The 57,671-nt window shown below is 73.3% G+C and carries 33 protein-coding genes and 2 pseudogenes (1 of these 35 running past the window's edge); 11 read left to right on the plus strand and 24 right to left on the minus strand.

What is annotated here, in order from left to right; all coding sequences use genetic code 11:
- Together ACIHAA_RS08485 and ACIHAA_RS08490 are read right to left on the minus strand one after the other, a co-directional pair.
- Window positions 1-3,253 (minus strand): amino acid adenylation domain-containing protein (locus ACIHAA_RS08485; protein ID WP_399814552.1); only part of this gene is annotated, 3,253 nt, incomplete at its 3' end.
- 176 nt (window positions 3,254-3,429) lie between these two features.
- The gene (locus tag ACIHAA_RS08490; RefSeq protein ID WP_399814554.1) at window positions 3,430-4,809 is read right to left on the minus strand and encodes an MFS transporter; all 1,380 of its coding nucleotides are present in this window, start codon (window positions 4,807-4,809) and stop codon (window positions 3,430-3,432) included.
- Window positions 4,810-5,290: 481 nt separating this feature from the next.
- Here ACIHAA_RS08490 and ACIHAA_RS08495 point away from each other — a divergent pair, with 481 nt between their 5' ends.
- Window positions 5,291-6,634, plus strand: coding sequence for a helix-turn-helix domain-containing protein (locus ACIHAA_RS08495; protein ID WP_399814556.1), 1,344 nt, complete (start codon window positions 5,291-5,293; stop codon window positions 6,632-6,634).
- Between the two features lie 91 nt (window positions 6,635-6,725).
- Here the strand turns inward: ACIHAA_RS08495 and ACIHAA_RS08500 are convergent, their stop codons facing one another.
- A complete protein-coding gene (locus tag ACIHAA_RS08500) occupies window positions 6,726-6,881 on the minus strand; it encodes a hypothetical protein (protein ID WP_399814558.1) in 156 nt (51 codons plus the stop codon).
- 285 nt (window positions 6,882-7,166) lie between these two features.
- Between ACIHAA_RS08500 and ACIHAA_RS08505 the strand changes: the two genes are divergently transcribed.
- Together ACIHAA_RS08505 and ACIHAA_RS08510 are read left to right on the plus strand one after the other, a co-directional pair.
- Window positions 7,167-8,405: an alanine--tRNA ligase-related protein gene (locus ACIHAA_RS08505; RefSeq protein WP_399814559.1), complete on the plus strand. Its 1,239-nt coding sequence runs from the start codon at window positions 7,167-7,169 to the stop codon at window positions 8,403-8,405.
- Window positions 8,406-8,555: 150 nt separating this feature from the next.
- A pseudogene (locus ACIHAA_RS08510) lies at window positions 8,556-8,943 on the plus strand (inositol monophosphatase family protein); the annotation flags it as partial.
- Between the two features lie 137 nt (window positions 8,944-9,080).
- Here the strand turns inward: ACIHAA_RS08510 and ACIHAA_RS08515 are convergent.
- The 5 genes from ACIHAA_RS08515 to ACIHAA_RS08535 form a co-directional block, all read right to left on the minus strand.
- A complete protein-coding gene (locus ACIHAA_RS08515; protein WP_399814560.1) occupies window positions 9,081-9,209 on the minus strand; it encodes a hypothetical protein in 129 nt (42 codons plus the stop codon).
- 102 nt (window positions 9,210-9,311) lie between these two features.
- A complete protein-coding gene (locus tag ACIHAA_RS08520) occupies window positions 9,312-9,608 on the minus strand; it encodes a hypothetical protein (protein ID WP_399814561.1) in 297 nt (98 codons plus the stop codon).
- A 25-nt stretch (window positions 9,609-9,633) separates the two neighbouring features.
- The gene (locus ACIHAA_RS08525; RefSeq protein WP_399814563.1) at window positions 9,634-9,891 is read right to left on the minus strand and encodes a hypothetical protein; all 258 of its coding nucleotides are present in this window, start codon (window positions 9,889-9,891) and stop codon (window positions 9,634-9,636) included.
- Between the two features lie 34 nt (window positions 9,892-9,925).
- Window positions 9,926-10,549: an NADPH-dependent F420 reductase gene (locus tag ACIHAA_RS08530; RefSeq protein WP_399814565.1), complete on the minus strand. Its 624-nt coding sequence runs from the start codon at window positions 10,547-10,549 to the stop codon at window positions 9,926-9,928.
- A 32-nt stretch (window positions 10,550-10,581) separates the two neighbouring features.
- A complete protein-coding gene (locus tag ACIHAA_RS08535; protein WP_399814567.1) occupies window positions 10,582-11,316 on the minus strand; it encodes an SDR family NAD(P)-dependent oxidoreductase in 735 nt (244 codons plus the stop codon).
- A gap of 144 nt (window positions 11,317-11,460) precedes the next feature.
- On the opposite strand from ACIHAA_RS08535, the gene ACIHAA_RS08540 reads away from it, so the two are divergent.
- On the plus strand, window positions 11,461-12,051 hold the full coding sequence (locus ACIHAA_RS08540; protein WP_399814569.1) for a TetR/AcrR family transcriptional regulator: 591 nt from the start codon (window positions 11,461-11,463) through the stop codon (window positions 12,049-12,051).
- 657 nt (window positions 12,052-12,708) lie between these two features.
- Here the strand turns inward: ACIHAA_RS08540 and ACIHAA_RS08545 are convergent.
- Together ACIHAA_RS08545 and ACIHAA_RS08550 are read right to left on the minus strand one after the other, a co-directional pair.
- Entirely contained in the window at window positions 12,709-13,353 is a 645-nt protein-coding gene (locus ACIHAA_RS08545; protein ID WP_399814571.1) for a recombinase family protein, read from the minus strand.
- Window positions 13,354-13,501: 148 nt separating this feature from the next.
- Window positions 13,502-14,329, minus strand: coding sequence for an alpha/beta fold hydrolase (locus ACIHAA_RS08550; protein WP_399814572.1), 828 nt, complete (start codon window positions 14,327-14,329; stop codon window positions 13,502-13,504).
- Window positions 14,330-14,394: 65 nt separating this feature from the next.
- Between ACIHAA_RS08550 and ACIHAA_RS08555 the strand changes: the two genes are divergently transcribed.
- Window positions 14,395-14,850 carry a MarR family winged helix-turn-helix transcriptional regulator gene (locus tag ACIHAA_RS08555; RefSeq protein ID WP_399814574.1) on the plus strand — a complete coding sequence of 152 codons (456 nt, stop codon included), beginning with the start codon at window positions 14,395-14,397 and terminating at the stop codon, window positions 14,848-14,850.
- A 57-nt stretch (window positions 14,851-14,907) separates the two neighbouring features.
- On the opposite strand, the pseudogene ACIHAA_RS08560 reads toward ACIHAA_RS08555, so the two are convergent.
- Window positions 14,908-15,161 (minus strand): annotated as a pseudogene (locus tag ACIHAA_RS08560) (Tn3 family transposase); the annotation flags it as partial.
- Between ACIHAA_RS08560 and ACIHAA_RS08565 the strand changes: the two are divergent.
- Window positions 15,106-15,342 carry a hypothetical protein gene (locus tag ACIHAA_RS08565; protein ID WP_399814575.1) on the plus strand — a complete coding sequence of 79 codons (237 nt, stop codon included), beginning with the start codon at window positions 15,106-15,108 and terminating at the stop codon, window positions 15,340-15,342. The pseudogene ACIHAA_RS08560 and the gene ACIHAA_RS08565 overlap by 56 nt on opposite strands.
- Window positions 15,343-15,585: 243 nt before the next feature.
- Window positions 15,586-16,530 (plus strand): aminoglycoside phosphotransferase family protein, encoded by a 945-nt coding sequence (locus tag ACIHAA_RS08570; protein ID WP_399814577.1) that lies wholly within the window; start codon window positions 15,586-15,588, stop codon window positions 16,528-16,530.
- A 59-nt stretch (window positions 16,531-16,589) separates the two neighbouring features.
- Here ACIHAA_RS08570 and ACIHAA_RS08575 read toward each other — a convergent pair whose 3' ends face one another.
- A complete protein-coding gene (locus ACIHAA_RS08575) occupies window positions 16,590-16,823 on the minus strand; it encodes a hypothetical protein (RefSeq protein WP_399814579.1) in 234 nt (77 codons plus the stop codon).
- A 140-nt stretch (window positions 16,824-16,963) separates the two neighbouring features.
- Between ACIHAA_RS08575 and ACIHAA_RS08580 the strand changes: the two genes are divergently transcribed.
- On the plus strand, window positions 16,964-17,293 hold the full coding sequence (locus ACIHAA_RS08580; RefSeq protein WP_399814580.1) for an antibiotic biosynthesis monooxygenase family protein: 330 nt from the start codon (window positions 16,964-16,966) through the stop codon (window positions 17,291-17,293).
- 68 nt (window positions 17,294-17,361) lie between these two features.
- On the opposite strand, the gene ACIHAA_RS08585 is transcribed toward ACIHAA_RS08580, so the two are convergent.
- The 6 genes from ACIHAA_RS08585 to ACIHAA_RS08610 form a co-directional block, all read right to left on the minus strand.
- Window positions 17,362-18,999, minus strand: coding sequence for an APC family permease (locus tag ACIHAA_RS08585; protein WP_399814581.1), 1,638 nt, complete (start codon window positions 18,997-18,999; stop codon window positions 17,362-17,364).
- 275 nt (window positions 19,000-19,274) lie between these two features.
- On the minus strand, window positions 19,275-21,368 hold the full coding sequence (ftsH, locus tag ACIHAA_RS08590) for an ATP-dependent zinc metalloprotease FtsH (protein ID WP_399814583.1): 2,094 nt from the start codon (window positions 21,366-21,368) through the stop codon (window positions 19,275-19,277).
- A gap of 180 nt (window positions 21,369-21,548) precedes the next feature.
- Window positions 21,549-22,241: a BPL-N domain-containing protein gene (locus tag ACIHAA_RS08595; RefSeq protein WP_399814585.1), complete on the minus strand. Its 693-nt coding sequence runs from the start codon at window positions 22,239-22,241 to the stop codon at window positions 21,549-21,551.
- Window positions 22,238-26,332 carry a Pls/PosA family non-ribosomal peptide synthetase gene (locus tag ACIHAA_RS08600; RefSeq protein WP_399814587.1) on the minus strand — a complete coding sequence of 1,365 codons (4,095 nt, stop codon included), beginning with the start codon at window positions 26,330-26,332 and terminating at the stop codon, window positions 22,238-22,240. The genes ACIHAA_RS08595 and ACIHAA_RS08600 overlap by 4 nt, the downstream gene beginning before the upstream one ends.
- A gap of 89 nt (window positions 26,333-26,421) precedes the next feature.
- Window positions 26,422-27,354, minus strand: coding sequence for a hydroxymethylbilane synthase (hemC, locus tag ACIHAA_RS08605; protein WP_399814589.1), 933 nt, complete (start codon window positions 27,352-27,354; stop codon window positions 26,422-26,424).
- Between the two features lie 81 nt (window positions 27,355-27,435).
- Window positions 27,436-28,413: a threo-3-hydroxy-L-aspartate ammonia-lyase gene (locus ACIHAA_RS08610; RefSeq protein ID WP_399814591.1), complete on the minus strand. Its 978-nt coding sequence runs from the start codon at window positions 28,411-28,413 to the stop codon at window positions 27,436-27,438.
- A 161-nt stretch (window positions 28,414-28,574) separates the two neighbouring features.
- Here ACIHAA_RS08610 and ACIHAA_RS08615 point away from each other — a divergent pair, with 161 nt between their 5' ends.
- Window positions 28,575-29,282: a transcriptional regulator gene (locus ACIHAA_RS08615; RefSeq protein ID WP_399814593.1), complete on the plus strand. Its 708-nt coding sequence runs from the start codon at window positions 28,575-28,577 to the stop codon at window positions 29,280-29,282.
- A 113-nt stretch (window positions 29,283-29,395) separates the two neighbouring features.
- Complete coding sequence (locus ACIHAA_RS08620) at window positions 29,396-29,815, plus strand: ATP-binding protein (RefSeq protein ID WP_399814594.1); 420 nt, start codon at window positions 29,396-29,398, stop codon at window positions 29,813-29,815.
- A gap of 101 nt (window positions 29,816-29,916) precedes the next feature.
- Here ACIHAA_RS08620 and ACIHAA_RS08625 read toward each other — a convergent pair whose 3' ends face one another.
- Window positions 29,917-30,849 carry a GlxA family transcriptional regulator gene (locus ACIHAA_RS08625; protein ID WP_399814596.1) on the minus strand — a complete coding sequence of 311 codons (933 nt, stop codon included), beginning with the start codon at window positions 30,847-30,849 and terminating at the stop codon, window positions 29,917-29,919.
- Window positions 30,846-31,391 (minus strand): cysteine hydrolase family protein, encoded by a 546-nt coding sequence (locus ACIHAA_RS08630; RefSeq protein WP_399814598.1) that lies wholly within the window; start codon window positions 31,389-31,391, stop codon window positions 30,846-30,848. The genes ACIHAA_RS08625 and ACIHAA_RS08630 overlap by 4 nt, the downstream gene beginning before the upstream one ends.
- Before the next feature lie 248 nt (window positions 31,392-31,639).
- Here ACIHAA_RS08630 and ACIHAA_RS08635 point away from each other — a divergent pair, with 248 nt between their 5' ends.
- Window positions 31,640-32,539, plus strand: a complete 900-nt coding sequence (locus ACIHAA_RS08635) for a serine hydrolase (RefSeq protein WP_399814600.1) — start codon at window positions 31,640-31,642, stop codon at window positions 32,537-32,539.
- A 53-nt stretch (window positions 32,540-32,592) separates the two neighbouring features.
- Here ACIHAA_RS08635 and ACIHAA_RS08640 read toward each other — a convergent pair whose 3' ends face one another.
- From ACIHAA_RS08640 to ACIHAA_RS08655, 4 genes are all read right to left on the minus strand, one after another.
- Complete coding sequence (locus ACIHAA_RS08640; protein ID WP_399814602.1) at window positions 32,593-33,138, minus strand: GNAT family N-acetyltransferase; 546 nt, start codon at window positions 33,136-33,138, stop codon at window positions 32,593-32,595.
- Between the two features lie 129 nt (window positions 33,139-33,267).
- Complete coding sequence (locus tag ACIHAA_RS08645; protein WP_399814604.1) at window positions 33,268-33,471, minus strand: MbtH family protein; 204 nt, start codon at window positions 33,469-33,471, stop codon at window positions 33,268-33,270.
- A 102-nt stretch (window positions 33,472-33,573) separates the two neighbouring features.
- A complete protein-coding gene (locus ACIHAA_RS08650; RefSeq protein ID WP_399814605.1) occupies window positions 33,574-53,535 on the minus strand; it encodes a non-ribosomal peptide synthase/polyketide synthase in 19,962 nt (6,653 codons plus the stop codon).
- Window positions 53,536-53,548: 13 nt separating this feature from the next.
- Window positions 53,549-57,671 carry the 3' portion of a non-ribosomal peptide synthase/polyketide synthase gene (locus ACIHAA_RS08655; RefSeq protein WP_399814606.1) on the minus strand. It continues 14,531 nt past the right edge of the window, so only the last 4,123 of its 18,654 coding nucleotides appear in the window; its start codon lies off the right edge, out of view — the gene reads right to left on this strand; it ends in the stop codon at window positions 53,549-53,551.

Genomic DNA, 57,671 nt, shown 5'->3' on the forward strand with positions numbered 1-57,671 from the left:
CCGCAGGCACCTCACCGGCATCCACCGCCACCGCATCCACCAGCTCCGGCAGCAGACCACCCCCGAACACCACCTCCTCACCCACACCCGAGGAGGGCCCGTAGGGGGCCGCCGGGCGGGAGGGGTCGATGTCCGCGTCAGTGCGCAGTTCGATCAGATCGACGGGGCGGTCGGGGTCGGCGATGGCCGACTCCAGCAGGGCGATGTACTGGGCGACCATGCGCTGCATGGTGTCCTCGTCGAACAGCGAGGTGGCGTACTCCCAGATGAGGGTGATGCGGTCGTGGTCGTCGTTCTCGGCCAGGCCGCTGCGCTGCTGGGCCCGGGGCACCACGACGATGTTGAGGTCCATCTTGGCGGAGCCGTTGTGGCGTTCGCGGATGGTGCCTTCGAGGCCGCCGAAGCGCAGGTCGGGCACCGCGGCGTTGTGGAAGCTGAACATCGCCTGGAACATGGGGTTGCGCGACGGGTCGCGGGGCGGGGCCACCGCCTCGACCAGGCGGTCCAGCGGGACGTCCTGCCAGTCGGCGGTGTCGACGAGGACACCGTGAACCCGGCGGCGCAGGTCGGCGAAGGCGGGCGATCCGGAGGTGTCGATGCGCAGCGGGAGGGTGTTGACCACCATGCCGAGCATGCGTTCCGTCTCGGCGAGGCGACGGTTGGCGGCGCCGGTGCCGATGACCAGGTCGGTCTGTCCGGTGTAGCGGCTGAGCAGGGCGACGAAGCCGGACAGCATCGAGGAGAACAGGGTCGCCCCGGCCTCCTCGCTGTTCTTCCGCAGCGCGCGGCTCAGTCCGGTCGGCAGGTCGATGCGCAGGGCCGATCCGCTGAACGAGTGGGCACGGGGCCGGGGGCGGTCCGTGGGCAGGTCCAGGATGAAGGAGGCGCCGTCCAGGTGGCGCTTCCAGTAGTCCAGATGGCGGGTGAGGACGTCGTCCCGCATCCAGGCCCGCTGCCAGGCGGCGAAGTCGGCGTACTGGATGGCCGGTTCGGGCAGCGGAGAGGGCTGCCCGGCGGCCAGGGCGGGGTAGATCTCCCGGAACTCGTCGAGGAGGACGCCGAACGACCAGCCGTCGTGCACGAAGTGGTGCTCCACCTGGACCAGCGTGTGGTCGTCGGCGGCGTGCCGGATCAGCAGCCAGCGGGCCAGCGGCGGGTCGGTCACGTCGAAGGGGCGGTTGATGGTGTCGCGGACCAGTTCCTCGGTGCGGCTCTCCCGCTCCTCGGACGGCACGCCCTCGAGGTCGACGACCGGCAGGTCCACGGGCCGCGGCGGGCGGATCTGCTGGACGGGCACGCCGTCGACCGTGACGAAGGCGGTACGGAAGATCTCGTGACGGCACACGATCTCAGTGAGGGTGTCCCGGAAGGCGTCCGCGTCGAGGGGGCCGCGCAGCTGGATGGTGGCCTGGGCGTTGTAGGCGAGGTTGCCCGGCGAGAGCTGCTCCAGGAACCAGATGCGCTCCTGCGGGAAGGACAGCGGCAGGGGCTGGTCCCGAGGGACCCTGGTCACGGGAGGCAGCGCGGGGGCGCGCTCGCCGCGGCCGGTCAGCGCCTCGGCCATGCCCGCGATGGTGCGCTCCTCGTAGATCCGGGATATAGGCAGCTCGGTGCCGAACTCGGTGCGGATCCGGGCCGCGAGCCGTCCCGCGAGCAGGGAGTGGCCGCCCAGCAGGAAGAAGTCGTCCTGCATGCCGATGCCGTCGATGGCGAGCAGTTCGCCGACCATCTCCGCCAGTCGGCGTTCGGTGTCGGTGCGGGCCGCGGTGCCCTCGCCCGCGAGGCCGAGGGAGTCGCGGTCGGGGGCGGGCAGGGCGGCTCGGTCCAGCTTTCCGTTCGGGGTGAGCGGCAGGCGCTCGATCACCACGACCGAGGGCACCATGTAGTGCGGGAGGCGTCCGGCGGCGAACTCGCGCAGTTCCAGGGCCTCGGTGCCGGGGGCCACCGCGTAGGCGAGCAGCCGGTCCTCGTCGCCGACGCGTCCCACGACCACGGCGACGTCCTGGACCTGGGGGTGCTCGCGGAGCACTCCGGCGATCTCGTCGAGTTCGATGCGGAAGCCGTTCAGCTTGACCTGGTCGTCGATGCGGCCCTGGAAGTCGAGGTCGCCGTCGGGCGTCAGGCGGACCAGGTCCCCGGTGCGGTAGGCGCGTTCGCCGGGGAAGTCGGGGTCGGGGATGAAGCGGTCGGCGCTCTGGGCGGCCCGGCCGATGTAGCCGCGGGCCACACCCGCGCCCGCGATGACCAGTTCACCGGTGGTGCCGGGCTGCACCGGGCGCCTGTCCTCGTCCAGGACATGGAGCCGTACGCCGTCGATGGCGCGGCCGATGACGGGGCGGCCGGTGCCGGGCAGTGTCCGGGAGAGGGAGGCCCATACGGTGGCCTCGGTCGGGCCGTAGGCGTTGAACATGGTGCGGCCGGGGGCCCAGCGGTCCACCAGCTGGGCGGGCAGGGCCTCACCGGCGCAGACGATGGTCTCCAAGTCGGGGAGTTCCATCGCGGGGACCATGCCGAGGACGCTCGGCGGCAGCGTGATGTGGCTGATCCGGGTGTCCCGGAGGAAGTCGCCGAGGCCCGGCCCGTAGAGCACGTCGCGGCGGGGCGGCAGGACCAGGGTGGCGCCCGAGCGCAGCGCCATGGTCAGCTCGAAGACGGAGGCGTCGAAGCTGGGCGAGGCGAACTGGAGGACGCGGTGCCCGGGGCGCAGCCCGAACGCGCCGACCTGTGCCTCGGCCAGGTTGGCGAGCCCGCGCTGGGTCAGCGCCACGCCCTTGGGGCGGCCGGTGGAGCCGGAGGTGTAGATGACGTATGCGGTCGACTCGGGGGTCGGCGCGGGCAGTTGGGCCGGGCCGGTCTGCCGGGTGTCCGCCGGGTCCACCAGCGGTACGCCGAGGGCGGCGAGCCAGTCGGGGGCCGTGTTGTCGGCGATGACCAGCAGGGATCCGGAGTCGCGGATCATGTAGCTGAGCCGCTCGCTGGGATACGACGGGTCCAGCGGCAGCCAGGCGGCGCCGGTCCGGATGACCGCCACCACGGCCGTCACCAGGTCGAGCGAGGGCTCCATGAACACGCCGACCGTGGACTCGGGTCCGGCTCCCGAGGACTGGAGCCGGGCGGCCAGCTTCTCGGCGCGGGCGTCGAGTTCGGCGTAGGTGAGCTGGCGGTCGCCGAGTTCCACCGCCACTTCGTGGGGCGTCGCGGCGACCTGGCGGAGGAACGCGTTGAGGAAGAATCCGGAATCTGCTGAGGCCACGGAAGTCTCCATGAGGACGTGACGGCTGGTCGGTGGCCGGAGAGCTGCGGCCGGTGCGGCGGCCCGTGTTCGGGTCCTGCCGGTCGGCCGACTCGCTGTCCGGACATCCTTGGTCGGTGGACGCGGGCGGGACGTCCGGTGTCGAGTGATGGCGATCATCGAGCGGTGTTGTCACGCTAACGGCGCCGACGGCGCCGAATCGGCACTGCGGGAGGCAGTGTGGAGGCACTTTCGTTCTCCTGTTGTGCCTCCTCGGCGGCCCGACTGCCTTGTGGTGCCTGCCTTTTGAGGACGGGAGAGGGCAGCAGCCAGAGGAACGAGGCGAGGGCGCCGAGGGCCGCCGCCCACAGGGTGGTGCGGGGGCCCAGCGGGCCCGCGAGGGCTCCGGCGGTGAGCGCGGCAAGCGGGCGGGTGCCGAGGTTGACGGTCTGGTAGGCGCCGAAGACGCTCGACCGCATGGCGTCGGGGACTTCCGAGGTCAGGATGGTGGCGATGGCGATGTCGAGCCACATGACGCCGATCCCGGAGCCGAACTCGGCGGCGAAGAGCAGGGTGAGGACCACCGGGGTGGGGCCGTCCGCGGCCGGTATGAGCAGCATGGGGGCGGGCATGGCGACGCAGCCGAGGGCGAAGGTGCGGCCCACGCCGATGCGCCGGGTCAGCGGGGTGGCGCAGGCGGCTCCGAGCAGTGCGCCGACGGCTCCCGCGCCCAGCACCAGGCCGAGCATGCCGGGGCCGAGGTGCAGGGTGGTGGTCGCGTAGAGGACGAAGAGCGTACTGACCATGAAGCAGCCGAAGTTGACGGTCGCGGTGGCGGCGAGTGCGGCCCGGATGACGGGCGACCGGACGAGGAAGCGCAGTGCGGCGCGCAGTCGGCCGCGCTCCTTGGGGGCCGGCGGTGCCTCGGTCAGTGCGGTCCGGGACAGGAACAGGGCGGACACCAGATAGGACAGGGCGTCGGCGAGCAACGCGAAGGGCGCCGAGAGCAGTTGTACGGCGAAGCCTGCGGCGCTGGGGCCGACGACCTTGGACATGGCCCGGCTGCCGCTGGTCAGGGCGTTGCCCTGGACATATCCCTCCGGTGGTACGAGGGCCTTGAACACCGGGGGGTTGCAGACCTCGAAGAACACCGAGAGGGTGCCCACCGCGAAGGCCACGGCGTAGAGATGACCGAGGGTCAGGGCACCGAGGGCCTGGGCGAGCGGGACCGTGGCGAGCAGGACCAGGCGGCCCAGATCGGCGGCGATCATGACGCGGCGGCGGTTGGCGCGGTGGTCCGCCCACAGTCCGGCGTAGAGCCCGAAGAGCAGGTTGGGCAGCCAGGCCGCCGCCGCGAGGATGCCCATACGGGCGGCGTCGGCGTGGACGACGGTGACGGCGACGAGGGGGAGGGCGAGGCCGGAGACCTGGTCCCCGAAGCGGGAGACCGTCTGCGCGGTCCAGTAGCGGCGGAAGGCGGTGTCCCGCAGCAGGCCGGGCAGCGGCCGGGTGATCCGGCGCGGGGGCGCGGAGGCGGAGGGAGGCGCGGGGGCGCGGTCGGGGGCGGGCGCGGTCATGGATGTGCCTCCTGGTGATCTGGAGGGGCAGAAAGGGAAAGCAGAAGAAGAACGAAACGGCGGATATGACCGGGAACCGGGACGGCAGGGGTCCGGCGGGAGTTCCGGGAGAGCCACCCGTGTACCGCCCGGGTGTGTGCGGCCGCCCGGGCGGTGGGGAAAGCTCGCCGCGCCCGGGCCGCAGGGCGCCGACCCCAGCAGAGTCCGGCAGCCGGTATCAATTCGACACGCCGCCATCACTGCGATGATGACTGGAATGTTATACCGTTGGTCAGTAGACTCGGCGGTTCCGAAGATCATCGCCCTGCGTTCCACGATTCGAGATGGCGAATCGGTTTGGATTTTCCGCAGGTCAGGTGGGTATCGGTGAGCAAAGGCGCATCGGACAGAACACCGGCACCAGCACCTACATAGATCCATAAGTCCCGGAAAGTCCGAGTCAGGAACCCTTTCCTTCAGGGCTGTCAAGTGAGGAGTCACAGTGACGGAGAACGAGTCCCTGGGTTCACGCATCCGACGACTCCGCAGAGCGGCCGGACTCTCCCAGGAGGCCCTGGCGCGGCCCAATCTGTCGCCGAGCTATGTCTCCCTGCTGGAGGCCGGGAAGCGCATCCCCTCGGACGACGTCCTCGCCCAGCTCGCCGAGCGGCTGGGCTGCGATGTCGCCTATCTGTCGGGGCCCGTTTCCAAGCCGGACGTGGTCGGCCTGGAGGTCGAGGTGCACTACGCGCAGCTCGCCCTGCGCAACGGTGACGCGGCCGCGGCCCTCCAGACGTTCACCGCCCTGCGCGGCAGGCTGTCGGCCACCGAGCACCGGGACCTCTTCTTCTCCGTGGAGCTCGGTATCGCCCAGTGCCTCGAACACAAGGGGGAACTGGAGGAGGCCGCGACGCACTTCGAGTCGCTGCGCCGCCTGTGCGCCACGGACGGGCGGGGCACGGTGGACCAGCTGAGCATCGTCATGTCGCTGTGCCGCTGCTACCGGGAGCTGGGCAACCTCTCGCACGCCATCGAGGTCGCCGAGGACGCGCTCGCCGAGGCCGAGGCCGCCGATCTGCCGCCCACCGTGGCCTACCTCGAACTGCTCTCCACACTGATCGGCGTCTACAGCGAACGCGGCGACCTGCACCGCGCCAACTTCCTCGCCTCCCAGGCGATAAGCCGGGCCGAGATCATCGCCGACCGCCGGGCCCTGGGCGGCGCCTACTGGAACGCCAGCGCGGTGCTGCACCGCCAGGGACGGTCGAACGAGGCCCTGGCGCTGATCAAGAAGGCCGTGGCCATCTACGCGGAGGGGGACGACGACCGGGCCCTGGCCCGGGTGCGCAACGCGCACGCCACCGTCCTGCTCCAGTCGGAGGACCCGAACCCGGAAGCGGCCAAGGAACTGCTCGAACAGAGCGCCGCCACCCTGCGGGCCCTGGGCAGCAGCATCGACGTCGCCTATGTGGAGACCGCGCTGGCCCGGGCCGATGTCATGCTCGGCCGGCCGGAGGGCGCCATCGAGCACGCGGAACGCGCCCTGGATCTGCTGGGTCCCGAGCACCGGCTGGAAAGCGCGCGGGTGCAGCTGGTGCTGGCCGCCGCGCATCTGCTGCGGGACGACCACGAGGCGGTGCAGGCCGCCTATGAGCGGGGGGCGCTGCTGCTGGAGGCGTCGGAGGCGGGGCGCCAGGCGGCCTTCGCCTGGTCGGAACTGGCGGAGATCCTGGAGAAGAGCGGTGAGAGCGAGCGGGCCGTGTGGGCGTATCGCCAGGGGATGCGGCTGATGGGCCATCGCAGCACCCTGGTCTCGGCCGCGCCCCAGGAGGCCCGGCACCGCTGACCGGTTTCCTTCCGCACCTTCCGCGAAGCGCCCCATAAGTTGCCTTATGGGGCGCTTCGTCGTGCTCCGTGCGGGGTGGGTCGAGCCGGCTTCAGCAGCAGAGGGGGAGGTCGGCGCTTCCGGGAGTGCGGCCGCCGGCCAGGTCCTGGGCGGAGTGCGCCGGTGCGCCCGTGACCGCCCCCGCGCCGACCGTGGACCCTGCGAGCAGGGCAAGGGACGTCAGGAAAAGAGCAGCAATCTTGCGCACGGCGGACACCTCTCGTAAGTCACGTATGTCACGGCCATCCCGGGCCGCAGCGGTTCGACTGCAAGGATCCTGACAGGTCATGACTGAGCTAGTCAATAAATGAACGACGGACTTGAAAAGCCCGAAATATTCCGTTTCAAACGATTCAATATCGCCGTTATGCCCCTTTTTATCCGCACATATCTCCGGAGCTTCGGCGTCAGAATTTCTTTTGTTATAGTGTCTGTCACATTCGAGTCACTAATGACGGGGAGTCGTGGTGTCCATCAGTCGGCGAGGTGGCTCGTGACGAGTGCGACGCGTGCGTCGGGCGACATCCAGCAGGTGTCGGACACCCTGGGCGCCCGGGGCTACCGCTGGCAGCCCCCGCCGGGCCTCGCGCCGCCCGGCCATCCCGGGCTGTTCCCCGACCATGAATCACCGTCCTGGATCGATCCGTTGCTCCCTCCCGTCTCGCATGCGCGCGGCGGGGTGCACACCGTGCGGTGGTCGATCCGGACGCACCGGATGCACGCCGTACCGGTCGCCGCGCCGCCCTCGGCCGAGCGCGTGCTGAGCGCCGTATGGGCGGGCACCCGCCCGTGCCACGTCCCCCTGCGCGATGTGACCGCGGCGCTCACCGGCACGGGTGTCGACCCGGGCGGCCTCGCCTTCGTCGTCGCGGCGCAGCCCTCGGAGACCTGGCCGCTGTACGAGGCGCTCGGGCAGCTCGGGATCCCGTCCCGGCGCATCGGCTTCGAGGGGCCGTCCACGACGGCGGACCGCACGGTGCCGGGCGGCGGACCGCAGTTGAGCGTCGAGTTCCCGGTGGGCCCGCCGTGCAGCGGCAGTTGCGGTCCTGGCTGCCGCTGCGGCCGCCACCGGGTCCTGGCCCGGCTGCGGTTCGGGCCCGCGGGTCAGGTCCGACCGCTGCTCGACATCGCCGTGTTCGAGAACGAACTCCTCGGTGTGCTGGACGGCACCCGTGAGCCCTTCGGCACCCCCCGCTTCGCCTCCCTGCTCAAGAGCGTCCACGAGGTGCTTCCGGCACACGGGACGACCATGGCCCAGGCCGAACGCGTCCGGCTGCTCGTCGACCGCTCCTTCACGGTCGCCCTGCTCATCGGGTCGGGGTTCCTGCCCGGGCCGCGCGGCCGGGGTCATGTCGTACGCCGCCTCTTACGGCAGGCGGGGGCCCAACTGGTCCTCGCCGGTGTACCACTCCCCCAGCTCGACCGGCTGATCGAGGTCGCGGACAGGTCCGTGCGCACCGCGCTCGGCTTCGCCCCGCTCACCGACGCCCTGCTGGCCGCCGTCCGCCGGGAGCGCGAGCGCTTCGCCCAGGTCCTGGCCCGGGCACCCGCACTGCTGGAACGGGCGGTGACGGACGGTCATGGAGCGGTCGAGCGGGCCCGCGCGCTGCTGCGGCTGCGCGGCGACCACGGGGTTCCGCTCGACATCGCGATGGCCTGGTGCCGGGAGAAGGACCTCGCCGTCTCCCTGCGGCACATCGCCGGACTGGAGAGAAGACCCGCGGAGCGGTGAGCCGGCCGGACGGCCGCGACCGGCGCCGTCATCCCTGGCCGCCCGGCGGACTTCGCCTCGCAGGCTGCCCTTCGTGATCGACTCATCTGCGGGTTCCGAGGATGCCGCCGTCGAGGCAGCCAAGGGCGCGGGCCGGGGCGGGGCGGGCAGAACGGGGCCGACGACGCGCTGCTCGCGCCCACGCCCGCCACCCGGCTGGTGGACGTCAACCTGGATCCGTCGTTCGCAAGTGCGCCCGGATTTCCGGGCCGTGGATCTGCTGGCCCACCCTGAGTCCGCCGAACGATTCCGGCCGCGCGTCGTCTCCACGACACTGGCCCTGGCCTGGGTCGCTGCCGGCCGGCGCGCCGCGTATGTCACCGATGGCGGCGGCCTCTCCAGGAGCGTGCACTTCGCGGCCGGGATCGCTCTGTGCCGGGCCGCAGGCTGCGTGGTCACCGGAATCGACGGCGCCCCGGTCGGTGACGAGGGGCGCGGGCTTGTGGCCGCCGCCGACAAGGACACCCACGGGCTGCTGATGTCGATCACGCGCGGCCGGGGCCAGTGGTGCGGCCTCGTACAGGCGCCCGGCAGGGCAGGGGTTCTCAGGTGGCGGCGGGCGGGGAGGACGGGTGTGAGTAGTCGAGGTACGGGAAAACCCGGAGAGAACGATCATGGGCTTGGCCAGCGGCTTCGCTACCTCTCGAACGTGAGCTGCCGGAAGGCTTCGAAGGCGGTCCGGCAGGCTTCGGCCCGGGTGCGGGCGTGGTGGTCCTGGTCGTCGTGCAGGTGGCAGCCCTGGCACGTCGCGCGGAGATTCTCCACCCCCGGGTAATTCCGTCGACGACTGGATGACCCACCTCATAAGCGTCGTGCGCCGGGCAGAGTCGACAATCCGCAGCTACCGTGACCAGATCCGCCGCAGTCTCAAGACGTTCGGCTGCAACACCCGGAGCAGTCCTGCGCCAGCGGCAGTGCCGCACCGGCCCCGACGCTGATGGAAGCGGCAGTGGGCTCCACCACAAGGACGATGACGGAGTGCATGCCTCTCGGCGACCGGTGGGTCGGGTTGAGATCGATGTCCGTGGCCCCGTCCGCCGCCGGACCCTGCCGGTGCTCGGCGAAGGACAGCGCGCCGGCGATGCGGCCGACATAGTCTCCGCGTTCGGCGCGCTGGGCCGGGGTGAGCGTGTCGTCGGCGACGACGTCCAAGATGCCGAACACCGCTGGCTCGTCCTGACCCGGGTGGTCACAACCGACCGGTACGCGCGATCACCTGTCTGGCGAAGTCAAGCAGCAGCACCGGGCCGAGGTACCGCTTCATCTGCGGCGGGTACGGCTGATCCCTGCCCGGACAGGCGCTGTGCATAGCGACCGGCTGGACCAGGCGATCGCCGACCCACAGCGTGTCGTAGCCAAGGTCCTCGATCCCGCGGCAGAACGTGCTCAGGCCGGTTGCGCTGCTGATAGCGGGCCCGATGATGGGCAGCGTGAAACCAAGCTTCACGGCGAGCCCCTTCGGTGTTCCGTCAAGCGCTTGGTCAGCCGGGAAGCTCGGTGATGCTGAGGGAGAAGTTCAGGTTCCCCACCCCGTGGTTGGCGAGGCCCACCGTGACCACGCCCGCTCCTTCCAGCCAGTGCGCCATTTTCAGGCCGCCGACGTCCAGCGGGCGCATCCCGAGGCTTTCGACGAACGCTTCCACGGTTGCCTTGGCCTGCGCGTCGTCGCCGGCGAGGAAGATGTCGGGCCGGCCCTTTTCCAGGACGTGGCGGAAGACGGTGTTGAACGCCTTCACCACGCTGGCGCTTGGCGGGGCGGCCTTGGCGACTTCCTGCGCGACCGAGGTCTCCTCGCGGTGGGCCAGTCCATCGAACGTGGAGTTGAAGGGGTTGCTGATGTCGACGATGATCTTACCCGCGAGAGAGTCTCCGTACCGGGCGATGACCGGCACGACGCCGTCGTGCAACAGGGCCACGATGACGATGTCCCCGGCCGGGGCGGTGCCCCATTCTCCCGCCTTGGTTCCGCTGCCGAGAGCCTTGGCCAGGTCAGTGGCCTTGGACTGATCGCGGCCCATGATCTCAACGGTGTTGCCCCCCGCTACGGCCCGCGCGCCGATGGTACGGGCCATGTTCCCGGTGCCGATGATGCTGATGCTGCTCATGAGGTGTCCTGTCCTGGTTGTGGTTGTTCGGTTCAGAGGGCGGTGGTGCCGCCGTCGGCGACGAGTTCCATGCCGTTGACGTAGCTGGAGTCGTCGGAGGCGAGGAAGAGGGCGGCGGTGGCGATTTCGTCAGGGCTGCCCATCTGGCCGCGGGGGATGAGGGACTCGAACTGGCGCTTGGTGGCCTCGTCGAAGAGTTCTGCCTGCTTGGCGGTGGCGACCTGGCCGGGGGTCAGGACGTTGACGCGGATGCGGCGGTCCTTGAGCTCGTTGAGCCAGACGCGGGCCCATGCCTGCTGGACGGCCTTGCTGCCGGCGTACACGCTCCAGCCGGGGAAAGCGCCGAGGGAGGCGTTGGAGCCGGTCATGAGGATGGAGCCGCCGTCGTTGAGGAGCGGGAGCGCCTTCTGGACGGTGAACAAGGTGCCGCGGGCGTTGAGCCCGAACCAGGTGTCGAACTGGGCCTCGGTGATCTCGCCGAGCGGGGCGGGCTCGCCGCCACCGGCGCTGGCCCAGAACACGTCGATGCTGCCCTTCTCCCGCTTGACGGTGTCGTACAGGCGGTCCAGGTCGTCGAGGTTGGCGGCGTCGCCCTGGACGCCGGTGACGTTGCGGCCGATCTCCTTCACGGCCTCGTCCAGGGCGTCCTGGCGGCGGCCGGTGATGAAGACGTGCGCTCCCTCGTCGACGAACAGCTTCGCACCGGCCAGCGCCATGCCGGTGGTGCCGCCGGTGATGACCGCGACCTTGCCGTCGAGCTTTCCCATGATCGTTCCTTTGGGTCGGTAATGCCGTGTGTACCTGGGGTGACGGTATTATGTACACCGATCTGTTTCCTTACGCTACCGGGCGGACGGCCGGAGCGCAAACTATGTACACCGGTCGTTACCTAACTGCGGTAGGCTGGGCGCATGACGGAGTTGGAGAAGGGCCCCACGGGCCGCCGCCGCGGCCGTGGCGCCCGCGAGCGCATCATCGGCGCGGCCCAGCAGCTGTTCCGCGAGCAGGGCATCAACGGCACCGGCATGGACCAGCTCTGCGCGGCAGCCGAGGTATCCAAGCGCACGGCCTATCAGCACTTCGGCGGCAAGGACGAGCTCGTCGCCGAATACCTGCGCAGGTTCGACCCCTCCGTTCTGTCCGGTGTGTTCGACCGCACCGACCTCACGCCCCGCGAGCGGCTCCTCGCCGCCTTCGACGTCTCACCCACCACCCCCCTGTGCCCGTACATCGCTGCTGCCGTGGAGCTCCATGACCCGCAACACCCCGCGTCCCAGTGCGCACGCGACTACAAGAAGGCCGTTGCCGTGCGGCTGGCCGACACCGCCCGCGAAGCCGGTGCCGCCGACCCCGAGCAGCTCGGCGAGCAGTTGGCGCTGCTCATCGATGGCGCTGCGGCCCGCACCCGGGTCCTCGATGCCGATGCCTTCCCCACTGCCGCCGCCATCGCCGCTGTCCTCATCGACAACGTTCTCCCCGCCACCGCAGGCCACAACCGCTGACAGGAGGAGCCGAGTTGACCTGGCAGTCGGCCGGGCTGGACTCGTTGCCGGTCACGCTGGTAGGCGACACCCTCCGTCCGACATCTGGGCCGGACCTGCTGGCTTTTCCGAAACTGGTCGCCCGCTGAAGGCCACTGCTGAAGCCGCTGGGGCGACCGGTGACCCGTGAGGTTCGCCGTCGCGTTCGGCCGAAAGACACTGGCCCAGCGCCCTGCCGTAGCGGCTGAACAGCCTCAGCGCTCTGCCGGATACCTCAATGGCGCCGGGGGGTCCGTTGCGGGCCTCGGCCCTCATCCTGCCATCGACACCCGATCGGTGGCCACGCTGAAATGTTCATGGCTCCGTACGAGAACTCCGTTGGGCATACCGCAAGTTCTAATAGCCGCACTCGCCAGTGCCAGTAGACTCGCAGTGTTCCGGCGTGTGGTCGAGGTGAGCGGCCGTCAGGAGGATGCGGGGGCCGGTGCCGGACGCGGGCTGCCCGTGCCGGTTGGGGCACCGGCCGGTGTGGCTGCCGCGTCCGCACTCCCCTTCGCACTCGCACCGCCACCTGGCGCGGTTCTTGATTGCCTCGCTGATCTCCGGAACCAGTTGGCGGGGTAGCGGTCGTCGTTCTCGAGCCGGATCGGCATGCGGTCACCGCTTCCTGGCTTCGAGCTACTGGGGGACGGTGCCGGCGCGCAGTTCGCGCAGGTCGGGGATGTGGTTGTAGAGGGTGCCTGGGGAGACGTTCAGGAGCTTGGCGATCGAGGTGATGGAGCGTCCGGGGTCGGGCAGGAGGTCGCGGGCGGCCTTGATGACTTCCTCCGTGGCGACGGTGGGGCGTCCGCCGACCCGGGCGCGGGCGGCGGCCAGGCCCTCGCGGGTGCCCTGGACGATGAGTTCGCGGATGAACTCGGCGAGCGCGGCGAAGACGTGGAAGACGAGTCGGCCGCCGGGGGTGGTGGTGTCGAGGTTCTCGTGCAGCGAGGTGAAGCCGATCTCGCGCGTGCGGAGTTCGGCGACCATGGTGACGAGGTCCTGGAGGCTGCGGCCGTAGCGGTCGAGCGAGGGGACCACGAGGGTGTCGCCGGCGTCGAGGAAGGCCTGGCACGCCTTCAGCTCCGGGCGCAGGTCGGTGTTGCCGGACCTCTTGTCGGCGAAGATCGTGCGGCGCCCCGCGTCGGTGAGGGCGTCGATCTGCCGTTCGAGCTTCTGTCCTCCGGTCGACACCCGGGCGTACCCGATCTTGATCTCGGTGCGCACCAGCGGCTCGGCGACGAGGAGCTCGGGGGAGCCGGACGGCTCCGGGAGGTCGCTCATGACCCCGGGTCATGTCAGAAAACGGCGGTCCGGGGTTCTTGGATGATCCAGGTTTCTGAAGGGGTTGGCCGTGCGGGGGTGTGCGGGCCCCCGCACGGTGATCTTCAGAAGAAGAAGGTTTCTTGAAGATCGCTAACGTTTGGCATTGTCAGTCCAGGAAAGCCATCAGCCGGTCGTTCAGCTGCTTCGGCTCGGTGAGCGGCAGAGAGTGATGGGTGGCTCCGGGGAGCACTGCCACCTCACCCTGCGAGAGCACCCGGCGGGCTCGGTCGGCGACCTTGACAGCGTTGTGGGCGCGGCTGTGTTCCGCGAGCAGGACCAGGACCGGCATGAGGAGGTCGGCGGTACGAGGACGGACGCCGGTGACCAGCTTCCGGCCGGGAACGGTGGTGGCCAGCGCATAGAGGCGCTGCCAGGTCTCGTCCGGGTGTGTACCTGCCGTCTCCCAAGCCAGGAACGCGCGAGCGCGGGCCTCGCTCGGACGGATCAGGGTGGGGAGCGCGCGCAGCAGGTAGCCGAGGCGGAATCCGGTGAAAACCTGGGTGGGGTCCACGAGGGCGAGGTGGTCCACGCGCCGCGGTGCGTGCAGTGCGTACCTGGCGGCCAGCCAGGCGCCGTACGAGTGGCCGCACAGGTGCGTGCGGGCGAGCCCAAGGCCGTCCAGCAGTGCGTCCAGCCAGGCCGTCAGATCGTTGGCATTCTTCAGTGGTGTGCCCCGGCGTTCGGTGCGGCCGGCGTCGCCCAGCAGATCTACCGCATGGACCCGGTACCGCTCACCGAAGGCCGGCGCGTTGGCGAACCAGGCGAGGCCGGTGGCAGAGCCGCCGGGCAGCAGCACCAGTGGGCTGCCATCCGCCGAGCCGTACACATGGACCCGGGTGCGCCCGTACGGCGTGGCGACATCGTGCTCCTCTGTGGACTCGGGCCAGCGGGCGCGAAGCTCGTCGTAGGCAAGGTCGAAGGCAGGCAGGGACACGAGCATTCCTCTCGCCAGGCGATAATCTCGTTCAGCGAGATATTACGGGACTTCGAGGAGGGCGCATGGACGATCAGAGCCCGGTGATGGGACTGGTTCACTTGCTGCGCGCGGTCACCGTGGAGTTCGACCTGCTCGGCGCCGAGTTCGCCGCGCGCCACGGGCTGCATCCCACCGATGTGCGCGCGCTGATCCACCTGCTGGACGCGGCACGCGCCGGTAAGCGGGCCACGCCCGGGTGGCTCGGCGAGCAACTGCGACTGAACTCTGCTGGAACCACTGCCCTGGTGGATCGGCTGGAGCGGCTCGGACTGGTCCAGCGCAACAGGGACACGGCAGACCGGCGACGCGTGCTGCTGGAGGTGGAGGAGAAGGCCATGGACCTGGGGTGGGCCTTCTTCGGGCCGGTGATCGGCGAGGTGCTGGTGGCCGCGGAAGGTTTCGAGGCGGGCGAGTTGGAGACGGTGCGTCGCTTTCTGACTTCGGTACTGGAGTCCGCCGGGCGAGCGGGTTCGGGCTGAGGGGTTTCGGCGCGGCGGCTTGGTGGTTCCGGTGATGTGGGGCGGGGCGGCATCACATAGGACCACGGCGTTGAGGACCGGGCCGAGGCAGCGAGTTGGCCCTCCTGGCCCTCGCGGTAAGCCTGCCGGATCTGGCCCCGGCCGCCGTGGCAGATCGCGCGGGCGAGGCGGTGGCGGGACTCCTGCACGGTCAGCTGTCGGTTCATCAGCCGCCGGTAGGTGTCGTCGACCGGGTCGACCAGGGCGAGAAGGTGCATGGTCCTGTCGATCCGGCCGTACTCGGCGAACGCAGCACCCAGCGCCCGCGGGGACATGCCGTTCGTCGGTGACCGCGGTCTGGGCGGCGCCCGCGGCCCGCAGCTCACCGGCGGTGACATCGGTGCACAGTGCCCGGCCCGCCGTATGGCCGAGGCCCACCAGCCGCAGCCCGTCGGGGCAGACCGCCGTGGAGGCGCCCGGCTCACAGTCGCCGAGGGCCCGCACCCGCACTGACGGGACCCGGTCGCCGTGGTCGGTGGCCAGCATGCGCCAGGAGGGGACCTGCGGCACGGGCACACCGTGCGGGTGGGTGAGGTCATCAGATGGTTACGCGGTGGCGCGCCAGTCTCCCCCATCGAGGATGCCGTACCGGTGGCCCTCGGTGTCGTAGCGCAGCAGCCGGCAGGGGGCGGGCCGGGCGGTGCCGCGGGGGCGCCGGGCCTACCGTGGAAGGGGGACCGGCCGGAGGGAGTCACCATGTCCGAGGCGGCACGGGAGATCACGGCACGGCGCCTGCGGCATCTCGCGGAGGCAGGGCATCCCAGCACGGGGCCCGTCGAGGCGGCGGTGGAGGGAGCCGTGTACCGGCTCGGCGACGGCACGGTGGCCAGGGTCTGGGAGCACCGCCGGGGAGCCGAACTGCGGCGGATGCAGCGGTTCTACGCCGATGCCGCGGCGCATCTGCCGTTCGGCGCCCCGGAGATCATCGCCGTGGAGGACTTCGAGGGCGTGCCGCTGACCGTGGAACGGGAGCCTGTCGGCACTCCCCTGGCGGCCCGGATCCGCACCGGCGGCCCGGAGATGCCGCCCGAGGCGGTCGACTGCATGGTGGGCGTTCTGGGCGCCCTCGCGGCCGCGCACGAGGTGGGCGAGGTCAGGGAACTGCCCGTGCTGGACGAGGAACGTCCGCTGTGGGAGGGCCACACGACCTTCGGCTCCGCCCTCGCGGACCTGGTGGAACGGCGCACCGGCCGGTGCGGCGACCTGCTCCGCGACCGGCTGCGCGGCTTCGAGGACCTCCGCTCCGCCCTGCTCGCACGGCTGCGCGCGCTGCCCGGCGGCGGCGAGGCGGTCGTGCACGGCGACCTCTTCCCGGAGACCGTGCTGGTGGACGACGCGCTGCGGCCCCTCGCCCTCGTCGACTACGGCTTCCTGTCCACCGGCGGGGACCCCCGGTTCGACGCGGCGGTCACCGCGGCGATCTTCCCGGCGGCCACCGGGTACGGCCCGGACACCGTCCGTCGGCTCACCCTGCGGTTCGCCGACGAATTCGGCTACGCGGTCGAGGACCTGCTGCTGTACCGGGCCGCCTATGCGATGGCCACCAGCGACGCCTTCGCCCCGGGCGGCGGTGACGAGCACTTCGCCTGGTGCGTCTCGGTGCTGGAGGACCCCGCGGTCGCCGAGGCCGTGCGCGGGTGAGTGTCCGGAGTCCGGCCGGGGCGGGTGGCGGTTGGGGCGGGTGGCCGTCCGTCCGCCGGTCAGTCGTCGGCGGGGCCCTCGCTTCTCGGCCAGACCTCGGGTCCCCCGCCGTGCCATTCGATCAGCGGGGATTCGGCCACGTCCACCTCGTCCCAGCCCTCCAGTCCGGCCCGCTGCACCAGGACGGCCAGTTCGCGCAGGCTGTAGGCCATGCCGAGGATCTCCCCGGCGGACCGGACCCGTCGGCCGCCGGTCTCCGAGGGCGCGGAGACGACCACGCGCGGCTCACTCATACCTTCACCCTCACCCCCGGACCATGCCCCCGCACGTCGGGCCCAGCCCGCCCCTCCCCCGGCCGGGAACGGCCGGAATCGCGCGGTGCGGGGGACGAGGCGCGCGCCGCCCCGGGGACGCCGTGCGGCAGGATGGGACCATGAGCGTAGTGAAGATCAATGTGCTGACCGTCCCCGCCGAGCAGCGGGAGACGCTGGAGAAGCGCTTCGCCTCCCGTGCCCATGCCGTGGAGAGTTCCGACGGGTTCGAGTGGTTCGAACTCCTCCGGCCCGTCGAGGGGACCGACACCTACCTCGTCTACACACGGTGGCGCGACGACGCCGCGTTCCAGGCGTGGATGGAGGGTCCGATGAAGTCGGCCCACCAGGGCGGCGGCGCGGAGAGCGGGGAGCGCCCACGGCCCGCGGCGAGCGGGTCCACGCTGTGGTCCTTCGAGGTCGTGCAGCAGGCGGCGCCGAAGACCGCCTGAGCGGGTCCGGACACGACGGTGTCCCGTCGGCCGAGGCCGACGGGACACCGTCATGTCGAGGGTACGGGTCAGTGCGCGGGGGCGTCCGTGACCACGACCTCGTCGATGCTCCGCTCGATCTCCTCGGAGTGGGACGCGGTGGCCTTGGCCCAGTAGTAGATGCCCAGGGAGAAGGCGGCGATGACCACCAGGTCCCACCACAGAGCGATGTGGCCCTGGCCGCCGAAGCCGCCCTGCCAGGAGATCAGGCCCAGGCCCAGCAGGTAGACGGGCAGCCACTGGGCGGACTTCCAGGACATCCGGGGGGCGTCCGGCAGGTCCTTGGCGGTGGCGTAGCAGGCGTAGCCGCCGAGCAGCGCGTAGCCGAGGATGATCGCCACGCCGAGCCGCCACAGGGTGTCCCAGCCGGCCCAGTAGATGATGAAGTTGGCGACCACGAAGGACAGCGGCGAGATCACCTTGCCGCCGGGCAGGCGGTAGGGGCGGTCCAGGTTCGGCAGCCGGTCGGCGAAGACACCGTAGGCCAGCGGCGCACCCGCGTACATCAGGACGCTCGCGGAGGTGATGAAGCTGACCAGCTCCTGCCAGCTCGGGAAGGGCAGGAAGCAGACCACGCCGGTGATGAAGGAGATGGCGAGGCCGAACCACGGCACGCCGCGGCGGTCGGTGCGCTCGAAGAGCTTGGGCGCGTAGCCGTTCTTCGCCAGACCGTAGGAGACGCGCGAGGTCGCGGTCGTGTAGATCAGGCCGGTGCCTCCGGGGGAGATCACGGCGTCGATGTAGAGGACCAGGCTCAGCCAGCCGAGGCCGACCAGGGTGGCGAGGCCCGCCCAGGGGCCGCTGATGCCCGGGAAGTCGAGCTTGGCCCAGCCGTGGGCGAAGGAGCTCAGCGGCAGCGCGCCGATGAAGACGACCTGGAGCAGGATGTAGATCGCCGCGCCGATGGCGACCGAGCCGAGCGTGGCGCGCGGCAGGTCGCGCTTGGGGTTGCGGCTCTCACCCGCCAGCTGGATCGCCTGCTCGAAGCCGAGCAGGGCGAAGATGATGCCGCTGGAGCTGATGGCGCCCAGCACGCCCTTGGCGCCGAAGGGGGCGAAGCCGTGGGAGGTGAAGTTGTGCGGGTGGAAGTTGCCCACGGCGATGATGAAGATGGTGGCGAGCGGGACCGCGATCTTCCACCAGGTGGCTGCGCTGTTGGTGTGGGCCAGGACTCTGACGCCGAGGAAGTTCACCACGACGAAGACGGCCATCAGGACCACGGCGACGACCAGGCCGCTGGCCGAGAGCGTGCCGTCGGTGTGCTGGAGCCCCTGGGCGAAGTGCCAGTGACCGGCGTAGCCGATCATGGCCTCGACCTCGATGGGTGCCACGGTGGCTGCCTGGAGCCAGGAGAACCAGCCGAAGGACATGCCGGCCAGGCCGCCGAAGGCGTAGTGCGGGTAACGGGCCGTGCCGCCCGCCACCGGGAACATGCCGCCGAGTTCGGCGTGCACGAGGGCCAGCAGCACGATCGCCACCGTGCCGATGAGCCAGGAGATGATGGCTGCGGGTCCGGCCATCACGACGGCCTTCTCGGCGCCGTAGAGCCAGCCGGATCCGATGATGGAACCGACCGAGGCCCACATCAGTCCGATCAAACCGACGTCGCGCCTCAGACCTGGCTGGTCCTGTGTGACGTCGGCAGCGGCATGGTCAATTTTCACCATGTCAAGGGGCCTCTCAGTATCTGAACACCGAATTAACGCTCAATGGCGGCTCACACTAGGAATCAGGACCCCATAACAGAAGAGCCAGACTGGAGATTTGACTCTTTCCCGGAGGGTTCCTTTACATGCCCTTTACCCAGGTCAACCGGTGTGACGGAATGCTTCTATTCAGTCGCTGAAGGTTAGAAGATGGTAAGACACCACGGACCCGGGTACGGAGTGGCGGAAATGCACACGCACCGGGATACGAACGCGGTGCACCGGGGAGCGGACGGTCAGCCCGGGCTGTCCGGTGATCCGTCGCCGCCGGGCTCGTCCGCCGGGCGCTCCGGGTGGCCGCCCTCGACCGGGACCCGGGCGGGCGGCGGCAGGGGCCGCAGACCGCGGGGCGCCCGCTCCGGGGGCTCCCCGTTCGCCGCCCGCCGGTCCCCGTCCCTCTGCTCCTCCTGCTGCTCCTGCTGCTCCTGCCTGAGCACATCGAGTACGGCGGAGCCGTCGACGGTCTCCCGTACGACGAGCAGACCGGCGAGCCGGTCCAGGGCCCGGCGGTGCTCCCGCAGCAGCCCGGTCGCCCGCTCCTCGGCCTCGCGCAGCAGCCGGGCGGTCTCCTCGTCGATGATCCGCTGGGTCTGCTGCGAGTACGGCGGCGAGGCGGGCTCCTCCGCCTCCCCCAGCTGGCCGGGGTGGGCGGTCGCATAGCCGACCGGGCCCATGGCGGACGACAGGCCGAAGTCCCGGACCATCCGGGTGGCGACATGGGTCGCGCCCGCCAGGTCGTTGGCGGCGCCGCTGGACCCCTCCCCGAAGACGACGAGTTCCGCGGCCCGGCCGCCGAGCCGGACCGCGAGCAGATCCGTCAGATAGCCCTCGCTGTACAAATGCCTTTCTGCTTCCGGCAGTTGCTCGGTCACCCCGAGCGTCATGCCCGACGGCAGCACGGTGACCTTGGCGACGGGGTCGGCGTGCTCGCACAGCGCGGCGACCAGGGCATGGCCCGACTCGTGCACGGCGACGGCATGGCGCTCCTCGGGCAGCAGCGCGTTGGACGCCTCGCGGCGGCCGAGCAGGACCCGGTCACGGGCGGCGTCGAGGTCGCCGGGCTCGATCAGGGTGCGGTCGGCCCGTACGGCGTTGATGGCACCCTCGTTCACCAGGTTGGCGAGGTCCGCGCCGGAGAAGCCCGGGGTGGCCCGGGCGACGATGCCGAGGTCGACGTCGGGGGCGAGGGTCTTGCCGCGGGAGTGAACGCGGAGGATGGCGGCCCGCTCGGCCTGGTTGGGCAGCGGGACGGTGACCTGCCGGTCGAAGCGCCCCGGGCGCAGCAGCGCGGGATCGAGGGCTTCGGGCCGGTTGGTGGCGGCGAGCACGACGATGCCGGTGGACTGGTCGAAGCCGTCCATCTCGGCCAGCAGCTGGTTGAGGGTCTGCTCCCGCTCGTCGTTGCCGCCGATGCGGCCGGTGCCCGCGCGGCGGGCTCCGACGGCGTCGATCTCGTCGATGAAGACGATGGACGGCCCACGCTTGCGGGCCTCGTCGAACAGATCGCGCACCCGGGACGCGCCGACCCCGACGAACATCTCGACGAACGCCGAGCCGGTCACCGACAGGAAGGGCACATCGGCCTCCCCGGCGACGGCACGGGCGAAGAGCGTCTTGCCGGTGCCGGGCGGCCCGACCATGATCACACCGCGGGGTCCCTTGGCGCCCGCGGCGGCGTAGCGGCCCGGGTTGCGCAGGAAGTCGACGACCTCGCTGATCTCCTGCTTGACGCCGTCGTACCCGGCGATGTCGTCGAACCTCGTGGTCGGGCGCTCCGCCTCGATGATCTTCGCCCGGGAGCGTCCGATGGCGCTCAGCCCGCCCAGGCCGCCGGTCATGGAGCGGGCGGCGCGGCGGCCGAACCAGTAGAAGACGCCGATGAGGAGCAGCACCGGGAGCAGGGCGGACAGGATCGAGGTGAGCGCGTTGCCGCCGCTCCTGCTCTGGGAGGCGGTGATCTGCACATGCTGGGCCTGGAGCTGCTGCTGGAGCTGTCCGGTGCCCAGCGCGGTGGGGAGCTGGGTGGTGAATCTGGTGCCGTTCTTCAGGGTGCCGCTGACCCCGCCCCGGTCGTTGATGTCGACGGTCTTCACCTGGCCGACGCCGACCTTGGTGACGAAGTCGCTGTAGCCGAGGTGGGCGGGCGAGGGGCCCGAGGGGGCACGGACGAGCATGAGGATGACCAGGAAGAGCACCCAGACCAACGGCATGATCCACCACTGCCGGCTCGCCCGGGACGGCGGGGTGGGCGGCCTGGGCGGCTGCCGCGGCGGCTCGGATCCGGCCGACGGGGAGAGATGCCGGTGCGGCATCCGCACTCGTGTGATCACCGTGCACCGCCTCCTTCGGGAGGCCGTTCCGGCCGTCCCGCGGCACCGGCCCCGGGGTGCTGCCGGTACGGGGCAGGGCGGCCCGTGGCGCGTACGCCCCGGCCTCCTCCTCCCATGGTCCCTCCGGGGGCGGCGAACGGTCCGTCCGGAGAGGACGTGGGAGTGTCCACGGGACCACGGTCATGGGCGGAGGGTCGCGTCCACGAGGTCGTGGGCCAGGTCACGGGTGTCCTGGCGGCGCAGGCCGTAGTCGGTGTACCAGTCGGCCGTGGCCTCCGGGTGGGGTCCGGTGACGCCGACGCGGCCCGCGCCGTAGCGGCACACGACCATGGCGGGCGTGCCGTTGTCGTAGGCGGCGAGGATCTCGGTGTCCGCGTCCACGGGGTCGTCGAGGATGAACCGGGGCCCGTCCTGGAAGAACACCGTGCGGGGGCGGCCGCGCCACTCCACCTCGACCACGGTGTTGCTCTCGTCGTGGACCGAGCAGCCGGGCGAGGAGATGTACTGGTCGGTGTCGCCGGGCAGCAGGCCGAAGCCCGGGGTGGCACCCGCGAGATAGCCGCCGAGGCAGAAGCCCAGGTAGCGGCCGCCGCCCCGGACGAAGTCGCGGATGGCGCGGCGCCGTCGCCACAGCCTCCAGTAGGCGAGGCGCAGCGAGCCGCCGCCCGGCTGGGCGTAGACCCTGGCCCGGGAGAGCGACGCGGCGGACAGCGGCAGTTCCTCCCGCGGGCCGGTGAAGCGTACGTCGAGGTTCCAGGGCCCCTCGGCGAGGAGTCCGGCGACCGCCTCGGGGCAGCCCGGCAGCGAGGCCGGTCCCCGGTAGACGAGGGCGAGGGGGCGGGAGGTACCGCCGGGGTTCCTGGTGTCCGTCACGGTGTCGTTGCCGCCCCTTCGTCATGGTCCGTGCACCCGGTGCGGGCGCGTGGCCGGTCCCGGGTACCCGGGGAACGCACGGTCAGCCCCTCGGCGGGCAGGCCGTGCCAGCTCGTCCCCGGTGTCAGCCGTTCGCCCTTCATCACCAGGGAGAGCGGGCCGAGCCGGACGCCCCGGCCGACCACCGCGTCGTAGAGCACGACCGCGCGGGTGCCGATGCTCGCCCCCGCATGGACGGTCACCGTGGACATCTTCATCACCCGATCCTCGAACAGATGGGTCTGGAGCGAGGCGTTGGTGTCGATCGCGGCGTCGTCGCCCACGTCCACGAGGTCGAACTCGGTGAGGAAGGTGGTGCCGATCCAGGTGCGCCTGCCGATGGAGGCGCCGAAGAGACGCAGCACCGGCGGCAGGAACGGCGTCCCGGCCAGCGTGCCCACCCCGGCCGGTACCGCGGCGGCCTCGAAGACACCGGTGACGAACTCCGTGCGCCGTACGAACAGGCTCCACAGCGGCTCGACGCGCGGCCGGTAGCGACCGACGACCAGGTACTTGACCACCACGCAGAACGCGATCACGGCGAGCGAGCCGCCCGCGGCCAGACCGGGCGAGACGAACGCCGCCGCCGGTCCCGTCCGACGGGCCAGCGCCGACAGCGCGGTCACATACAGGCCGACACCGGCGGCCAGGGCGGCGGGCGGCACGGTGGCGCGGAAGAACTCGATGCCCAGACGGCCGAGCACCGCCCGGCGGGAGGGCCGGTACGTCAGCTCCTCGGGGAACGAACCGCTGCTCTGGCGCACCGGCAGCCGCAGCGCGGGCGAGCCGAGCCAGGTGGTGCCGCCGGGCACCCCGTCCGGGGGCGGGACGGTCGCCACACCGACCAGTGAGCCCGGTCCGAGCCGTGTTCCGGCCGGTACGAGGGCCGCGTTGCCGACGAAGGCGCGGCTGCCGACCTCGGTGGGTCCGAAGGCCATCCGGTCGGCCGCGAAGGCGGCGGATCCCACGCTCGCCATGTCCGCCACAAAGCTGCTCTCGCCCAGGGTGAGCAGGTCCGGGTCGAGATGGGCGGCGGTGGACACCTCGGCGCCCCGGCCGACGCGGGCGCCGAGCAGCCGCAGCCACGGCACGGTGTAGAGGGTGGCGTAGAGCGGGTTGGTGAGGGCGAGGCTCGACTCCAGCAGTTTGTCGGCGATCCACCTGCGCACTCCGAGGCCGGAGCGGGCCGGATGGATCCCGGCGGGCGCCCCGGGGAGCGCCGCGCGCTTTCCGGCGGCGACCACGGCGCACACGGTGACCACCCAGAGCGGTCCGGCCGCCGCGGTGGCGGCCAGGCCCGGACCGGTCCCCCAGCGCAGCCGGGCGAACCAGTACAGCGCCAGGCACGGCAGTCCCATGGCGGGCACGGCCAGTTCCAGCAGGAGCACGCCGAGTCCCGCGGCGGCCAGGTGCCGGGGCCGCCACCGGTCCGGGGTGCCGTCCCGGCGCAGCATGGTCTCGACGGCGGGGGCGAGGGCGTCCACCGGGCGGGCGGGGGATCCGGCCCGGCGTGCCCCGTCGGGGATCTCCTCGTCCACGCCGAGGGCGGACTGCTCGCCGAGCCCGGAGCGGCGGCCCATCCGGGCGCCGGGTTCGAGTACGGCGCCGGCCCCGACGAAGGCTCCCTCGCCGATGGTGATCGGGGCGACCGTGACCCAGCCGTCCGCGACCTGCCAGGCGCGCAGGGAGACGCCGTAGCCGATCGCGGCGTCGCTGCCGATGGTCAGCAGGGACGGCAGCGGGACCAGACCGGTGGCGATGGTGGTGCGGGCTCCGACGCGGGCCCCGAGCAGCCGCAGGCAGGGGCCCGCGAACGGGGAGCCGCTGAGGGTCCGGAGCGGGCTGAGGCCCAGAAGCAGGCCGACGGCCCACAGGCGCAGATGGGTTCCGCCCCACAGCGGGTGACGGCCCGGCCGGATGCCCGCCGCCAGTGGGCGCACCAGGGCGAAGGGCACGATCCACCGCAGGCCCGCGTACCCGGTCGGCGCGAGCGCGGCCAGCACCACGACCGACCAGTGCGAGATGCCGGGGTGTGCGGCGGCGTAGAGGGCGACCGGCAGGGTGAGCAGAAGCAGTACGGCGTAGAGCACCGCGGCCTGGGCCAGTCCGGCGAGCGCGATGCGGCGGCCGCTGTGGCGCAGCGGTGCCGGGCGGGGCGGGGCGGCGGGTGCCGTGGTGGCGGCGCAGGCGTGCAGCCGTGCCGCGAACGTCCGGACGGTGGGGTGGCCGTAGAGGTCGCGCAGGGTGGGTCCGGTGCCGCCGTCCCGGTCGCGGAGCAGCGAGACGGCCCGGGCGGCGAGCAGGGAGTGGCCGCCCAGGTCGGTGAAGAAGTCCGCGTCCGCCGAGAGCCGGTCCCGGGGGATGCCGAGCACCTGGGACCAGACGTCCCGCACCCGTGTCTCCCCGGGTCCGCGGGCCGGGGCCACGGTGCCGTCGCCGCCGATCAGCCGGGCGGCCGGGGCGGGCAGCCGTCGGCGGTCGGCCTTGCCGCTGGGCATGGCCGGGAGCCGGTCGAGGACGTCCAGGTACGACGGCACCATATAGGCGGGCAGGGCCCGGCGCAGACGGTCGTGCAGCCGGGCGGTGAGGCCGTCGTCGGCCGGGATGTCCGGGGCGTGCGGGGTGTCCCGGCCCGGCGGCCCTGGGGCGCGTACGACGTAGGCGGCGAGGGAGTCCGTTCCCGGTGTCGGGACGAGTGCGGTGACCGCGTCGGCGACGCCCGGGTCCTCCAGCAGCACCTTCTCGATCTCGTCCAGGGCGACCCGGTGGCCGCGGATCTTGACCTCGGCGTCGGCCCGGCCCAGGTACTCGATCTCGCCCTCGCCGTTGACCCGGCCGAGATCCCCGGTGCGGTAGAGACGACCGCCAAAGGGCGCCCGCGGAGAGTCGATGAAGCGGTCGGCGGTCAGCTCCGGACGGCCGACATAGCCCCGGGCGAGACCGGGCCCGCCGAGGCAGATCTCGCCGACCGCGCCGGGGGGCACGGGCCGCCGCCGGTCGTCCAGCAGCACCACCGAGTACGTCGGCAGCGGCCGCCCGATGGTCACCGGTCGCCCGGGACGCAGTTCCTTCCAGGTCGCGGTGACGGTCGCCTCGGTCGGGCCGTAGGTGTTGAGGATGCGGCGCCCCGGTCTGCTCCAGCGTTCGACGAGCCGTCCCGGGCAGGCCTCGCCGCCCACGACGAGGGTGCGGATCCGCGGCAGTTCCCGGTCCACCGTGGCGAGCAGCGTCGGGACGCAGTACAGCAGGGTGACGCGGCGCTCCTCCAGGAAATCGGCGAGGTCCTCGCCGAGCCGCCCGGGACCGGCCGGTCCGGCGACCAGGGTGGCGCCGGTGGCCCAGGTCGGCCAGATCTCCTCGATGGAGAAGTCGAAGGAGACGGTCATCCCCTGGTACACCCGGTCCTGGGGCCGTACGCCGTAGACGGGGGTGACGACCCGGAGGAAGTTGCAGATGCTCGACTGGGCGATCTGCACGCCCTTGGGGCGGCCGCTGGATCCCGAGGTGTACATGATGTACGCGAGGGGGTCGGGGCCGCCCGCGCCGGTGGGGTCGGGGCGGGTCGCGGGCAGGGTGTCCAGTTCCGCGGCACGGTCGTCGAGGTCGAGGACCCGGCACCCGGGCGGTGGCCGCGTCTGCCGCGCCACCGGGTCCGCGGCGGAGCCGGTGAGCAGGACGGTGGCGGCGGCGTCGTCCAGGACGAAGGAGATCCGGTCGGGCGGGGACGCGGGGTCGATCGGCACGAACACCGCCTCGGCCTTGCCGATCCCCAGCAGGGACGCGTAGAGGTCGACGGAGCGCGGCAGCAGCAGCGCCACGCGTGCGCCCGGGCCGATGCCGCTGCGGCGCAGGAAGTGGGCGAGCCGGTTGGCGCGGGCGTCGAGTCCGGCGTAGGTCAGGGTGCGGTCGTCGCACTCCAGCGCCGTGGACAGGGGCGTCCGGTCGCAGGTGGACTCGAAGAAGCGGTGCAGTCGGCGGGGAGGGCCCGCCGTCGCCGGGCCGGTACGGCCTCCGGCCGGGCTGAGGGGCGGGACCGAGGTGTGGGAGGCCATGGGCACTCACTCTCCCGTGCGCTCGCCTGTCGGTCACTCCCCCAGCCTGTCCGATGCCTCCTGAGAGGGCGCTGAGAAGGGCGGCCGGTTCAGTGGGCGATGCCGTCGATCAGGTCGCGCGCGCCCTGGCGCAGGAGGGCGACCGCGACCGAGGTGCCGAGGGTGGCGGGGTCGAGACGGCCCGCCCACTCATGGGCATTGAGCACGGTCTTGCCGTCGGGGGTGAACACACAGGCGCGCAGGGAGAGTTCCTCGCCCCGCTCGGAGCGCGCGAACCCGGCGATCGGGCTGTTGCAGTGGCCCTGGAGGACGTGCAGGAACATCCGCTCGGCGAGGATTTCGCGGTGGGTGGCCGGGTCGCCGAGGCCGCTGACGGTCTCGATGGTCTCGGTGTCGTCCTCGCGGCACTGGAGGGCAAGGACGCCCGCCCCGATCGGCGGCATCATCGTCTCCACCGGCAGGATCTCGCTGACCACGTCGGGACGGCCGATCCGGCGGAGCCCGGAGAGGGCGAGCAGCAGGGCGTCGGCCTCCCCGGCGGCGAGCTTGTCGAGGCGCCGGTTGGCGTTGCCGCGCATCGGGACGCAGTCGAGGTGCGGATGGGAGGCGGCGAGCTGGGCCGTGCGGCGCACGGAGGAGGTGCCGATACGCGTTCCGGCGGGGAGTTCACCGAGGGTGCGGCCCGCGGGGTCGACAAGGGCGTCCCGGATGTCGTCGCGCTTGAGGAAGGCCGCGAACATCGTCCCGGCGGGCAGCGGGCGGTCGGCCGGGATGTCCTTCACACAGTGGACCGCGAGGTCGGCCTCGCCCGCCAGCAGCGCCGCGTCGACCTCCTTGGTGAAGGCGCCCTTGCCCTCCACCTTGGAGAGGTCGCCCATCCACTTGTCGCCGGTGGTCTTCACCGGGATCACCTCGGTGCGCACCGCCGGGTGCAGCACGGCCAGTTCGGCACGGACGCGCTCCACCTGGGCCAGCGCCATGGGAGAGTCACGGGAAACGATGCGGATGAGGTCGACGGGCATGACGGCACGATAGTGCCTCGGCCGGGCCCGCGCGGACGACTTCCCCCGACCGGCGCGGCCGCACGCGCGCGTGTCGGCCCGTCAGCCGCCGACGATCCCGGCGAACCGCTGGGCACTGATGTTGCCGCCGGAGAGGACGACACCGATCCGCCGGGGCAGGGGCGCGATCCGGCCGGCCAGCAGGGCGGCCAGGGCGCTCGCGCCGCTGGGTTCGAGGACGAGCTTCATCCGTTCGAAGGCGAACCGCATGGCGTCCCGGATCTGCTCGTCGCTCACCAGGGCGATGTCGTCCACCAGCCGCTGGTTGATGGAGAAGGTCAACTCCCCGGGGATGTCGGCGGCTTGGCCGTCGGCGATGGTGCGCGGCACCGGGACGGCGACCCGGTGCCCGGCTTCCAGGGAGCGCTTGGTGTCGTCCCCGCCCTCCGGTTCGACCCCGATCACCCGTACGGCGGGCAGCAGTCCCTTGACGGCCGTGGCAGTCCCGGCGATCAGGCCACCGCCCCCGACCGGCACCATGACGGCGTCCAACTCCCCGGCTTCCTCCACCAGTTCGAGGGCGGCCGTGCCCTGTCCCGCGATGACATGCGGGTGTTCGTACGGCGGTACGAGGGCGAGTCCCCGGTCGGCGGCGAGTGCCTCCCCGATCGCCTCCCGGTCTCCGGTGTAGCGGTCGTAGGTGACGATCTCCGCGCCGTATCCGGCGGTCGCCTCCATCTTGGAGCGGGGGGTGTCCTCCGGCATGAGGATCACGGCGGTGGTCCCGAGCTCCCGGGCGGCGAGGGCGACGGCCTGTGCGTGGTTGCCGGAGGAGTAGGCGGCGACTCCCTTGGCGAGCTGCCCGGGTGAGAGCCGGGACACGGCGTTGTACGCGCCGCGGAACTTGAAGGCGCCGACCCGCTGGAAGTTCTCGCACTTGACGAAGACTTCGGCGCCGACCAGCCGGTCCAGGGTGCGGGAGCGCAGCACCGGGGTGCGGTGGGCGACGCCCTCGATCCGGGCGGCGGCGTCCCGCACGTCCTCCAGGGTGACGCGGGTGGCGCGCTGAGAGTCGGTCATGTACCTGCTCCGTTCCGGGTCACGGGGAGCGCCCTGCGGGCCCTCGACGCCGTCACTCTGCCGCGGCGTGGAATTTTTGTCCAGACCTGTACTGGGAGTCCAGAGTGGAGGAGGATCGTTTGCACCGGTGAGGCACCGGCGGACCGCGGAGGGAATCACGCATGAGCGCAGCCGACGACGGGCACCCCGACGGCTCTCTGCCGTCCCGGGCGGCGGAGGAGGAGCAGGACGCCGTCCTCGCCGCCCTCACCCCGGTGATCGACGGGATCGCGGCGACCTTCGGGTCCTGCTGCGAAGTGGTGGTCCATGACTTCCGGCGGCCCGAGCGCTCCATCGTCGCGCTCGCCGGTTCGGTCACCGGGCGGGGCCCCGGGGGGTCCATGAGCGAGATCGGCATGCAGTTGCTGGCGCGTGGCGACCAGGCGCGCGACCGGCTGAACTACGTCACCCGCACCGGGGACGGGACCATGGTCAAGTCCTCGACCATGGTGCTCCGCGACTCCCGCGGCACGGCCTTCGGCGCCCTGTGCGTCAACCTCGACATCACCGCCCTGCACCAGGCCCACGCACTGGTGGGCGAGTTGGCCGGAGCCGCCCCCTCCCCCGCGGCCGTACCGGTCACCACCTTCGGCGACGACATCGGGGCGGTGCTGGACGCGATCGTCGACGAACGTCTGCTCCGGCCGCACAAGCCGTGGCACCGGCTCGGCCGCGAGGAGCGGCTCGCCTTCTTCCGCGACCTCGACCGGCGGGGCGTGTTCGCCGTACGCGGCGCGGTGCGGCAGGTCGCGGACCGGATCGGGATCTCCCGGGCCTCCGCCTACACCTATCTCTCGGCGGCGCGGACCGCCGAGGGAGAGGACACCTGAGCGGCCACGGCCGCGCCCGCCGGGACAGGAGTGTGCGGCGGGCTGCGTCAACGCGGGCCGGACGGGTACCCGGACGCTGCATGACCTCGACCGGGAGGGACGGGAGGGACACGATGGGCGGATCATCGGTGCGGGCGGTGGGGTGGGCGCGTTCCCTGCCGCTGGAGTGCGGAGTGAAGGCGGCCCGCGACTGGGCCCGCGACCATTTGGAGTCGCTGAGCTGGACCGAGGGCGCCCCGCAGACGGTGGACGCGGTCCTGCTGACCATTTCGGAGCTGGTCACCAACGCCCATGTGCATGCGCACAGTTCGGCGCAGCTGGTGCTGAGCTGGGACACCAGCTGTCTGCATGTGGCGGTCCACGACTCCTCCAGCCATCTGCCGACGCCCCGGCCGCCGAGCACCGAGCGGCTCGGCGGGCGCGGCATGCTGCTGGTGGACGCGCTGGCCGACGACTGGCAGGCGCGGTCCTGCCCCGACGGCAAGATCGTCCACGCCTGCTTCCGGCCGCCCGCCGGGGTCGAGGGCTCCTAGCCGGGCCGAAGGCTGCTGGCCGGGGGCGAGGGCTGCTAGCCGGGCCGAAGGCTCCTCGGGCCTGTCTGACTGACGGGCGGCTCCGCCGGGCCGCCCCTCCCTCATGCCCCCGGTGTTCCGGCCGGTTCGGGGCGGTGGCGCAGGCGGCGGAGCATACGGGCGTCCTCGAAGCCGACCTCGCGGGCGGCGGCCTCCATGGTGGCGCCATGGCCGAGCAGATGTTCGGCCCGCTCCAGGCGCAGGGTCTGCTGATAGCGCAGGGGGCTCAGACCGTGGGTGGCCCGGCCGAAGCGGCGGGTGAGGGTGCGGGCGCTGACCCCGGCGTAGGAGGCGAGGGCCTCCAGCGGCAGCGGTTCGGTGAAGCGCTCGTCGATCAGGTCCTGGACGCGGTGCACGGCGTCGTCGAGATGGGCCCGGTGCCGGAGCATGGCGCTGGCCTGGGGCTCATGGCCGTTGCGCCGGGTGTGGACCACCATGTCCCGGGCCACCCGCGCGGCGAGTGCCGGACCGTGGCGGGCGGCCACCAGGTGCAGCGCCAGGTCGATACCGCTGGCGATGCCCGCCGAGGTGACCACGCGCTCGTCCGTGGTGAACAGGACGTCCCGCACCACGACCGCCCGGGGATGGCGGGCCGCCAGTTCGTCCTGGACCTCGTGGTGCGTGGTGCAGCGGCGCCCGTCCAGCAGCCCCGCCCGGCCGAGCGCCTCGGCCCCCGTGCACACACTGGCGACCGTGCCGCCGCCCTCGTGGTGGGCGCGCAGCCGCCGCAGCAGCTCCTCCCCGGGGCCGGACGCGTCGCGCCCGGCGGAGGCGCGACGGCCCGGCACCAGCAGCAGGTCGTCCCGGTGCAGCACGGGCCACTCGGTGGCCGCCAGCAGGGGCAGCCCCTGGGCGCTGACGACCTGCGACTGCTCGGCCACGTAGGACAGCTCGTACGGGCGCCCGAGGTCCGCCGCGGTGCTGAAGACCTGGGCGGGCCCGGCCAGGTCGAGCAGATGCACACCGGGCAGCAGGACGAAGACCACGCGGCTCACGCGCCGGACGCCTCCGCCTCCAGCTCGGCCACCGTGGCGATCCGGGCGAACCGGTCGTGCAGCACCGCCTCGGTGCGCTCGATGATCGCCGCGGCGCTGAGGTCGCCGATGGGGTGGGTGGCGGTGGCGTCGGTGACGAACACCGCGCGGTAGCCGAGGTCGCTGCCGAGCCGGGTGGTGGTCTCCACGCACTGCTCGGTGCGGATGCCGCAGACCAGCAGCTCTCGGATGCCCGCCTCGGTCAGCAGCTGCTGGAGGTTGGTGGTGGTGAAGGCGTTGTGGGACGTCTTGTGGAGCACGGGCTCGCCGGGCCGGGGCCCGTCCAGCTCCGCCAGCAGCCGCACCTGTCCTGACTCCGGGTCGAAGAGGCTCCCCGTGCCCGGTTCGGTGTGCAGCACCCAGACGACGAGGTCGCCCGCCGCGCGGGCCAGCGCGACCAGCCGCCCCACCGGCTCGGCGATCTTCGGGTCGGAGATCTGCTCCCACAGCGGGTGGGCGCGGAACGACTCCTGGACATCGACAACAATCAGTGCGCGATTCATGACACCCATGGTGACCGGCCACGATACCCCCGTCCAAGACCCGATCAGGGCCCGGGGCGGAACGATCCGGTCATCTGCCGGACCCCCAGCCTCGGTGGCGCGACCTGGGGGCAGGGGGCTGTGGTTCTGGCCACATTCCGGGGCGAAAGCCACCTCTCGGTGACAGTGGTCACTTCGCAAAACGGGCGATCTGTCTACGTTCGACGTTCAGTCGCCCCTCCCCCCGAGACCTGTAGAGGTGACTCACCATGCTTTTCCGCTCCTTCTCCGCCCCGTGCCCGGACACCGGCCGACGCTCCCGGGGCAGGCGCTCCGTCGCCTGCGCCGGTGTGCTGCTGGCCTCGGTGACGGCCCTGGTCTCCACCGGCGTGCTCCAGGCCGCGCCCGCGCATGCGGCCGACTCGCCGACCGGCCCCGGCTCCCCCGCCGCAGCGGCGCCCGTGCAGCCGCAGGCCGCGCCGCGGGTGACGTCCGCGGTGCTCGGTCTGGACGGCGACGATCTCGAACCCACGGTGCACGGCGACGACACCCCGTACGACACCGCGAGCATCGTCAAGGTGGACATCCTCGCCGCCGTGCTGCTCCAGGCGCAGGACGCGGGACGGCAGCTCACCCCCGACGAGCTGGACCACGCGGAGGCGATGATCCGGCGCAGCGACAACGACTCCGCGACCGCGCTGTGGCAGCAGATCGGCGGGGCTCCGGGCCTTGAGGCCGCCAACAAGCGGCTGGGAATGACCACGACGAAGGGCGGCCCCGGCCTGCTGTGGGGGCTGACCCGGACCACGGCGCGTGACCAGATCCGGCTGCTGCGCGCGGTGTTCGGCACCCGCCCGGCGGCGGACCCGGCCTCCCCCGCGCTGCGCGAGGAGTCCCGGGAGTACATCCGGACGCTGATGACCCGGATCGAGGACGACCAGGCGTGGGGCGTCTCCGCGGCCGGGCGGGCGGGGTGGGCGCTGAAGAACGGCTGGCTCCAGCGCACCGCCAGCGGGCTGTGGGACATCAACAGCATCGGCCAGGTCGCCGTGGACGGGCATCACTATCTGGTCGCGGTCCTCTCCGACGGCAGCCCGTCGATGAAGGACGGCGTCGCGCTGGTGGAGGAGGCGGCCCGGGACGCCGTACGGGCGACGACGGGCCACTGACACAACCCCAGGAACACCTGCTCGGCGGGCCTACGCGTCCCAGGAGCCGTTCCTCATGAGGATCTCTCCCTCTCGGTCCCTCTTCGGGCCGGGACGGCACTGGTCGGGATCACCATCATCTTCGTCACCGTGCCGTCGTCCCCGACCACGTCCCGCACATGGGTGAAGCCCAGGCGCCGGCACATCTCCAGACTCGGCGTGTTCTCCGCGCCCACCATGCCGTAGGCCTCCTTCAGGCCCAGGCCCTCCGCGGCGTGGCGGAGCAGGCCGTGGACGAGTTCGGTGCCGAGCCCCAGGCGCCAGTACTCGGGGTGCAGCGCGGTGATGAGTTCATGGCCGTCGACGTTGCCGGTCTTCTTCACCTCGGCATGGCCGATGTACGTCCCCTGGTACCGGACACCCCAGACGTCGAAGAGCTCCCGGGGATACACCTCGGTGAGGATGGCCCGGAACAGGGTCCGGATGTCCTGCTCGGGCACCTCGTCCTGGCCCATCCAGCGGCGGACCTCCTCATGGCGGAGCAGGGCGACGAAGGCGTCCTCGTCCTCGGGGCGGTACGGGGTGAGTTCGAGCCGTTCGGTGTGCAGGACGGGTGTCATGGCGGACTCCTTGGGGTGGGGAGCGGGTGGGGCGGCCGGGGGCGCCGGACGGCGTCTCGGGCCGGGTGCGACGGGGGCCCGGGACGGCGGCGGGGTCGCCGCGCGCCGTCCCGGGCCCGTTTCAGGCGGTCAGGCTCCGGCGGTGTCCATGCGCTCGCGCAGGCTGCGCGGACGCATGTCGGTCCAGACCTCGTCGACATGGGCGGAGCACTCCGCCTCGGTGCCCTCCTTGCCCACGGGCTGCCAGCCTGCGGGCACCTCGATGTCGACCGGCCAGAGCGAGTACTGCTCCTCGTCGTTGCGCAGCACCTGGTAGCGGGTGTTCTCGTCCATGTCGTGTTCTCCTGTCGTGGATGGCGATGGGGTGGGGATACGGGCTACGGGGGCGGGGGTGCAGGTCGTACCGTGGTGGCGCGCGGCCCGCGCCGGCCGATCTCATGCGCCCTCCCGCGCGTGCCGCGCGATATGGCGCAGGGCGTCGGCGAAGTCCTCGGCGACGGCCCGGACGCTGTCCGTGTCATGGATGCCGGGACGGTGGTGCCAGGTGAAGGCGAGCCGCCCGTTCTGCACCGCGCCGACGACTTCCAGCAGGTGGGAGCCTCCGTCGCGGGGGTCGTGGTCCTGGCCGAACGAGCCGTGCTCGGAGCGGACCAGGCCGTTCGAGGACTCCGCGGGGCGGCCGTCCCACTGGCCGAGGTAGTTGAACACCACCTGTCCGTGGGCGGCCCGGCCGAGCCGTTCCCGCACCTCGGGCGGGCCGTAGGTGCGCAGCGCGCCGAAGCCGAGACCGTTGCCGGGGACCGCGCGCAGCTGGCGGCGCACCGACTTCACCAGGGCGCGCCAGTCGCGGGACGCGCCGGTGCGGTCCGGTTCGGGCACCTGGAGGGCGACGGGGTGGACGGTGGTGAACCAGCCGACGGTGCGCGACAGGTCCACCCCGTCGAGCACGTCCTCTCGGCCGTGGCCCTCCAGGTCCAGGCGGACCCGGTCCTGCCCGTTCCAGCGGGCCAGGGCCAGGGCCAGGGCGGCGAGCAGTACGTCGTTGACCCGGGTGCGGTAGGCGGTCGGCGCGGAGCGCAGCAGTGCCGCGGTGTCGTCCTCGCCCAGTTCGACGGTGACGGTGCGGGCCGGTTCCGCGTCCGGTCCGGGCGCCGGGGCCGCGGGCAGCGGACCGGCGGCCACCGCCTCTTCCCAGTAAGGGAGTTCATGGTCCAGTCCGCCTTCGGCGACATGGGCGGCCAGCCCCCGGGACCAGTCGCGGAAGGAGGTGGTGCGCTCCCCCAGGGACACCGGGCCGCCCTGTGCGGCCTGGCGGTAGGCGCTCTCCAGATCGTCCCGCAGGATGCGCCAGGACACGGCGTCGACGACCAGGTGGTGGGCGACCAGCAGCAGGAAGGCCGGGCGGGTGCCGTCGCCGGTGAACAGGGCGGCGCGCAACAGCGGGCCCCGGCCGATGTCGAATCCGGTGTGCAGGTCGTCGGCGGCCTTCTCCATGGCCGCGTCGGCCTCGGTCTCCGGCAGGCCGGTCAGGTCGTGGCGGACCAGAACGCCGTCGTCGTCGCCCGCGGGCGGCGGGGTGAACTGGCGCCAGTCGTCGCCCTCCCGGGTGAAGCGGGTGCGCAGGGCGTCGTGGTGCTCCAGCAGGGCGTCCAGGGCCGTGCGCAGCGCCGCCGGGTCGGGTGTGCCGCCGAGTTCCAGCAGCATCGACTGGTTGAAGTGGTGCAGGCCCGCGCGCGGGGTGTGCAGGAACCACTCCTGGATGGGGGTGAGCGGCACCTCGCCGGTCACCGGGCCGTCCTCGGTGTGCCGGGTCTCGGTGCGGACCACGGTGGCCAGTTCGGCCACGGTCTGATGGGTGAACAGATCGCGGGTGGCCAGGTGCAGTCCCTCCCGGCGCAGCCGTGACACCACCTGCATGCTCAGGATGGAGTCGCCGCCCAGATGGAAGAAGTTGTCGTCCGCGCCGACCTCGTCCACACCGAGGACATCGGCCCAGATCAGGGCGATACGGCGTTCGGTGTCGGTGCGGGGCGCGATCCGCGGGCCCCTTCCCGCGGTCGCCGGTCCCGGGTCGGGCAGGGCGCGCCGGTCGGTCTTGCCGTTCGGGGTGAGCGGCAGCCGGTCCAGCGGGACGAACTGCGAGGGGACCATATGCGGCGGCAGCTGCCCCGCCAGGTGCTCCCGCACCTCGGCCAGGGGCAGTTCCCCGGGGTCGCCCGCGGCGGGGACGACATAGGCGACGAGTCGTGCGGTGCCGTTCGCGCCGTCGGCCCGCACCGCGACCACCGCGTCCCTCAGTTGCGGGTCCCGGCGCAGCGCGCTCTCGATCTCGCCGGGTTCGATCCGGAAGCCGCGCAGCTTGATCTGGTCGTCGGCGCGTCCGGCGAAGCGGAGTTGGCCGTCGGCGTCCCAGCGCGCGAGGTCGCCGGTGCGGTACATCCGCTCGCCGGGAGCGCCGAACGGGTCGGCGGTGAAGCGGGCGGCGGTCAGGCCGGGGCGGTGGAGGTAGCCGCGGGCGAGTCCGGGGCCCGCCACATACAGCTCCCCGGTGACGCCGGGCGGGACGGGCCGCAGGGCGGCGTCCAGGACATGGACGCGGGTGGCGCCTGCCGGGTGTCCGATCGGCGGGGCCCCCGCTTCGGGCAGCAGCGGCCCGGTCCAGGTGGCGACCACCGTCGCCTCGGTGGGCCCGTAGGAGTTGATCATCCGGCGTCCGGGGGCCCACTGTTCCACCAGGTCGGGCGGGCAGGCCTCGGCTCCCACGATCAGGGTGCGCAGGCCGGTGAGGGCGGCGGCCCGGTCCGGGGGCACGGTGGCGAGGGCCGCCGGGGGGATCAGCGCATGGCTGATGCGCTGGTCGGCGAGCACCTCGGCCAGGCGTTCGCCGACCAGCGGGCCCTCCTCACCGGTCACCAGGGTGGCGCCGGTGAGCAGGGAGACGCACAGCTCCAGTACGGAGGCGTCGAAGCTGGGCGAGGCGAACTGGAGCACCCGGTCGCCGGGCCCGGCCGCGTAGCGTTCGGCGGCCGAGGCGGCGAAGGGGGCCAGTCCGCGGTGGGTCACCATCACGCCCTTGGGGGTGCCGGTGGAACCGGAGGTGTAGATGACGTAGGCGGGGTGGTCGGCGGTGAGCGGGGTGGTGCGGTCGGTGTCGGCGGGGGCGGTGTCCGGGCCGTCCGCGGCGAGGATCTCCGCGGGGTCGTCCAGGACCAGCAGGGCGCCCGCGTCCCGCACCATGAACTCCCGCCGGTTCGCCGGATAGGCGGGGTCCACGGGCAGGAAGGCGCCGCCCGCCTTGGCGACGGCGAGCTGCGCGACCACGGACTCCGCGGCGCGCGGCAGCGCGAGGGCCACGACGGTCTCGGGGCCGACGCCCCGGCCGATGAGCCGGTGGGCGAGCCGGTTGGCGGCGCGGTCCACCTCCGCGTAGGTCAGCCGTCGGTCGCCGTCCGCGAGGGCGAGGGCGTCGGGTGTGCGGGCGGCCTGGCGTTCGAACAGGTCCGGCAGGGTGGCCGGGGGCACCGCGGCTGCCGTGCCGCATCCCTGTGCCAGCAGGGTGTCCAGTTCCTCGTCGGAGGCCAGCGGCAGGGCGCCGAGCGGCCGGTGGGGGTCCTCGGCGACGGCGGTCAGGAGCGTGGCGAGCTGGCGCGCCATCCGCTCGGCCGTGGCCGCGTCGAACAGATCGGTGGCGTAGGTGAGCAGTCCGTGCAGGGCTCCGGTGCCGGTCTCGGCGAATTCCAGGGTGAGGTCGAACGCGGCCTGGTCCAGGTCGGTTTCGATGTCCAGGACGTCGAGGCCGGGCAGGTCGAGGTCGCCGCCGGGGGCGTTCTGGAGGACCACCATGGCCTGGAAGAGCGGGGTGCGGCTGGTGTCCCGTTCCGGCTGCACCGCGTCGACCACGCGCTCGAACGGCGCCTCCTGGTGGGCGAGGGCGTCGAGGACGGTCTCGCGGACCTCGGCCAGGAACTCGGGGAACGGCCGGTCGGGTTCGACCGTGGACCGTACGACCAGGGTGTTGACGAAGAAGCCGATCAGGTGCTGGATCTCGGCCCGGTCGCGGCCCGAGGTGACGGTGCCGACCGCGATGTCCCGGCTGCCGGAGAGCCGGGCGAGGAAGGTCTGTGCGGCGGCGACGAGCGTGGTGAACAGGGTGGTTCCGCGGTCCCGCCCGACCCGGGCCAGGCGCCGTGCGGTGTCCGGGGACAGTTCCAGGCGGGCGGTCGCGCCGTGGCGGGTGCGCACCGCCGGGCGCGGCCGGTCGGTGGGCAGTTCCAGCGGCTGGATCCCGGCCAGTTGCTCCTTCCAGTAGGCGAGGTGCGTCTCGCCGTCGGCGGTGTCCTGGGCGCGCTGCCAGTGGGCGTAGTCGGCGTACTGGACCGGCAGCGGCGGCAACTCGGTTGCCGGGGCGCCGAGTTCGGTCCGGTAGAAGTGGGCCAGGTCGCCGGTGAGTACGGCGGTCGACCAGCCGTCGGTGACGATGTGGTGCAGGGTCAGGGCCAGTACGTGGTCGTCGTCCGCCAGCCGCAGCAGCCCGGCCCGGATCAGCGGGCCGACGCGCAGGTCGAAGGGGCGGCCGCGCTCCTTCGCCAGGAGCCGGCCCAGCCGTGCGGTGCGCTCCTCCTCGGGCAGCGCGGACAGGTCGTGCAGCGGCAGCTCCACCTGCTGCGGCGGATGGACGATCTGCACGCCATGGCCGTCGACGGTGTCGAAGGTGGTGCGCAGGGACTCGTGCCGGGTCACGAGGGAGCCGAGGGCCGCGGTGAGGGCACGGGTGTCGAGCGGCCCGCGCAGCCGCAGCGCCAGTGAGGTGACGTACTCGGCGCCGCCGGGTGCGAACTCCTCAAGGAACCAAAGGCGTTGTTGTGCGTAGGACATGGGTACTGCGGTGTCACGGGCGACCGGGAGGACGGCGGGGCGCCGCGCGCCGGTGTCCCCGGCCCGGGCGAGCAGGGCGGCGAGCGCCGCCGGGGTGGGGTGGGTGAACACGGCGCGGGGCGACAGTTCGGTGCCGAACTCCTCGGCGAGCCGGGAGGCGAGGCGGATGCTGAGGATGGAGTCGCCGCCCAGCCGGAAGAAGTCGTCCTCCACACCGGGCCGCTGGGTGCCCAGGACCTCGGCGAAGACATCGGCCGTGCGGCGCTCGGCGTCGGTGCGGGGCGCCACCCGGGTGCGCGGTGTGCCGCCGTCGGGTTCCGGTGCCGGGAGGGCCGCCCGGTCGACCTTGCCGTTGCCGCTGAGCGGGAGGGCGGGCAGCGGGACGAACGCGGAGGGGACCAGATAGTCGGGCAGTTCCCGGCGGGCGAACTCCCGCAGTTCCTCCAGGTCCTGGCCCGCGGGGCCGACCACATAGGCCACCAGCCGCCGGGCGCCGGGCCGGTCCTCGCGGGCGACCACGGCCGCGTCGGTGACCTGGGGGTGGGCGGCGAGCACGGCCTCCGCCTCACCGGGCTCGACCCGGAATCCGCGGATCTTCACCTGGTCGTCGGCCCGGCCCAGGAACTCCACGGTGCCGTCCTGGTTGCGGCGCGCCAGGTCTCCCGTGCGGTACATCCGCGCTCCGGGCGGCCCGAGCGGGTCGGCGAGGAAGCGGGCGGCACTCTCGCCGGGGCGCCCGAGATAGCCGCGGGCCACGCCTTCGCCCGCCGCGTACAGCTCTCCCGTACCGCCGGGCGGTACGGGACGCATCCGGCTGTCGAGGATGTGCACCCGCATGTCGTCCAGGGGGTGGCCGATGGGCACGGTGTCGGGCACCCGTGCCGCGTCGGTGAGGGCGAAGGCGGTGGTGAAGGTGGTGGCCTCGGTCGGCCCGTAGCCGTCCACGACGGTGAGGCCGGGGCAGGCCCGAAGGACCCGGCGCACGGCCGCCGCGGGGACCACGTCGCCGCCGGTCCACACCTGACTGAGGCCCGACAGGCAGTCGGGGGCGTCCTGGGCCAGCAGCCGGAAGAGTCCGGCGGTCAGCCATACGGCGGTCAGTCCGCCGTCCGCAGTGAGCCGCCCCAGCAGCGCGGCGTCCACCGGGCCCTCGGGGGCCACCACCACCGAGCCGCCATTGAGCAGGGGTGCCCATACCTCGAAGGTGGCGGCGTCGAAGGCGACCGGCGAGTGCAGCAGCACCCGGGCGCACACGCCGTGGCCGAACCGGCTGTCGGTGGCCAGGGACGCGATGTCCCGGTGCCGTACCGCGACCGCCTTGGGGCGGCCGGTCGAGCCGGAGGTGAACATGATGTAGGCGAGCCGGTCGGGGTCGGCAACGGGCCCGTCCAGGAGACCCGTTGAGCCGGTGCGGGCGGCGGCGGCCTCCTCGGCGGTCAGCAGCAGGGTGGCGTCCGCACCGGCGAGCAGGGCGCGGCGGCGCTCCTCGGGGGCCCTGGCGTCCAGGGGCAGATAGGCGCCGCCCGCCTTGAGGACGGCGAGCTGGGCGGCGACGAGTTCGGCGGAGCGGTCCATGAGCAGGGCCACCCGGCCCTCGGGGGCCAGCCCGCCGTTCAGCAGCCGGTGCGCCAACCGGTCGGACCAGTCGCCCAGTTGGCGGTACGTCACCTCACGGTCCCCGTCGTGCACCGCCACGGCGTCCGGGGCGCGGTGGACCTGCTCGGCGAACAGGTCCACCGGGCTGCGAGGGGCCACCCGGCGGGCGGTGGAGTTCCACCGGCCGAGCAGTTCCCTGTCGTCCTCGGTGAGCGGCTCCAGGCCGTCCACCGTGCCGTCGAGACCGTCGGCGAGCGCGGTGAGCACCGCGGTCAGCCGGGCCCCGGCGCGTTCCACCGTGGCCCGGTCGAACAGCGCGGCGTCGTAGGCGAGATCGAAGCCCAGGCGATCGGTGAGGTGGGCGCGCAGGCAGAGCGGGAAGGTGGTGGCGTCGTCGGCGCGGACGTCCTCGACGCACACACCGGTGCGGGCCGTGGCCGACTCGTCGACGGGGTAGTTCTCGAACACCACCATGCTGTCGAACAGCGCCTCGCCCGCCGGGACATCACTGGCGGCCTGGATCCGGGGCAGCGCGACGAAGTCGTGTCGCCGGGCGTCGCTCCCCTGCTCCTGGATCCCGCGCAGCCAGGGCACGATGCCGCCCCCGGTGACCCGTACCCGGGTGGGCACGGTGTTGATGAACATGCCGATCATGGTGTCCACGCCGGGCAGTTCGGCCGGGCGGCCGGAGACGGTGGTGCCGAACACCACGTCCGGGCGGCCTGCGGAGCGGGCCAGCAGCAGTGCCCAGGCGCCCTGGACCACGGTGTTGACGGTCAGTCCGGCCCGGGCGGCGTGCTCGCGCAGCCGTGCCGAGGCCGCCTCGTCCAGTTCGTGCCGTACGGCGGCCTCGGACCGGGCGCGGTGCGCCTCGGCCGGGGTGCGGTCGTAGGGCAGCGGGGTGCGGTCGGTGAAACCGGCGAGGGTCTCGGTCCAGTGCCGTACGGCCGCGTCCTCGTCCTGGTCCCGCAGCCAGCGCAGGAAGTCCGCGAACGGGCGGCGGTCGGGCGGCGCGGCATCCGGGCCGCCGGTGAGCGCGGCATAGCGCTCGCTCACCTCGGTGAGGAGCTGGGCGGTGCTCCAGCCGTCCAGGATCAGATGGTGGGTGGACCACAGCAGCAGCACCTCGTCGCCGGGCAGGGCGGCCAGGGCTATCCGGGTGAGCGGCGCCTCGGTGAGGTCCATGCCCGTGGCGCGGTCGTCGGCGAACAGCCGTTCGGTGGCCGCGGCGCGCTGCTCCTCCGTCAGGCCGCGCCAGTCCAGCCGGGTCACCGGCAGCTCCGCACGGTGGTGGACCACCTGGACGGGATGCGGCAGGCCCTGCCAGTGGACGCTGGTGCGCAGGGCGGGGGTGCGGTCGGCGACCTGCTGCCAGGCCTCGGCGAAGGCCCCCGGGTCGGCGACCCCGGACAGCCGTACCGCCGTACGGTCGAAGTAGGCGCCCTCGGTGTCGACGAGCCCGTGGAAGAGCATGCCGGACTGGAGGGGGGTCAGCGGCAGGACGTCCGCGACGCCGCGTCCGTCGCCCACCAGCCGGTCCAGCTGCTCCTGGGTGAGTCCGGCGAGCGGGAAGTCGGAGGGGGTGCGGCCGCCGGAGTCCGGCCGGGCGCAGTGCTCGGTGATCTCGCGCAGCGCCGCGCACATCGCGTCGGCGAGGTGGCGCACGGTGGCCTCGTCGTAGACGGCCGGAGGGTAGGTCCAGCCCAGTTCCAGCCGTCCGTCCTGCACCACGCCGGTGATCTCGAGGAGGTAGGGGCGGGGTTCGGCGGGGTCGCCGTCCCGTCCGGCGGGCGGCAGCGCGGCGCGGTAGAGGCCGTCGGCCGCCCGGTCGGCGGTTCCGGCGTCCCACTGCCCGTGGTAGTTGAAGCCGATCTGCGGGGCGGGGGCGCCGACGGACGGTCCGTCGGGCCGCAGATGGCGCAGCGCGCCATGGCTCAGGCCGTGCGCCGGGACCGCCCGGAGCTGCTCCTTGACGGAGCGCAGGTTCTCCCGCCAGCCGTTCTCCCGGCCGACGGTGAGAGCGAGGGGGAACTCGGCGGTGAACCAGCCGACGGTCCGCGACAGGTCCACGCCCTCGAAGAGGTCCTCGCGGCCGTGGCCCTCCACGCCGATCAGTACGGTGTCGCGCTCGCACCAGCGGGCCAGGGTGCGGCCCAGGGCGCCGAGCAGGACGTCGTTGACCTGGGTGCGGTAGACCTCGGGGACCTGGCGCAGCAGGGCGTCCGTGGTCTCCGGGTCCAGGGTGGTGGTGAGGGTGGCCGCGGTGCCGCGGGTGTTGGGGCCCTCCCGGCCGGGCGGGAGGGCGGCCGGAGCGGCGGCGGTGCGCGTCCAGTGCGGAAGGTCGGCGTCGAACCCCCCGGCGTGGGTGTGCCGTTCCAGCAGGGCGGCCCAGTGGCTGTGGGCGGTGCCGGTCGGGGGAAGCGCGGGGGTGCGGCCGGCCGCGGCGGCCCGGTGGGCGGCCTCCAGGTCGCCCAGCAGGATGCGCCAGGACACGCCGTCCACGACCAGGTGGTGAGCGGTGATCAGCAGTTGCGGGGGCCGCTGGGGGCCGCAGTCGAAGAACAGGACCCGGACCACCCGGCCCTCGGCGGGGTCGAGCGAGGCCTGTGCCTCCTCGGCCGCGCGCTGCACCTCCGCCTCCAGGGCGGAGGCGTCCAGGTCCGCGACCTCGTGGTGGCTGAACACACCGTCCGGCGCCTCGGGCAGGGCCTCCTGGTGCCAGGCGCCGTCGGTGCGGCGGAAGCGGGTGCGCAGCGCCGGGTGGTGGCCCACCAGGGCGTCGACGGCCTGCCGCAGGGCGAGCGGGCCGGTGTCCGGGGCGAGTTCCAGTCGCTGGGTCATGGTGAAGCGCAGCGGGTCGCCGGGGCGGCGGCCGTCGAGATACCAGTGCTGGATCGGGGTGAGCGGCGCCTCCCCGGTCGGGGCCGGTTCCGCGGCGGGCGTCGAGTCCGCCGCGGTGACGCACAGGGCCAGCTCGGCGACCGTCTGGTGGCGGAAGACATCCTTGGTGGTGAGGCCCAGTCCGGCCTGGCGGGCGCGGGAGACGATCTGGATGCTGAGGATCGAGTCGCCGCCCAGCGCGAAGAAGTTGTCCTGCGCGCCGACCCGTTCGACACCCAGGACCTCCGCCCAGATGGCCGCCAGGCGCTCTTCGGTGCCGGGGCGGGGGGCAATGTAGCGGGTGCCGCTGTCGGGCTGCTCGGGCGGGGCGGGCAGCGCGCGCCGGTCGGTCTTGCCGCTGGTGGTACGGGGGATGCGGGCCAGCGGGACGAAGGCGGCGGGGACCATGTGGTCGGGCAGGGTGCGCCGCAGCAGGATCCGCAGGTCCTCGGCGGGCGGCACGCGGTCGCCCGCGGGCACCGTGTAGCCGACGAGCAGGGCCCGTCCGGCGTGTTCGCGTACGGCGACCACGGCCTCGGCGACCTCGGGGTGGGCGAGCAGGGCGGCCTCCACCTCCCCGGGTTCGATGCGGAAGCCGCGGATCTTGATCTGCTCGTCGACGCGCCCCAGGAATTCGAGGAGCCCCCGGGCGTTCCAGCGGGCGCGGTCGCCGGTGCGGTACATCCGCTCCCCCGGCGCGCCGAAGGGGTCGGCCAGGAAGCGGGACGCGGTCAGCCCGGGCCGGTTCAGATAGCCGCGGGCCACCTGGGCACCGGCCAGATACAGCTCACCGGGGGTGCCGGGCGGCACCGGGCGCAGCGCGCCGTCCAGGACGTAGGCGCGCAGATTGCGGCCGGGGCGGCCGATGGCGGGCTGTCCGGGGTGGTCGGCGCAGCGACCGTAGACGGCGTCGACGGTGCACTCGGTGGGGCCGTACATGTTGTAGGCGGTGACCCCGAGGTCCGCGGCGGCGCACAGTTCCTGCCAGGCGGTGCCGCCGACGGCCTCGCCGCCGACCATGAGCAGGCCCGGGCGGTGGCGGTCGGGCGCGAGGAGCCCGGCGGCGGTCAGTTCGCGCAGGAAGGAGGGGGTGACGTTGACGAGGTCGAGGCGCCGCTCGGCGACCTGGGCGCAGAACGCCTCGGGGTCCAGGCGCACGTCCTCGTCGACGAGGTGCACCTCGTGGCCGAGGGCGAGCAGCAGCGGGCCCTCCCAGGAGGTGTCGAAGGAGAAGGACGCGCTGAGTGCGGCGCGCAGCCGACGGCCGTCCGCGGTGTGCGGGGCGAGGAGCCCCTCGCGGTGGTCGTGGCAGAGGTTGACCAGGTGCCGGTGTTCGACCGCGACGCCCTTGGGGCGGCCGGTGGAGCCGGAGGTGTAGACGAGGTAGGCGGTGTTCTCGGGGCGCAGGGGCGCGAGCCGGTCGGCGTCGGTGGGGTTGTGGGCGGGCAGCCGGTCCCAGTCGACCGCGCGCAGGGTGTCCTCGGTGAGGACGGTGTGCGGGGCCGCGTCGGCGAGGAGGTACGCGATGCGTTCCTCGGGCAGGCCGGGGTCCAGGCAGAGCAGGGTGCCGCCCGCCTTGAGCACGGCGAACAGCGCGACCAGCTGGTCGGAGGTGCGCGGCAGGCGGACGGCGACCACGCGCTCGGGGCCGGTCCCCCGGCCGATGAGGTGGTGGGCCAGCCGGTTGGCGCGCTCGTTGAGGGCACCGAAGCCGAGGGTGGTGTCCCGGGCGACCAGGGCGGTGGTCTGCGGGGACCGGGCGGCCTGGGCCTCGAACAGGGCGGGGAAGGCGGTGTCCGGTACGGGCAGCCGCTCCCCCTGCCACTCCTCGAGGGTCCGGGTGTGTTCCTCGGGGGTCATCAGGGGCAGGGCGCCGACGGGCAGGGCCGGGTCCTGGACGGCGGCCTCCAGCAGGATCCGCAGCCGGGCGGCCAGGCGCTCGGCGGTGTCCGCGTCGAACAGGGCGGTGTCGTACTCCAGATGGCCGGTGAGGCCGCCGTCGCCCTCCACGAAGTCGAAGGCGAGGTCGAAGGCGGCATGCCGGACCGGCGGGGTGAGCGGCTCGGCCGTGAGACCGGGCAGCCGGGGCGCCTCGGCGCCCACGTTGTGCAGCGCCACCATGACCTGGAACAGGGGGGTGCGGCTGGTGTCCCGTTCCGGCTGGAGGGCGTCCACCAGCCGTTCGAAGGGCACCTCCTGGTGGGCGAAGGCGTCCAGGACGGTGGTGCGGGTCTCGGCGAGCAGCTCGTGGAAGGACCGGCCGGGGCGTATCCGGCCGCGCAGCACCAGGGTGTTGACGAACATGCCGACCACGTCGTGGAGTTCGGGGCGCTCACGGCCCGCGGTGACCGTGCCGACGGCCAGGTCCTGCTGCCCGGACCAGCGCGCCAACAGGATCTGACAGGCTGTCAGCAGGGTCATGTAGAGGGTGGCGTCGGCCCCGCGGCCGGTCTCCCGCAGCCGGTCGGTCAGCGCGGCGGGCAGGGTGAAGGTGACCGAGGCGCCCTCGCGGGTGCGGACGGCGGGCCGGGGCCGGTCGGTGGGCGGCTCCAGCGGGGTCAGGCCGTCCAGTACCCGGCGCCAGTGTGCGAGATCCTCCTCGGCCCGGTCGGTGCGGCCGCGCTGCCAGGCGGCGAAGTCGACGTAGCGGACGGGCAGTTCGGGCAGCTTCGGGGCGCGGTCCGTCAGTGCGGCCGCGTACAGCTCGCCGAGGTCCCGGCCGAGGACGCCGAGCGACCAGCCGTCGGTGACGATGTGGTGGACGGCCAGGGCCAGTACGTGGTCGTCGGGGCCGAGCCGGGCCAGCCGGGCGCGCAGCAGCGGTCCGGAGGCCAGGTCGAAGGGGGTGGTTGCCTCCTCGTCGAGGAGCGCGTCCAGGGCGGCCGGTCCGTCGAGGTCGTCCACCCGCAGCGCCACCGGGTACGGGGCGTGGACGACCTGGAGGGCGTGGCCGTCGCGCTCGGCGAAGGTGGTGCGCAGCGCCTCGTGCCGGGCGACCAGGCCGTCCAGGGCGGTGCGCAGGGCGCTCTCGTCGAGGGGGCCGCGCAGCCGCAGGACGGACAGGGTCGTGTACTCGGTGTTGCCGGGTTCGAAGCGGTCCAGGAACCACAGGCGCTGCTGGGCGTACGACAGCGGCGGCGGGGTGTCCGGATCCGCGGCCGGGATGACGTCGGCCGGTTGCGCGGCCGGTCCGTCGAGGGCGGCGGCCAGCGCGGCGACGGTGGGGTGGGTGAACAGCAGCCGGGGCGACACGTCCGTGCCGAAGGCCGTGCGCAGCCGGGAGGTGACGCGGACGGCGAGCAGGGAGTCGCCGCCGAGGGCGAAGAAGTCGTCGTGCGCGCCGACCACTTCGGTGTCCAGGACGTCGGCCCAGGCGGTGGCGACCAGCCGTTCGGCGGGGGTGCGCGGCGGGGTGCGGTCGGTGCCCGCGGCGAAGCCGTCGGGGCCGGGTGTGGGCAGGGCGCGCCGGTCGAGTTTGCCGTTGCCGGTGAGCGGCAGCGCCGCCAGCGGGACATAGGCGGCGGGCACCATGTGCGCGGGCAGCAACCGCTCCAGGTGGGCGCGGAGTTCGGCGGCGGCGGGCGGGGCGGCGGTGTGCTCGCCCCGGCCCGTGCCCACCACATGGGCGACCAGCCGTCGGGTCCCGGAGGCGTCCTCGTGGACGCCCACGGTGGCGGCGCCGACGCCGGGGTGGGTGTGCAGGGCCGCCTCGATCTCGCCGGGTTCGATGCGGTAGCCGCGGATCTTCACCTGCTGGTCGGCGCGGCCCAGGTACTCCAGGCTGCCGTCGGCGCGCCAGCGGGCCCGGTCGCCGGTGCGGTACATCCGGGCGCCGGGCTCCCCGAAGGGGTCGGCGAGGAAGCGGGTGGCGGTCAGTCCGGGGCGGCCCAGATAGCCGCGGGCCAGCCCCTCCCCGGAGACGTACATCTCGCCGACGGCGCCGGGCGGTACGGGGGCCAGGTCGCCGTCGAGCACCCGGATCCGCAGATCGGGGATGCCGGTGCCGATGGGGCTCGCGGTGCCGGTGGCGGCGGCCCGGTCCAGGGGGGCGTAGGTGACGTGCACGGTGGTCTCGGTGATGCCGTACATGTTGACCAGGCGGGGCGCGGTGTCCGGGTGGCGGGTGTACCAGTCGGCCAGCCGGGCGACGTCCAGCGCCTCACCGCCGAAGATCACCGTGCGCAGGGCCAGCCGGGCGCTCGTGCCGGGGTGTTCGGCGTCGGCGCGGATCAGCGGATAGAAGGCGGAGGGCGTCTGGTTGAGGACCGTGACGCCCTCGTCCGCCAGCAGGCGCAGGAAGTCCTCCGGGGAGCGCGCGACATCGTCCGGTACGACGACCAGCCGGCCGCCGTGCAGCAGCGCGCCCCACAGCTCCCACACCGAGAAGTCGAAGGCGCAGGAGTGGAAGAGGGTCCATACGTCGTGCTCGTCGAAGCCGAACCAGGAGTGGGTGCGGGTGAACAGCCGCACCACGTTGGCGTGCGGCACCACGACCCCCTTGGGGCGGCCGGTGGAGCCCGAGGTGTAGATGGCGTAGGCGGGGGTCTCCGGGTCCGGGCGGCGGGACGGGTCCGCGCCGTCGGCGGGGCGGGCCGCGAGGTCGGCCCGTACCGCGGGGTCGTCCAGGAGCAGGACCGGCACCTCGGTGCCCTCGGCCCGGGCGGCGGAGGCGGTGTCGGTGACCAGGGCCACCGGGCCCGCGTCGGCGAGCAGTTCGGCGACGCGTTCGGCGGGCAGCCGGGGGTCCAGGGGCAGATAGGCGGCGCCCGACTTCAGGACGGCGAGGATCGCCACGACCAGGTCGGTGGAGCGGGGCAGCGCGAGGGCGACATAGTGCTCGGGTCCGGCGCCGTACTCGGCCAGCCGGTGGGCGAGCCGGGCGGCCCGGGCGTCGAGCGTGGCGTAGTCCAGGCGGTCGTCGCCGCAGGTGACGGCGATCGCATCGGGGACGCGGACGGCCTGGGCCTCGAAGAGGTCCACCAGGGTCTGTCCGGGCCGCCCCTGCTCGCCGCCGTTCCAGTCCACGAGGATCCGGTGCCGCTCCTCGGCGCTCGTCCAGGGCAGGGTGCCCAGGGGCCGGTCGGGGTCGGCGGCGATCCCGGCCAGGATCAGGCAGAGCCGGTCGGCGAGGGCGCGGACGGTCGCGGGGTCGAACAGGTCCGGGTCGAAGGCCAGGTCGAAGCCGAGCCGCTCGCCCTGGTAGGCCCGCAGCACCAGGGGGAAGTTGGTGGCGTCGCGGGAGGCGACGTCCGCCAGACGCACCCCGGAGGTGGCCGTACGGGCCTCGTCGAAGGGGTAGTTCTCGAAGGCGACCATGCTGTGGAACAGCGCGGTGCCGGAGGGCACGTCGCTGGAGGAGGTCAGCTCCGCCAGCGACACCGAGGCGAAACGCCGTGACTCGGCCTGGGTGTCCTGGAGTTCCCTGAGCCATGCGGCGGCCGTGCGGCGGCCGTCGACGCGGACCCGGGTGGGCAGGGTGTTGATGAACATGCCCACCATCGACTCCACGCCGGGCAGGTCGTCGGGGCGCCCGGAGACGGTGGTGCCGAAGACCACGTCCTCCTCGCCGCTGTAGCGGGCGAGCAGCAGCGCCCAGGCGCCCTGCACCACCGTGCTGGGGGTGAGCCCGGACTTCCGTGCGGTGCGGGCGAGTTGCTGCGACACCGCGTCGGACAGCGCGGCCGTGTGGACGCCTCCGGAGCGGGCCCGGTGCGCGTCGCGCAGGGGGCGGTCTGCGGGGAGCGGGGTGGGGGTGGCGAAGCCGCCGAGGACCTCGTTCCAGTGGGCGCGTGCGGCGTCCGCGTCCTGTTCGGCCAGCCAGCGCACATAGTCGGCGAAGGGGCGGCGCACGGGCGGCCGCAGTTCGCGTCCGGCGGTGAGGGCCGCGTACTCCTCGGACACCTCGGTGAGGACCTGGGCGAGGCTCCAGCCGTCCAGGATCAGATGGTGGGAGGTCCACAGCAGGTGCAGGCGGGCGTCGGGCAGCCGGACCAGGGTGAGCCGCATCAGCGGCGCGGCGTTCAGGTCCAGGCCGCGGGCGAGGTCGTCGGCGCGCAGCCCGGCGAACCGGCTCTCGCGTTCGTCCTCGTCCAGGTTCCGCCAGTCCAGGTGGGCGACCGGCAGCCGGACGTCCCGGTGCACGATCTGGAGCGGCACCGGAACGTCCTCCCACACCACGGAGGTCCGCAGGGCGGGCGTGCGGTCCGTCACCCGCTGCCAGGCCAGGGCGAAGGCCTCGGGGTCCGTCACGCCTTCGAGGAGCAGGGCGGCCTGGTCCACATAGACGTCGTCGGGGCCGCCGACCAGGCGGTGGAAGAGCATGCCCTCCTGGAGGGGCGTCAGCGGAAGGATGTCCTCCACTCCGCGGCCGTCACCGGCGAGCCGGTCCACGGCGGCCTGGTCGAGCCGGGCGAGGGGGAAGTCGGAGGGGGTGCGGCCGCCCGCGTCGGGCCGGGCGCAGTGCTCGGCGATGGCGCCGAGGGCGCGGACCATGGCGTCCGCGAGGGCGGTCACGGTGTCCGTGTGGTGCACCTGGTCGCTGTAGTGCCAGGTGATCTCCAGTTCGCCGTCGGCGACCACCGCGGACACGTCCAGGAGGTGGTCCAGGGGTTCACCGGGGGCCATGTCCCGTCCGGGGACCTCGGCGGCGGGTGCGAAGTCCCGTCCGGCGGACGCCTCCCACTGGCCGTGGTAGTTGAAGCAGACCTGGGGCAGCGGCAGTTCCTTCAGGGCCGCGGCGGCGGGGCCGGGTGAGCCGAGGCGTGCCAGGGCCTCGTAGCTCAGGCCCCGCCGGGGCACGGCCCGCAGGCGTTCCTTGACCGCCTTCAGGGTGGCGGCCCAGTCCGGTGCGGCGGACGGTCCGGCCGGGGCGAGGGTGACGGGGTACTGGGTGGTGAACCAGCCCACCGTGCGGGAGATGTCGACCGTCTCCCCGGTCCCGGGGTGGCCGATCTCCTCCCGGCCGTGGCCCTCCAGGGCGACGGTCACCCGGTCGGTTCCCGCCCAGTCGGCGAGGGTCCGGCCGAGCGCGCTGAGCAGGACGTCGTTGACCTGGGTGCGGTAGACGCCGGGCACCCGGCGCAGCAGGGCCCCGGTGGTGGCGCGGTCGACCCGGGTGCGCACGGTGCGCACCGATCCGGCCAGCGGTGTGCCGGCGCGGTCGACGGGGAGCGGGGTGCGCGGGGTGGCGGCCTCCGCGGTCCAGTACGGCAGGTCGTCGTCCAGGTCTCCGGCCCTCACCCGGTCGGCGAGATGGGTGGCCCAGTGGGTGAACGGGGCGGTGACGGGGTCGAGTTCCACCGGCTCGCCCGCGGCCGTCTGCCGGTAGGCCCGTTCCAGGTCGGCCAGCAGGATGCGCCAGGAGACGCTGTCCACCGCGAGGTGATGGGCCGTCAGGAAGAGCTGGGGGCGTTCTCCGGCCGGGGGCAGCAGCAGGGCCGCGCGCAGCAGGGTGCCGGTGGCGGGGTCCAGGGCGGCGCGTGCGGTGTCGGCGGCCTCGGCGAGGGTGGCCGCGGGGTCGGCTCCGGGCTCCGTGACGGGGTGGCGGGTCAGCAGACCGGTGGCGGGGGCGTCGCCGGGCTGCTGCCGTCGGCCGTCCGCGGTGGACGTGAAGCGGGTGCGCAGCGCCGGGTGGCGGGCGACCAGGATCTCCAGGGCCCGTTCCAGGGCCTGTTCGTCGAGGTCGTGGGGCAGGTCGAGGAGCATCGACATGCTGAAGTGCCGCAGCGTGCCGTGGGTGGCGAAGAACCACTCCTGGACCGGGGTGAGCGGTGCGGGCCCGTCGTCGTACGGCTGCCGGGGCGCAGGCACCGTGGCGGTGCGGCGGGCCGCGGCGGCGGCGAGGTCGGCGACGGTCTGGTGGCGGAAGACATCGCGGGAGGCCAGGTGCAGTCCGGCGGCGCGGGCCCGGGTGACCGCCTGGATGCTGAGGATGGAGTCGCCGCCCAGCTCGAAGAAGTTGTCGGTGACGCCGACCCGCGCGACGCCCAGGACCTCGGACCAGATGGCGGCGAGGGTCTCCTCCTCGGGGGTGCGCGGGGCGACGAACTCCCGCTCCCGCGCGTCGGCGGCCGGGTCCGGGGCGGGCAGGGCCCGGCGGTCCAGCTTGCCGCTGGTGGTCAGCGGCAGGGCGTCGAGCACGGTGTAGGAGGACGGCACCATGTGGTCGGGCAGGACGCGGGCGCAGGCTGCCCGCAGCTCCGGGGTGCCGGGCGGGGTCGCACCGGGGGCGGCCACCAGATAGGCGGCCAGGCGCAGATGGCCGTGCGCGTCGGGGAGCGCGGCGACCGCGGCGGCGGCGATGCCGGGCAGGCCCGCCAGCGCGGCCTCGATCTCGCCCGGCTCGATGCGGTGGCCGCGCACCTTGACCTGGTCGTCGGCGCGGCCGAGGTAGTCCAGCTGTCCGTCGGGGGTCCAGCGGGCGAGGTCGCCCGTGCGGTACATCCGGGCGCCGGGCTCCCCGAAGGGGTCGGCGGTGAAGCGGGCGGCGGTCAGTCCGGGGCGGCCCGCGTAGCCGCGGGCCAACTGCTCGCCTGCCAGGTACAGTTCGCCGCCGATGCCGGGGGGCACCGGCTGGAGCCGGTCGTCGAGGACATAGGCGCGGACGCCCGGCAGCGGGCGGCCCACCAGGGGTCGGCCCTCGCTTCCGATGCGGCAGGCCAGCGCGTCCACCGTGCACTCGGTGGGCCCGTAGAAGTTGTGCACCGCGACGTCCCGGTGCCCGGCCAGCTCCCGCCACAGGTCGGCGCCCACGGCCTCGCCGCCGAGCATCAGCACCCGGGGCCGGTGGCGGGGGTCGGTGAGCAGTCCGGCGGGCAGCAGCTGCCGCAGATAGGTGGGGGTCAGATCGAGGAAGTCGATGCGGTGTTCGACGACGTACTCCACCAGGGCGGCCGCGTCCAGCCGGGTCGTCTCGTCGACCAGGTGCAGCGGGTGGCCGTCGGCCATCAGCAGCACGCCCTCCAGCGAGGTGTCGAAGGAGAACGAGGCGGTCAGCGCCACCCGCAGGGGTCCGCCGCCCGCTTCGGCGACAAAGCCCTCGCGGTGTCCCGCGAGCAGGTTGGCCAGGGAGCGGTGGGTGACGGTGACGCCCTTGGGGCGGCCGGTGGAGCCGGAGGTGTAGAGGACGTAGGCGGTGTGGTCCGGGTCGAGCGGGGCGAGCCGGTCCTCGTCGGCCGGGTCGGTGTCCGGGCCGTCCTCGGGCACCGCCCGCAGCGCGTCCTCGTCCAGCACCAGCGCGGGCCGCGCGTCGTCCAGCAGGTACCGCAGGCGCTCCTCGGGCAGCGCCGGGTCCAGCGGCAGATATCCGGCCCCGGACTTCCAGACGCCGAGAATCGCCGTGATCATGTCCGCGGTGCGCGGCAGCCGCAGCGCGACCAGCCGTTCGGGACCCGCGCCGAGGGAGATGAGATGGTGGGCGAGCCGGTTGGCGCGGGCGTCGAGGGTCGCGTAGTCGAGGCGTTCACCCCCGGCGACGAGCGCGGTGGCGTCGGGGGTGCGGGCCGTCTGCCGGGCGAAGAGAGCGGGGTACGTCGTCCCGGGCGCGGGCCGCGCGGTGGCGTTCCACTCCTCGGTGATCTGCCGTATCTCCCGCGCGGACAGCAGCGGCAGGGTGCCGAGCGGGCGGCCGGGTTCGGCGGCGACCCCGGCGAGGGTGCGCAGCAGCTGGTCGGCCATCCGCCGCGCGGTCGCCTCGTCGAAGAGGTCGGTGCGGTATTCCAGCAGGCCGGTCAGGCCGTCGCCGTCCGGTACGAACTCCACGCTCAGATCGAAGGTGGCCGCCTGCCGGGGCACGCTCACCGGGGATGCGGCGAGGCCGCCGGGGGCGGGCGGCGCGGGCGGGGCGGGGTGCAACAGGACCATCACGTCGAAGAGGGGGTTGCGGCCCGCCTCCCGGGGCGCGCCGACCGCCTCCACCAGCCGTTCGAAGGGGGTGTCGCCGTGGGCGAAGGCGCCGTTGACGGTCTCCGCGGCGGCGGCCAGCAGTTCGCGGAAGCTTCCGGCGGTGTCGACGGGGGTGCGCAGCACCACGGTGTGGGCGAAGAAGCCCACGGCCCGTTCCAGGTCGGTGCGGGAGCGCCCGGGGGTCAGGGAGCCGATGGTGATGTCGTCCTGGCCGGACCAGCGGGCCAGCAGCGCTTGGCAGGCGGCGACCAGGGAGGTGAAGAGGGTGGTGTGCTGCTCGGCCGCGAGCCGCCGCAGCCCGGCGGTGACCTCCGCGGGCACGGTGAAGGCGTGGATCGCGCCCGCCCCGGACTCCTCGCCGCGGCGCGGGCGGTCCAGGGGGAGGTCCGGCGCGACGGACCCTGACAACTGCCGCGACCAGTAGGAGAGTTGCTTCTCCAGCCGGGGGCCGGACAGCTGCTCCCGCTGCCACACCGCGAAGTCGGGGTACTGGGCGGCCACCGGGGCGAGGCGCGGCTCCTCGCCGCGGGACAACGCCTCGTAGACCGTGCACAGTTCGTCGGTGAGGATCCCCATCGACCAGCCGTCGATGATGATGTGATGTGCCGTCAGCAAAAGGATGTGCGAGGAGGGCGACTCCCGCAGTAGCAGGGCGCGCAGCAGCGGGCCGGTGCTCAGGTCGAAGGGGCGCGCGTACTCCTGGAGCAGGGCCCGGTCCAGGGCGTCGGCATCGAGGGGCTGGCCCTCGGGGGTGTCCGGCTCCTGGACCGGCAGGGGCACCGGGCGCGGCGGGTGCACGGTCTGCACCGGCCGCCCCTCGCTCTCGTCGAAGGTGGTGCGCAGCGCCTCGTGGCGCTCCACCAGGTGGTCCAGCGCCCGGGAGAGGGCGCCGCGGTCGAGCCTGCCGGTCAGCCGCAGGGCGACGGCGCTGTTGTAGCGGGCGTCACCGGGGCGCAGCCGGTCCAGGAACCACAGCCGCTGCTGGGCGAAGGACAGGGGCAGGGGCCGGGTGCGGTCGGCGCGCGGGATGCCCGGGCGGGCCCCCGCGTCGGGTGCGGCCGCCCGTCCGGCGAGGCGGCGCCGCAGCGCCTCCTGGAGGTCCGCGGGCAGGGCCTCGGCACGGTTTCGCTTCGAAGACGTCATGGTCGTCCGGTCCTCACCGTTCGTCGTGGTCGCTGTCGCCGCGTGCGGCATCTTCGAGTTCGCTCAGCACCTGTTCCTCCACCAGGTCCGCCACGGCGGCCACGGTGCGCAGAACGAGGACGTCCCGGGGTGTGAGGGCCACACCGAAGGCGTCATTGGCCCGGGAGACGATGAGCAGGGCGCGCAGGGAGTCGCCGCCCAGGGCGAAGAAGTCGTCCTCCACGCCCAGGGGTGTCCCGAGGGCCTCCTCCCACAGGGCGGCGAGCGCCTCCTCGGTGGGGGTGCGCGGGGCGATCCGGTCCTCGGGGGTGTCCTCGGCCGGTGCGGGGGCGGGCAGGGCGGCCCGGTCGGTCTTCCCGTTCTCGGTGAGCGGGAAGCGGTCCAGTACGACATACGCCGTGGGGACCATGGGAGCGGGCAGGGTGCGGGCGGCCAGCGCCCTCAGTTCGGCGGCGGTGGGCGGCTCGGTGTCCTGCCGGACGAGCACATGGGCCACCAGGCGGGGCAGCCCCGGCTCGTCCTCCCGGACGGTCGCCACCGCGTCCAGCACGGCCGGGTGGTGCGCGAGGGTCGCCTCGACCTCGCCCGCCTCGATCCGGTGGCCGCGCAGCTTGAGCTGGTGGTCGGTGCGGCCCAGGTAGTGGAGTTCACCGCGGGCGTCCCGCCGTACCAGGTCCCCGGTGCGGTACATCCGGGAGCCCGGCGCGCCGAACGGGTCGGCGGTGAAGCGGGCCGCGGTCAGGCCCGGCCTGTGGAGGTAGCCGCGGGCCAGGGTGGGTCCGCTCAGCCACAGTTCGCCGGGCACCCCGTCCGGGACCGGCCGCAGCCGCGCGTCCAGGACATAGGCGCCGGTGGCGGGCAGCGGACGGCCGATCGGCGGCGCCGACCCGTCCGGGGACAGCTCCTCGGACCAGGTGGCCACCACGGTGGCCTCGGTGGGGCCGTAGGAGTTGACCATACGGTGGTGCGGGGCCCAGCGGGCGACCGGTTCCGGGCCGCAGGCGTCGGCGCCAACCACCAGGGTCTTCAGCGCGGGCAGGGTGCCGGGAGTGTCCGGCGGCAGGGTGGCGAGGGCGGCAGGCGGCAGCAGGGTGTGGGTGATGCCCTCGGCGCGCAGCACATCGGCCAGTTCACCGCCGAGCAGCGGTCCCGGCTCCGGTACGACCAGGCGGGCCCCGTGCGGCAGCGACATGCACAGCTCCAGCACGGAGGCGTCGAAGCCGGGGGTGGCGAAGGCCAGGACTCGGTCGCCGGGGACCACCCGGTAGTGCTCGGCCTCGGCGGCCGCGAAGGGCGCGAGGCCCCGGTGGGTGACGACGACTCCCTTGGGGGTGCCGGTGGAGCCGGAGGTGTAGATGACATAGGCCGGGTCGTCGAGGTCCAGCGGGCGGAGCCGGTCCGCGTCGGTGGGCCGGTGGTCCGGTGCCCCGTCCGCCGGTGCCGCGAGCAGCTCCGCGACCTGCCCGGCGTCGAGCGTCAGCACGGGCCGGGCGTCGCGCAGCATCAGCTCGATCCGCTCGGCCGGGTAGCCGGGGTCCACCGGCAGGAACGCGGCGCCGGTCTTGGCGACCGCGAGCCGGGCCAGGACCATGTCCGCGGAGCGCGGCAGCACCAGGGCGACCAGTTCGCCGGGGCCCGCGCCCCGGGCGATGAGCCGGTGGGCCAGGCGGTTGGCCCTGTCCTCCGTCTCCGCGAAGGTGAGCAGCAGTCCGGGCGCGCCCAGTGCCGGTTCCGTCGGCCACCGGTCCACGGCGGCCTCGATCAGGCCGGGCAGGGTGGCCGGGGCGGCGGGCCGGACGTGCGGGCGCACGGGTCCTCGCAGCAGCCGGTCCCGTTCCCCTGGCGGCAGGACGTCCACCGTGTCCAGCCGGGCGGTGTCCGGGGCGGCGGCCAGGGCGTCCAGGGTGTGCAGCAGCTGGGCGGAGAAGGAGCGGGCCGTGCCCTCGTCGAAGTACCGCGGGTCGTAGCCGAGTTCGACGCCCAGCCGGTCGCCGGGCGAGATCACCACGGTGAGCGGGTAGTTGGTGGCCTCCCGGGCGTCCAGGTCCCGTACCCGTACGCCGTGCGCCTCGGCGGTGGCGTCGCCCACCGGGTAGTTCTCGAAGACCAGCAGGCTGTCGAACATCTCGGTGCCGGCGGGCACATGGGCGAGGTCCCGCAGCTCGGTCAGCGGCAGATGGTCGAAGCGGCGGTCCTCCGCGCGCGCCGTCTGGAGTTCGCGCAGCCAGGCGTCGGGGTGCGCGGTGCCGTCCACGGTGACCCGGGCGGGCAGGGTGGTGATGAACAGACCGGTGATGGTGTCGGCCCCGGCCAGGTCCGCGGGGCGCCCGGAGACGGTGGTGCCGAAGCACACCTCCCGCTCGCCGCTCCAGCGCGCCAGGAGCAGCGCCCAGGCGCCCTGCACCACGGTGTTGAGGGTGAGGCGGTGCCGTCGGGCGAACTCCGTGAGGCGCTCGGTGCCGTCCGCCCCGAGCTGCTGGGACAGCCAGGTGCCGGAGCGGGCCGGGGCGCCCGGGACGGGCCTGCGGTCGTACGGCAGCGGGGTGGGGTCGGCGAGTCCGGCGAGGGCCCGGCTCCAGTGCTCCCGGGCCAGTTCGGTGTCCCGGCGGGCGAGCCAGGCCGCGTAGTCGGCGAACGGCCGACGCTCGGGCAGCCGCGGCTCGCCGCCCCGCAGCAGCGCCGCATGGCAGGCCATCACGTCGGAGAGCACATGGAAGACGCTCCAGCCGTCGAGCAGCACATGGTGGAAGGTCCACACCACCCGCACCTGGTCAGGACCCAGCCGGACCAGGGCGATCCGCAGCAGCGGTGCCGTGTCGAGGGCGATGCCCCGGACCCGGTCGGCGGCGAGCAGCCGCTCCAGTTCCGTGTCCCGCTCCTCGGGGGTGAGGGCGGTCCAGTCCAGTTCGGTGACGGGCAGGACGGCGGTGCGGTGCACGGTCTGGAGCGGTACCGGCACGCCGTGCAGCACCACGGCGCTGCGCAGGACGGGCGTGCGGTCGACCACCTGCTGCCAGGCGGCGGCCAGCAGCCGGGGGTCGGGCACCCCGTCGACCACGAAGGTGATCTGCTCGGTGTAGAGGCCCTGGCCGGGCTCGTCCAGGCCGTGCACGACCATGCCGGTCTGGGTGGGCGTGAGCGGGTAGACGTCCACCACCTCGCGGCCGGTGCCGACCAGCCGGTCGACGGCGGCCTGGTCCAGGGGGGCCAGCGGGAAGTCCGAGGGGGTGCGGCCGCCCGCCCCGGGCTCGGCGCAGTGCCGGACGATCTCCCGCAGCTCCGCGGCCGTCTCGGCGGCCAGCCGGGCGACCGTCTCGGGCCGGTGCACCTCGCGGGAGTACGACCAGGTCAGCTCCAGCCGTTTGCCGGAGACCCGGCCGACGACGTCGAGGAGGTGGGGCCGTGCTCCCGCCCGGTCCATCCCGCCCGCCAGGCCGCCGAAGGGGGCGTGCAGCAGTCCCCCGGCGGCCATGCTCCAGTCCTGCTGCCCCAGGTAGTTGAACGCGATCTGCGGCAACTCGGGCAGCCGCTCCGCGGCCGTGGGGTGCAGATGGCGCAGGGCGCCGTGGCCGAGGCCGCCCCGGGGCACCGCCCGCAGGCTCTCCTTGACGGACTTCAGAGCCGTCCCGGTGTCCGCGGCCGCGGGGACCGCGAGGGCGACGGGGAACATCGTGGTGAACCAGCCGACGGTACGGGACAGGTCGACGTCCTCGAAGAGGTCCTCCCGGCCGTGGCCCTCCAGCGCCACGGCCACCCGGTCCTGCCCGGTCCAGCGCGCCAGGACCCGGCCGAGCGCGCACAGCAGGACGTCGTTGACCCGGGTGCGGTAGACGTCGGGCACGTCCTGGAGCAGTCGGCGGGTCTCCTCGCCGTCCAGACTCACCGTCACGGACTCCTCGTCCGCGGCGGTGTTGGAGCCGTCGAGGTCGGTGGGCAGCGGGGCGCCCCGGTCCAGGGCGCTCCAGTGGGCGAGTTCACCGTCGAAGCCGCCCGCCGCGGTGTGCGCGGCCAGCCGGGTGGCCCAGGCGCGGAAGGAGGTCGTCTTGGGCCCGAGGTCCACGGCCTGTCCGGCCCGCAGTGCCCGGTAGGCGGTGTCCAGGTCCTCCAGGATCACCCGCCAGGACACCGCGTCGACC

It is taken from the genome of Streptomyces sp. NPDC052040 (assembly GCF_044548405.1).
In the GTDB taxonomy this organism is placed as follows: domain Bacteria; phylum Actinomycetota; class Actinomycetes; order Streptomycetales; family Streptomycetaceae; genus Streptomyces.

What these genes read in the sequence shown, in the direction of transcription:
- ACIHAA_RS08490 (WP_399814554.1), bottom strand. Translation starts at nt 4,809, where the DNA reads ATGACCGCGCCCGCCCCCGACCGCGCCCCCGCGCCTCCCTCCGCCTCC.
- ACIHAA_RS08530 (WP_399814565.1), bottom strand. Translation starts at nt 10,549, where the DNA reads ATGAGCAGCATCAGCATCATCGGCACCGGGAACATGGCCCGTACCATC.
- ACIHAA_RS08535 (WP_399814567.1), bottom strand. Translation starts at nt 11,316, where the DNA reads ATGGGAAAGCTCGACGGCAAGGTCGCGGTCATCACCGGCGGCACCACC.
- ACIHAA_RS08540 (WP_399814569.1), top strand. Translation starts at nt 11,461, where the DNA reads ATGACGGAGTTGGAGAAGGGCCCCACGGGCCGCCGCCGCGGCCGTGGC.
- ACIHAA_RS08545 (WP_399814571.1), bottom strand. Translation starts at nt 13,353, where the DNA reads ATGAGCGACCTCCCGGAGCCGTCCGGCTCCCCCGAGCTCCTCGTCGCC.
- ACIHAA_RS08555 (WP_399814574.1), top strand. Translation starts at nt 14,395, where the DNA reads ATGGACGATCAGAGCCCGGTGATGGGACTGGTTCACTTGCTGCGCGCG.
- ACIHAA_RS08565 (WP_399814575.1), top strand. Translation starts at nt 15,106, where the DNA reads ATGGTCCTGTCGATCCGGCCGTACTCGGCGAACGCAGCACCCAGCGCC.
- ACIHAA_RS08570 (WP_399814577.1), top strand. Translation starts at nt 15,586, where the DNA reads ATGTCCGAGGCGGCACGGGAGATCACGGCACGGCGCCTGCGGCATCTC.
- ACIHAA_RS08575 (WP_399814579.1), bottom strand. Translation starts at nt 16,823, where the DNA reads ATGAGTGAGCCGCGCGTGGTCGTCTCCGCGCCCTCGGAGACCGGCGGC.
- ACIHAA_RS08580 (WP_399814580.1), top strand. Translation starts at nt 16,964, where the DNA reads ATGAGCGTAGTGAAGATCAATGTGCTGACCGTCCCCGCCGAGCAGCGG.
- ACIHAA_RS08585 (WP_399814581.1), bottom strand. Translation starts at nt 18,999, where the DNA reads ATGGTGAAAATTGACCATGCCGCTGCCGACGTCACACAGGACCAGCCA.
- ACIHAA_RS08600 (WP_399814587.1), bottom strand. Translation starts at nt 26,332, where the DNA reads ATGGCCTCCCACACCTCGGTCCCGCCCCTCAGCCCGGCCGGAGGCCGT.
- hemC (WP_399814589.1), bottom strand. Translation starts at nt 27,354, where the DNA reads ATGCCCGTCGACCTCATCCGCATCGTTTCCCGTGACTCTCCCATGGCG.
- ACIHAA_RS08610 (WP_399814591.1), bottom strand. Translation starts at nt 28,413, where the DNA reads ATGACCGACTCTCAGCGCGCCACCCGCGTCACCCTGGAGGACGTGCGG.
- ACIHAA_RS08615 (WP_399814593.1), top strand. Translation starts at nt 28,575, where the DNA reads ATGAGCGCAGCCGACGACGGGCACCCCGACGGCTCTCTGCCGTCCCGG.
- ACIHAA_RS08620 (WP_399814594.1), top strand. Translation starts at nt 29,396, where the DNA reads ATGGGCGGATCATCGGTGCGGGCGGTGGGGTGGGCGCGTTCCCTGCCG.
- ACIHAA_RS08630 (WP_399814598.1), bottom strand. Translation starts at nt 31,391, where the DNA reads ATGAATCGCGCACTGATTGTTGTCGATGTCCAGGAGTCGTTCCGCGCC.
- ACIHAA_RS08635 (WP_399814600.1), top strand. Translation starts at nt 31,640, where the DNA reads ATGCTTTTCCGCTCCTTCTCCGCCCCGTGCCCGGACACCGGCCGACGC.
- ACIHAA_RS08640 (WP_399814602.1), bottom strand. Translation starts at nt 33,138, where the DNA reads ATGACACCCGTCCTGCACACCGAACGGCTCGAACTCACCCCGTACCGC.
- ACIHAA_RS08645 (WP_399814604.1), bottom strand. Translation starts at nt 33,471, where the DNA reads ATGGACGAGAACACCCGCTACCAGGTGCTGCGCAACGACGAGGAGCAG.
- ACIHAA_RS08650 (WP_399814605.1), bottom strand. Translation starts at nt 53,535, where the DNA reads ATGACGTCTTCGAAGCGAAACCGTGCCGAGGCCCTGCCCGCGGACCTC.